52 protein-coding genes (2 of these 52 only partly in view) are annotated in these 56399 nt (G+C 63.2%); 27 read left to right on the top strand and 25 right to left on the bottom strand.

Annotated elements, in window-relative coordinates:
• Together HK107_RS04395 and acs are read right to left on the bottom strand one after the other, a co-directional pair.
• Window positions 1-194: the start of a LuxR C-terminal-related transcriptional regulator gene (locus HK107_RS04395; protein WP_173197101.1), read on the bottom strand. It extends 436 nt beyond the left edge of the window; 194 of the gene's 630 nt are visible here — the first part of the coding sequence; its start codon is at window positions 192-194; its stop codon lies beyond the left edge, outside the window.
• A gap of 8 nt (window positions 195-202) precedes the next feature.
• Window positions 203-2095, bottom strand: coding sequence for an acetate--CoA ligase (acs, locus tag HK107_RS04400; protein WP_173197103.1), 1893 nt, complete (start codon window positions 2093-2095; stop codon window positions 203-205).
• A 151-nt stretch (window positions 2096-2246) separates the two neighbouring features.
• Here acs and HK107_RS04405 point away from each other — a divergent pair, with 151 nt between their 5' ends.
• On the top strand, window positions 2247-3614 hold the full coding sequence (locus HK107_RS04405) for a DcaP family trimeric outer membrane transporter (RefSeq protein ID WP_198912292.1): 1368 nt from the start codon (window positions 2247-2249) through the stop codon (window positions 3612-3614).
• 656 nt (window positions 3615-4270) lie between these two features.
• Here the strand turns inward: HK107_RS04405 and HK107_RS04410 are convergent.
• The 6 genes from HK107_RS04410 to HK107_RS04435 all read right to left on the bottom strand — a co-directional run bounded on the left by HK107_RS04410 (window position 4271) and on the right by HK107_RS04435 (window position 8244).
• Window positions 4271-5017 carry a YebC/PmpR family DNA-binding transcriptional regulator gene (locus tag HK107_RS04410; RefSeq protein ID WP_173197105.1) on the bottom strand — a complete coding sequence of 249 codons (747 nt, stop codon included), beginning with the start codon at window positions 5015-5017 and terminating at the stop codon, window positions 4271-4273.
• A gap of 75 nt (window positions 5018-5092) precedes the next feature.
• A complete protein-coding gene (locus tag HK107_RS04415; protein ID WP_173197107.1) occupies window positions 5093-5455 on the bottom strand; it encodes a hypothetical protein in 363 nt (120 codons plus the stop codon).
• 44 nt (window positions 5456-5499) lie between these two features.
• Window positions 5500-6399 carry a LysR family transcriptional regulator gene (locus HK107_RS04420; protein WP_173197109.1) on the bottom strand — a complete coding sequence of 300 codons (900 nt, stop codon included), beginning with the start codon at window positions 6397-6399 and terminating at the stop codon, window positions 5500-5502.
• A 15-nt stretch (window positions 6400-6414) separates the two neighbouring features.
• Entirely contained in the window at window positions 6415-6864 is a 450-nt protein-coding gene (locus HK107_RS04425; protein WP_173197111.1) for a DUF2147 domain-containing protein, read from the bottom strand.
• 114 nt (window positions 6865-6978) lie between these two features.
• Window positions 6979-7413: a DUF2147 domain-containing protein gene (locus HK107_RS04430; protein ID WP_173197114.1), complete on the bottom strand. Its 435-nt coding sequence runs from the start codon at window positions 7411-7413 to the stop codon at window positions 6979-6981.
• Between the two features lie 18 nt (window positions 7414-7431).
• Window positions 7432-8244 (bottom strand): TIGR00282 family metallophosphoesterase, encoded by an 813-nt coding sequence (locus HK107_RS04435; protein WP_173197116.1) that lies wholly within the window; start codon window positions 8242-8244, stop codon window positions 7432-7434.
• Between the two features lie 193 nt (window positions 8245-8437).
• Between HK107_RS04435 and HK107_RS04440 the strand changes: the two genes are divergently transcribed.
• Window positions 8438-9100, top strand: a complete 663-nt coding sequence (locus HK107_RS04440; RefSeq protein ID WP_173197118.1) for a hypothetical protein — start codon at window positions 8438-8440, stop codon at window positions 9098-9100.
• A gap of 51 nt (window positions 9101-9151) precedes the next feature.
• Here HK107_RS04440 and HK107_RS04445 read toward each other — a convergent pair whose 3' ends face one another.
• Window positions 9152-10462, bottom strand: a complete 1311-nt coding sequence (locus HK107_RS04445) for a class I SAM-dependent methyltransferase (protein WP_173197120.1) — start codon at window positions 10460-10462, stop codon at window positions 9152-9154.
• 388 nt (window positions 10463-10850) lie between these two features.
• On the opposite strand from HK107_RS04445, the gene galU reads away from it, so the two are divergent.
• Together galU and HK107_RS04455 are read left to right on the top strand one after the other, a co-directional pair.
• The gene (gene galU / locus HK107_RS04450) at window positions 10851-11720 is read left to right on the top strand and encodes a UTP--glucose-1-phosphate uridylyltransferase GalU (protein WP_233061129.1); all 870 of its coding nucleotides are present in this window, start codon (window positions 10851-10853) and stop codon (window positions 11718-11720) included.
• A 114-nt stretch (window positions 11721-11834) separates the two neighbouring features.
• Complete coding sequence (locus tag HK107_RS04455; protein WP_173197121.1) at window positions 11835-13508, top strand: mechanosensitive ion channel family protein; 1674 nt, start codon at window positions 11835-11837, stop codon at window positions 13506-13508.
• 2 nt (window positions 13509-13510) lie between these two features.
• Here the strand turns inward: HK107_RS04455 and HK107_RS04460 are convergent, their stop codons facing one another.
• From HK107_RS04460 to HK107_RS04480, 5 genes are all read right to left on the bottom strand, one after another.
• The gene (locus HK107_RS04460; protein WP_173197122.1) at window positions 13511-14128 is read right to left on the bottom strand and encodes a glutathione S-transferase family protein; all 618 of its coding nucleotides are present in this window, start codon (window positions 14126-14128) and stop codon (window positions 13511-13513) included.
• Window positions 14129-14197: 69 nt separating this feature from the next.
• Window positions 14198-14776 (bottom strand): thymidine kinase, encoded by a 579-nt coding sequence (locus tag HK107_RS04465; RefSeq protein WP_173197123.1) that lies wholly within the window; start codon window positions 14774-14776, stop codon window positions 14198-14200.
• Between the two features lie 40 nt (window positions 14777-14816).
• On the bottom strand, window positions 14817-16193 hold the full coding sequence (locus HK107_RS04470) for a TrkH family potassium uptake protein (RefSeq protein WP_173197124.1): 1377 nt from the start codon (window positions 16191-16193) through the stop codon (window positions 14817-14819).
• 31 nt (window positions 16194-16224) lie between these two features.
• Window positions 16225-18477 carry a catalase/peroxidase HPI gene (gene katG / locus HK107_RS04475; protein ID WP_173197125.1) on the bottom strand — a complete coding sequence of 751 codons (2253 nt, stop codon included), beginning with the start codon at window positions 18475-18477 and terminating at the stop codon, window positions 16225-16227.
• Between the two features lie 151 nt (window positions 18478-18628).
• Window positions 18629-20437 (bottom strand): hypothetical protein, encoded by a 1809-nt coding sequence (locus tag HK107_RS04480; protein ID WP_173197126.1) that lies wholly within the window; start codon window positions 20435-20437, stop codon window positions 18629-18631.
• Window positions 20438-20607: 170 nt separating this feature from the next.
• Between HK107_RS04480 and fabA the strand changes: the two genes are divergently transcribed.
• From fabA to HK107_RS04495, 3 genes are all read left to right on the top strand, one after another.
• On the top strand, window positions 20608-21141 hold the full coding sequence (fabA, locus tag HK107_RS04485; protein WP_173197127.1) for a 3-hydroxyacyl-[acyl-carrier-protein] dehydratase FabA: 534 nt from the start codon (window positions 20608-20610) through the stop codon (window positions 21139-21141).
• Between the two features lie 116 nt (window positions 21142-21257).
• Window positions 21258-22478 carry a beta-ketoacyl-ACP synthase I gene (gene fabB, locus HK107_RS04490; RefSeq protein ID WP_173197128.1) on the top strand — a complete coding sequence of 407 codons (1221 nt, stop codon included), beginning with the start codon at window positions 21258-21260 and terminating at the stop codon, window positions 22476-22478.
• Window positions 22479-22562: 84 nt separating this feature from the next.
• Window positions 22563-23420 carry an alpha/beta hydrolase family protein gene (locus HK107_RS04495; protein ID WP_173197130.1) on the top strand — a complete coding sequence of 286 codons (858 nt, stop codon included), beginning with the start codon at window positions 22563-22565 and terminating at the stop codon, window positions 23418-23420.
• Here the strand turns inward: HK107_RS04495 and HK107_RS04500 are convergent.
• Window positions 23417-24472 (bottom strand): App1 family protein, encoded by a 1056-nt coding sequence (locus HK107_RS04500; protein ID WP_173197132.1) that lies wholly within the window; start codon window positions 24470-24472, stop codon window positions 23417-23419. The two genes, HK107_RS04495 and HK107_RS04500, sit on opposite strands and share 4 nt — an antisense overlap.
• A gap of 218 nt (window positions 24473-24690) precedes the next feature.
• Here HK107_RS04500 and HK107_RS04505 point away from each other — a divergent pair, with 218 nt between their 5' ends.
• Window positions 24691-25590, top strand: coding sequence for a hypothetical protein (locus tag HK107_RS04505; protein ID WP_173197134.1), 900 nt, complete (start codon window positions 24691-24693; stop codon window positions 25588-25590).
• 68 nt (window positions 25591-25658) lie between these two features.
• Complete coding sequence (locus HK107_RS04510) at window positions 25659-26474, top strand: enoyl-ACP reductase FabI (protein WP_173197136.1); 816 nt, start codon at window positions 25659-25661, stop codon at window positions 26472-26474.
• Window positions 26475-26546: 72 nt separating this feature from the next.
• On the opposite strand, the gene HK107_RS04515 is transcribed toward HK107_RS04510, so the two are convergent.
• Window positions 26547-26963: a DUF4149 domain-containing protein gene (locus tag HK107_RS04515; protein WP_173197138.1), complete on the bottom strand. Its 417-nt coding sequence runs from the start codon at window positions 26961-26963 to the stop codon at window positions 26547-26549.
• Window positions 26963-27721, bottom strand: coding sequence for an SDR family NAD(P)-dependent oxidoreductase (locus tag HK107_RS04520; protein WP_173197140.1), 759 nt, complete (start codon window positions 27719-27721; stop codon window positions 26963-26965). Before HK107_RS04520 ends, HK107_RS04515 begins: the two co-directional genes overlap by 1 nt.
• Window positions 27722-27778: 57 nt before the next feature.
• Here HK107_RS04520 and HK107_RS04525 point away from each other — a divergent pair, with 57 nt between their 5' ends.
• Window positions 27779-28954, top strand: coding sequence for a S1C family serine protease (locus HK107_RS04525; protein ID WP_173197142.1), 1176 nt, complete (start codon window positions 27779-27781; stop codon window positions 28952-28954).
• A gap of 149 nt (window positions 28955-29103) precedes the next feature.
• Here the strand turns inward: HK107_RS04525 and HK107_RS04530 are convergent, their stop codons facing one another.
• Window positions 29104-31047: an acetyl/propionyl/methylcrotonyl-CoA carboxylase subunit alpha gene (locus HK107_RS04530; RefSeq protein WP_173197144.1), complete on the bottom strand. Its 1944-nt coding sequence runs from the start codon at window positions 31045-31047 to the stop codon at window positions 29104-29106.
• A 9-nt stretch (window positions 31048-31056) separates the two neighbouring features.
• A complete protein-coding gene (locus HK107_RS04535) occupies window positions 31057-32655 on the bottom strand; it encodes a carboxyl transferase domain-containing protein (protein WP_332871485.1) in 1599 nt (532 codons plus the stop codon).
• Between the two features lie 281 nt (window positions 32656-32936).
• Here HK107_RS04535 and HK107_RS04540 point away from each other — a divergent pair, with 281 nt between their 5' ends.
• From HK107_RS04540 to HK107_RS04550, 3 genes are all read left to right on the top strand, one after another.
• Window positions 32937-33797, top strand: a complete 861-nt coding sequence (locus HK107_RS04540) for a hypothetical protein (protein ID WP_173197146.1) — start codon at window positions 32937-32939, stop codon at window positions 33795-33797.
• A 171-nt stretch (window positions 33798-33968) separates the two neighbouring features.
• On the top strand, window positions 33969-35141 hold the full coding sequence (locus HK107_RS04545; RefSeq protein ID WP_173197148.1) for an isovaleryl-CoA dehydrogenase: 1173 nt from the start codon (window positions 33969-33971) through the stop codon (window positions 35139-35141).
• A 3-nt stretch (window positions 35142-35144) separates the two neighbouring features.
• Window positions 35145-36050 carry a sulfotransferase family protein gene (locus HK107_RS04550; protein ID WP_173197150.1) on the top strand — a complete coding sequence of 302 codons (906 nt, stop codon included), beginning with the start codon at window positions 35145-35147 and terminating at the stop codon, window positions 36048-36050.
• A 7-nt stretch (window positions 36051-36057) separates the two neighbouring features.
• Here the strand turns inward: HK107_RS04550 and HK107_RS04555 are convergent, their stop codons facing one another.
• The 3 genes from HK107_RS04555 to HK107_RS04565 form a co-directional block, all read right to left on the bottom strand.
• Window positions 36058-37731, bottom strand: coding sequence for a 2-oxo acid dehydrogenase subunit E2 (locus HK107_RS04555; RefSeq protein ID WP_173197152.1), 1674 nt, complete (start codon window positions 37729-37731; stop codon window positions 36058-36060).
• Window positions 37732-37924: 193 nt separating this feature from the next.
• Window positions 37925-38932, bottom strand: a complete 1008-nt coding sequence (locus HK107_RS04560) for an alpha-ketoacid dehydrogenase subunit beta (protein ID WP_173198753.1) — start codon at window positions 38930-38932, stop codon at window positions 37925-37927.
• A gap of 34 nt (window positions 38933-38966) precedes the next feature.
• Window positions 38967-40232: a thiamine pyrophosphate-dependent enzyme gene (locus HK107_RS04565; RefSeq protein WP_233061131.1), complete on the bottom strand. Its 1266-nt coding sequence runs from the start codon at window positions 40230-40232 to the stop codon at window positions 38967-38969.
• A gap of 209 nt (window positions 40233-40441) precedes the next feature.
• On the opposite strand from HK107_RS04565, the gene HK107_RS04570 reads away from it, so the two are divergent.
• The 4 genes from HK107_RS04570 to HK107_RS04585 all read left to right on the top strand — a co-directional run bounded on the left by HK107_RS04570 (window position 40442) and on the right by HK107_RS04585 (window position 45236).
• A complete protein-coding gene (locus HK107_RS04570; RefSeq protein ID WP_173197154.1) occupies window positions 40442-41575 on the top strand; it encodes a baeRF7 domain-containing protein in 1134 nt (377 codons plus the stop codon).
• A 105-nt stretch (window positions 41576-41680) separates the two neighbouring features.
• Window positions 41681-42319, top strand: a complete 639-nt coding sequence (locus tag HK107_RS04575) for a GIN domain-containing protein (protein WP_173197156.1) — start codon at window positions 41681-41683, stop codon at window positions 42317-42319.
• Window positions 42320-42640: 321 nt separating this feature from the next.
• Window positions 42641-44269, top strand: coding sequence for a hypothetical protein (locus HK107_RS04580; protein ID WP_173197158.1), 1629 nt, complete (start codon window positions 42641-42643; stop codon window positions 44267-44269).
• 61 nt (window positions 44270-44330) lie between these two features.
• Entirely contained in the window at window positions 44331-45236 is a 906-nt protein-coding gene (locus HK107_RS04585; RefSeq protein WP_173197159.1) for a P-loop NTPase family protein, read from the top strand.
• A gap of 20 nt (window positions 45237-45256) precedes the next feature.
• Here HK107_RS04585 and secB read toward each other — a convergent pair whose 3' ends face one another.
• Together secB and HK107_RS04595 are read right to left on the bottom strand one after the other, a co-directional pair.
• A complete protein-coding gene (gene secB / locus HK107_RS04590; protein WP_173197160.1) occupies window positions 45257-45796 on the bottom strand; it encodes a protein-export chaperone SecB in 540 nt (179 codons plus the stop codon).
• 101 nt (window positions 45797-45897) lie between these two features.
• A complete protein-coding gene (locus tag HK107_RS04595; protein ID WP_173197161.1) occupies window positions 45898-46290 on the bottom strand; it encodes an FxsA family protein in 393 nt (130 codons plus the stop codon).
• Between the two features lie 182 nt (window positions 46291-46472).
• Between HK107_RS04595 and HK107_RS04600 the strand changes: the two genes are divergently transcribed.
• The 7 genes from HK107_RS04600 to HK107_RS04630 all read left to right on the top strand — a co-directional run bounded on the left by HK107_RS04600 (window position 46473) and on the right by HK107_RS04630 (window position 51494).
• Window positions 46473-47105, top strand: a complete 633-nt coding sequence (locus HK107_RS04600; protein WP_173197162.1) for a Tim44/TimA family putative adaptor protein — start codon at window positions 46473-46475, stop codon at window positions 47103-47105.
• Between the two features lie 29 nt (window positions 47106-47134).
• Window positions 47135-48256, top strand: coding sequence for a murein transglycosylase A (gene mltA, locus HK107_RS04605; RefSeq protein ID WP_173197163.1), 1122 nt, complete (start codon window positions 47135-47137; stop codon window positions 48254-48256).
• Window positions 48253-48786: a Smr/MutS family protein gene (locus tag HK107_RS04610; protein WP_173197164.1), complete on the top strand. Its 534-nt coding sequence runs from the start codon at window positions 48253-48255 to the stop codon at window positions 48784-48786. Before mltA ends, HK107_RS04610 begins: the two co-directional genes overlap by 4 nt.
• A gap of 60 nt (window positions 48787-48846) precedes the next feature.
• Complete coding sequence (locus HK107_RS04615; protein ID WP_173197165.1) at window positions 48847-50184, top strand: hypothetical protein; 1338 nt, start codon at window positions 48847-48849, stop codon at window positions 50182-50184.
• A 105-nt stretch (window positions 50185-50289) separates the two neighbouring features.
• Window positions 50290-50490 carry a 50S ribosomal protein L35 gene (gene rpmI / locus HK107_RS04620; RefSeq protein ID WP_173197167.1) on the top strand — a complete coding sequence of 67 codons (201 nt, stop codon included), beginning with the start codon at window positions 50290-50292 and terminating at the stop codon, window positions 50488-50490.
• Window positions 50491-50504: 14 nt separating this feature from the next.
• The gene (rplT, locus tag HK107_RS04625; protein ID WP_173197169.1) at window positions 50505-50864 is read left to right on the top strand and encodes a 50S ribosomal protein L20; all 360 of its coding nucleotides are present in this window, start codon (window positions 50505-50507) and stop codon (window positions 50862-50864) included.
• Between the two features lie 381 nt (window positions 50865-51245).
• Window positions 51246-51494, top strand: coding sequence for a hypothetical protein (locus HK107_RS04630; protein ID WP_173197171.1), 249 nt, complete (start codon window positions 51246-51248; stop codon window positions 51492-51494).
• Between the two features lie 3 nt (window positions 51495-51497).
• Here the strand turns inward: HK107_RS04630 and HK107_RS04635 are convergent, their stop codons facing one another.
• A complete protein-coding gene (locus tag HK107_RS04635) occupies window positions 51498-52979 on the bottom strand; it encodes an ATP-binding protein (RefSeq protein ID WP_173197173.1) in 1482 nt (493 codons plus the stop codon).
• A gap of 154 nt (window positions 52980-53133) precedes the next feature.
• On the opposite strand from HK107_RS04635, the gene pheS reads away from it, so the two are divergent.
• The 3 genes in view from pheS to pheT are tightly spaced (at most 1 nt apart) and all read left to right on the top strand, a layout consistent with a single transcriptional unit that may run on beyond the window.
• Entirely contained in the window at window positions 53134-54192 is a 1059-nt protein-coding gene (gene pheS / locus HK107_RS04640) for a phenylalanine--tRNA ligase subunit alpha (protein WP_173197175.1), read from the top strand.
• A gap of 1 nt (window position 54193) precedes the next feature.
• Window positions 54194-54586, top strand: coding sequence for an acyl-CoA thioesterase (locus HK107_RS04645; protein WP_173197177.1), 393 nt, complete (start codon window positions 54194-54196; stop codon window positions 54584-54586).
• Window positions 54583-56399, top strand: the 5' portion of a protein-coding gene (gene pheT / locus HK107_RS04650) for a phenylalanine--tRNA ligase subunit beta (protein ID WP_173197179.1). 562 nt of this gene lie beyond the right edge of the window; the window shows 1817 of its 2379 coding nt (coding positions 1-1817); its start codon is at window positions 54583-54585; the stop codon falls past the right edge of the window. The genes HK107_RS04645 and pheT overlap by 4 nt, the downstream gene beginning before the upstream one ends.

Consider the following 56399-nt stretch of genomic DNA (forward strand, 5'->3'; position numbering starts at 1 on the left):
GCAAGCCCGTCACTATCCGGCATATGAAGATCGAGGGTGAGAAGCCCCACCGGCCCAGCCTCCAGCGCCGCAAAGGCGCCTTCGAGGGTCTCGCGCTCGATCACTTCACGCTCGGGCGCTGCCTTGCCGACGGCCCCCACGAGCGCAGCGCGGAACAGGGGGTGATCATCGGCAATGACAATGGGTGCGACCATTCCTCTGCCTACCGCGCTTCGGCGAACTTTTCAGCACCCTTCAGCAGGCTCTCAACCACCAGAGGCTCTGACAGCGTCGATGTGTCGCCCAGCTGGTCAGGCTGCCCCTCGGCAATCTTGCGGAGGATCCTGCGCATGATCTTGCCGGACCGCGTCTTCGGCAGGCCGGGTGAGAGCTGCACCCGGTCGGGGGTCGCAACCGGGCCGATCTCGTTCCTGACATGCCCGCGAAGCTCCGTGGCGAGAGCATCGCTGGCCTCGATCCCCTGCTTCAGGGTGACATAGCAATGAACGCCCTGCCCCTTGATGTCATGGGGATAGCCAACGACGGCCGCTTCCGCGACTGACGCATGGGCCACCAGCGCGCTTTCGATCTCCGCCGTGCCCATCCGGTGACCGGATACGTTGAGGACATCGTCCACCCGTCCGGTGATCCAATAGTCACCATCCTCGTCACGCCTGGCCCCATCGCCAGTGAAGTACGTACCCGGATAGGTCGAGAAGTAGGTGTCGAAGAACCGCTGCTCGTCACCCCAGACGCCCCGCGCCTGGCCGGGCCAGCTCGTCGTCAGGACGAGGTTACCGTCGACCGCACCGTCAAGCGGCTTGCCTTCATTATCCACCAGTGCCGGAAGCACCCCCGGCAGCGGCGTCGTCGCAGCGCCAGGCTTGTTGTCCGAACTCTTCGCAGAAGGAGAAATCAGGATGCCGCCCGTCTCGGTCTGCCACCAGGTATCAACGATCGGGCACCTGCCCTCGCCAACAACGTCATGGTACCACCTCCAGGCCTCAGGATTGATCGGTTCACCGACAGATCCAAGAAGCCTGAGCGAGGAGCGGTCATGCTCCGTGACGAACTCATCACCCTCGCGCATCGCAGCCCGGATAGCCGTCGGCGCGGTGTAGAGGATCGACACCCTATGCTTCGCCACCACTTCCCACATGCGCCCAGCATCAGGCCAGCTCGGCACGCCCTCGAAGAGAACCTGCGTCGCTCCGTTCGCCATCGGTCCGTAGACGATGTAGCTGTGCCCTGTGATCCATCCGACATCAGCGGTGCACCAGAAGACATCGTCGGTCTGCAGGGCAAAGACTTTCTCATGGGTGAAGGACGCATACACCATGTACCCGCCGGTCGTATGCACGACCCCCTTGGGTTTGCCCGTCGACCCCGACGTATAAAGAATGAAAAGCGGGTCCTCCGCAGCCATCGGCTCAGGATCACAGGTCGGCGCAACCTCGTCGCGCTCCTCGCTCCACAGGATGTCCCGCCCCGGCGTCAGGGGCACCTGCGCGCCAGTCACCTCGATCGTCAGCACCAGCTTCGGCGGCTGCGCCAGCCGCTCGAGCGCAAGGTCGACATTCGCCTTCAGCGGGATCGCCTTGGCGCCCCTCCGCCCTTCGTCAGCGGTGATGATCGCCGTTGCGCCGCAATCCTCGATCCGGCTGGCGAGCGCGTCAGGAGAGAACCCTCCGAACACGACCGAATGGACTGCGCCGATCCTGGCGCAGGCCAGCATCGCGTAGGCCGCCTCGGGCACCATGGGCATGTAGAGAACGACCCGGTCGCCCTTCCCGACACCGCGCGATTTGAGGACGTTTGCCATCCGGCACACTTCCTCGTGGGCCAGGCGGTAGCTGATCCGTTCGCATGCGGAGGGGTCGTTGCCTTCGAAGATGAAGGCCGTCTTGTCGCCGCGTTCGGCAAGGTGCCGGTCGAGGCACTGCACCGAGGCGTTGAGCACCCCGTCCTCGAACCATTTGATCCGGAAATCATCCCTTTCGAAGGACACATCGGACGCCACCGTAGGCGCTTCCATCCAGGTCAGCCGCTTGGCCTCCTCCAGCCAGAACGCGTCCAACGCACTCTTTTCGCTCAGGTTTGCAGCATCGTAGGCCATGGGCTTCTCCCTATTGGTGTCAGGTCATGCCGCTTTGTCCCTTTCCCAGGGTGTCCCAGCAATCAGACCATGGTCGCTACGACCATCCGCCAATAGCGAAGATGTCGCACCCGCCCGATGCTCACTGAAAAAATGATCATCGGAGGAAGCCATGAAGACCCAACAGAAGCTTGCGCTCATCGCCGCCGCATCGACATTCGCCGTGAGTTCGGCTCTGGCCCAGGACAGCCTGGAGGTCCGGGTCGACACGATCGAAGAGAAACTCGACCGTATCCTCGAGCGCCTCGACGATGACGAGGTCATGCTCACGCCTGAGGAGACCAAGGACGTCCGCAAAGCGGTCAAGATGATCCGTGTCGGCACCGCCACCTATTCCGACGGCTTCGGCGAGACCCCGCCTGAGAAAATCCTCGCCGAGCGGCCACAAGGCTTTATGAGCGGCGACACGGAGGTTCTCTTCGGTGGCTACATCAAGCTCGACGCTTCCCTGACCGAGTTTACTGGAGGCTCTCTGCCTACGAACAGTCTGGGTCGTGACCTCTACATCCCCGGGCTCGTCCCCGTCGGCGGTGAAGGCGAGGATCCTGTCTTCGACTTCAACCCGCGCGAAAGCCGCTTCTTCTTCGGCTTCGACACCAAGAAGGCAGGCCGCAAGATCGGCGGCAAGATCGAACTCGACTTCCAGGTCACCAATGACGGGAACGAGCGGGTCTCCAACAGCTTCTCTCCCCGGATGCGCGTGGCGTTCCTGACCATCGACAACTGGCTCCTCGGCCAGACCTGGTCGACCTTCCAGGACGTTGCTGCCCTGCCTGACAATCTCGACTTCATCGGCCCGACCGAAGGCACCGTCTTCGATCGCCAGCCGATGATCCGCTACACCAAGGGCCCGTTCCAGATCGCCATCGAGCAGCCTGAGACCGAGATCACCACGGCGACGGGCGGCAGGATCATGCCCGGCGACGACTCGCTCCCTGACCTTGCCCTGCGCTACAACAAGAAGGGCGACTTCGGGCACCTGACCGTCGCGACGTTGCTCCGTCAACTGAAGGCTGGCGCTGATGTTACGGGTCAGGATACCGAGACGACGCTTGGCTGGGGCGTATCCGGTTCAGGCAAGATCAAGATCGGCAGCCGCGACGACCTGCGGTTCATGGCGACCTATGGCGAAGGCATCGGCCGCTATATCGGCGTCAACGTCGTCAATGACGCAGCGCTCAACGCCAACCTTGAGCTTGAAACCATTCCGACCACGTCGGGTTTCGTCTCCTACCGCCACTTCTGGGCCAAGGACTGGCGCTCGAACCTTTCGCTTGGCTATTTCAAGGCCGACAACCCCGTTCAGCTGACGTCCGGCGCGGTGACGGACCAGGTAACCTCGGTGCACGTCAACCTCATCCGCTCCCTGACGAAGAAGGTCGATGTGGGTGTCGAATACATCCGGGCTGACCGCGAACTTGAAAACGGCCTCGACGGCGCGATGAACAAGATCCAGTTCTCCGCCAAATACGGTTTCTGACGCGCCCTCCCTCGCGTGAGACTTGGCGGGTCAGCGGGATTTATCCCCGCTGACCCGCACTTGTTTAAGGTGGAGCCGTCTTCCGAAGGTGACGGGCCTGACCGGTCGTTCCTGCCAGCGCTTCGGAGGCGGTGCAGATAGCATGTGCGGACTAACGATCCGCATGTGCTGTTCGAGAGTTTGAAGTGCTTAGCCGCCGGCCTCAAAACCCCGCGGACATGGCCTCTCGCATAAAGCACCGCCGGGCGTGGCTTGGCCCGCGCATATAACATTTAGTCAGAGCACGGCCCAAACCGCGCCCGGACACCCGTCCTCTCAGAAAACCGACCCGGGCGGACACCTACGCCTGCCTCACACACCGCTCTCCCGGAAAGCCAAAGGCTTATCCAGGACCCATGGACCATCCGTATCAAGAGTAGGCCAAGCCAGTTCATGGATCCCGGATCAAGTCCGGGAGGACGATAATTGAAAGAGCACCTCTCCAACCGTCATCCATCAAACAAGAAGAGCAAAGTTCAATCCGCCGGCTCTCGTCAGAATCCAGATACTAGGGCAGCTCGCCAAGGGGATATGGCGGGGGCCACGAAGCCACAGCAGAGCCTCGCGGGCAGCCCCGTAATCAGGAAACCGATGCGGCAGCGAGGAGGCGCTTCACCTCAGCCAGCAAGCCGCTCGGCATCCTCGTCGGAAAGCTCGAAGTTCGCGTAGACCGCCTGCACGTCATCAAGGTCGTCGAGCGCGTCGAAGAGCTTCACCACCGTGTCGGACTTCTCCGAGCTGACCTCGATCTGGTTTTGGGCGCGCCAGGCAAGCTTCGCCGTTTCCGGCTCGCCATATTTCTCTTCGAGGGCCTTCTGGACCTCGGCGAAGTCATCGGCAGCGGTGTAGATCGTGTGGAGTTCTTCCGACGACTGAACGTCCTCGGCACCGGCCTCGATAGCGGCTTCGAGGACATCATCCTCGCTACCGATCTCGCCCTTATACTCGATCTGGCCGACCCGGTCGTAGCCGAAGCTCACTGAACCGGTCTCGCCGAGATTGCCGCCGTTCTTCGAGAAGGTGGAGCGCACTTCCGAGGCCGTGCGGTTCCGGTTGTCGGTCAGGGCTTCGACGATGATGCCGACGCCTTCAGGGCCGAAGCCCTCGTAGCGGATTTCTTCGTAGTCGGCCCCGTCATCGGCGGAGCCCTTCTTGATGGCCCGCTCGATATTGTCCTTGGGCATCGACTGGCCCTTGGCGTTGGCGATCGCCAGGCGGAGGCGCGGGTTAAAGGCCGGATCAGGCGCGCCCATCTTGGCTGCGACCGTGATCTCCTTGGACAGGCGCGAGAACAGCTTGGAACGCTTGGCGTCCTGACGACCCTTGCGGTGCTGGATGTTCGCCCATTTGGAGTGGCCGGCCATGATACCTCCGAAAAAATCAGCAAGGCCCGGCGTCTAGTCCGCCAAGCCCCGTCTGTTAAGCCCGAAGATGCGCGTTCAGCGCCTGACGAACGTCCTGATCACCAGGATCAGCATAGTCGCCGCCAGGAGAAGCAGCCAGAAACCCAGGACTTCCACGAACCTGAGGCCCATCAGGTCATTCCAGACCCGGTCGAAGGAGCCGGACAGCGTATCCACGCTCGCCCCGGCCTCCATCATCGCCTCGCCGGTATGCATCGCGAAGACGAGACCACCGAGCCAGAACAGCCCCCGCGTCGCCATCGCCAGGGCCTGCCCGATGCCGCCAGCCCGGAGGCCCGAAGCAATCCCGACAATCGCCAGCGGCAGGAGCGTCATCACGGGATCGGAATTCACCGCTGCGCCAAAAGCTTCGCTGAGATCAGAAACGACGTCGGCCATGATGCCCCCTTGGATTGGTCCCAAGGGTCAAGCCTAACAAACCGTTAACGCCTTGGTAACCCGGAAAAATGAGCGGCCAGGCTGTCGATCAACGCCCTCACCCGTGCGGGCAAATGATCCGTCGGAGGCCACACCGCATGAAGCGCCGTCTCCGGCCACCCCACATCGGGCAGCACCGGCAGGAGCTCACCACGGTTGAGCTGGCCCGCCAGAATAAACCTCGGGGCAGCATAGATTCCATGCCCCTTGGCTGCGAGTGCCGCTAGAATGTCGCCATTGTTGGCCACCAGCGTCCGGGTCAGCTGGGCCCGACCCTCGCTGCCATCCTCATTCGTCCAGTTGAGGACATCGCCACGCAGGGCATTGGCGTAGACAAGGCCCGGCAGACCATCGAGCTGCTCAGGCTTCTCAATCGGCCCGTGCTTTTCGAGGAACTCAGGGGAGGCACCGACAGCAAAAGGAATGCTCGTCAGTTTCTTGGCGATCAAGGTCGAGGGCGGCAGCTCACCGATCCTCAGCGCCAGATCGAAGCCTTCGCGCACCAGGTCCACCTGATCATCGCGCAGATCCATCTCGAGGCTGATCGCCGGATGCGCCTTGAGGAAGGCATCAAGCGGGTCCGGCAGGGCGCAGAGACCGAAACTGAGAGGAGCCGCCATGCGGATCGGCCCCGCAACGCCAAGGCTCTCGTCGCGCATCTCCTCTTCGAGGGCATCGATGCTTTTGAGGAGGTCTTTCGATCGGGCAAGATACGCCTCGCCGGCAGGGGTCAGCACCATCGCCCGGGTCGAGCGGCGCACCAGCTCGATCCCCAGCCGCGCCTCCAGCGCCTTCAGCCGCCGCGAGACGGCCGAGGGCGCCACGCCCAGCTCATGCGCTGCGGCAGAAATCGTTCCTGTACGGGCAAGGACCTGGAAGGTCGCCATGTCGCGTGCTGCATCCATGACGCTTTGGTAGGGCTATTCCGAAGCGACCGAAAGGACAGAAGGTGCAATCGCCTGCCGCTTGATCTCATCGGGCGTGACCCGCTTCCACTCCTGGGTCCGGCAGAAGAAACCGAGGCAGCCTTCAACGGCCAGGGTGTCGGCATCCTGCCGCGACACGTTCGAGCGGTAGGACTTGCCGTTCTTGAGGTTGTAGATCGTGCCGCTGGTCCAGCCCTGCCGCCCGCGCTCATGGTCTTCGAGGATGACCGTTCCAGCGAGGTCCTCGCCGGAAAGGTCAGCGCTTTCGACCTCGTCCGAAGCGCCAGGGTCTTCAGTTTGGTCGCTCCAGATCACGGTGCCTTCGATGCTGGTCCCATCCTCGGTCAGCACGATCTCGACCTGCGCATTGCCGCTGCGCGTCCACCAGATACCGGAGACGTCGTGGGGCGACATCGCTTGAAGGAGGATCAGGGACAACAGCACAGCGGGTACGCTCCTTAGGAAAGACAGCGAGCATCTGGGCCCTCTTGAGGCCGTTCTTCAAGAGATGACGAAACCTCGTGCCCTGCAACAGAGCTCGAAGGTTGCTCAAAAGCCTCAGTCGCGGGTCTTGGGCTCACGGTCGATGCGCATGACATCGCCCTCGGGCACCATCTGCCATTCGAGGGTCCTGCAGATGAAGCCGACACAGCCCTGAACGCCAAGCGTCGTCTCGTCGATCCGGTAGATGGCGGAGCGGTAGGTCTTGCCCTCGGTGGGGTCGTAGATCTCGCCCTTGCGCCATTTGTCCCCGCCTCGCTCGAAGCCCTCTATGATGGCGAGGCCCAGGATCTCCTGCTTCTGCGCGTCTTCATCGGGGTTGTTGGTGTCGAAGACGACCTGTTCCTCATGGCCTGTGTACCAGATGATGCGGCCCACGACGCTGTCGCCGGTTTCGGTGATCTCGACCTGCGATTCCTCGCCATCGGTGTACCAGACGCCGGTGACGTCGAGGGGGGAGGCAAGAAGGAAGGCTGCTGCAGCAAGAAGCATGGGTCGTTCTCCGGGAGGTCAGGCAGGGATATGGTCCGCAAGGCGCCCACCGACACGCAAGGGTTCTGCGCTGATGGCAAGGCCGGTTTTGGGGTCCGTCTCAACGACGAGGCCGCAGATAGTGGCGGGACCGGCTGCAGGCTGCATCCGGGGACCGCGCATCTTGGTCAGGTACTTCTCGACGACCGTCGTCTTCTCCATGCCGATGCAGCTGTCATAGTCGCCGCACATGCCAGCGTCCGACTGGAATGCCGTGCCGCCGGGGAAGACCTGCACATCCGCGGTGGGCACATGGGTATGGCTGCCGCAGACAAGGCTGACCCGCCCGTCGAGCCAGTGGCCGATCGAATACTTCTCAGAGCTTGCCTCGGCATGGACATCAACAATGATCGCGTCCGCCTCTCGGCCGAGCTGCACCCCTTCGAGCTCCCGCTCGATGGCCGGGGGCGGGTCGTTGCAAGTGCCCATGAAGAGCTGGCCCTGCACCTGAATCACAAGGACCGCATAGCCGTCGCGGGTCATGTAGAGCCCTGCGCCGCGCCCGGGGTTGGAGGGCGGGAAGTTAGCGGGCCGCAACACCCGGTCGTCATTTTCAAAGAGGTGGAGATCGTTTGCCTGATCGAAGGCGTGGTTGCCCGTGGTGATGCAGTCAACGCCCGCCGCGAAGAGGTCGTTGGCGATCGATTCGGTGACGCCGAAGCCGCCCGCCGCGTTCTCCGCATTGGCGATGACGAAGTCGAGGCGGAGGTCCCGTCTGAGGCCCGGCAGGGCTTCGATCACCGCCGAGCGGCCCGAACGGCCCATAATGTCACCGAGATAAAGCAGACGCACGAAAGGAACGCTCCTGACAAAAACCAACGGCTAGCAAGCCGCGTGCGGGAAGAACACGGCAAATCAATGGCCCGCTCCCTTTGTACGACGAGCGGCCATGTCACACCCTGCCATAGAACCGACAGGAGCAGTTTACGACTGCGCGGCTTTCGCCTTAAGCTTTCGTCAAGGAAGCTCTCAGGGGTCTTACAAAGTGCGTCTTTCCATTCTTGCCGCAGCAGCTGCGGCCGCTCTCAGCCTGACGGGTGCCGCGCAAGCGCAGCAGTCCAACCCGGCGGATATGCAGCTCGTCTCGAAGTACAATCTGCCACAAATGGCCGGTATCTTTCAGGAGCTCGGCCTGACGGTCGGCGCCATCCAGCTCAACAACGGCACCCCGGCGCTGCGCGTGCAGACGCCGTCCGGCAACGTGTTCATCGCCTATCCGCGGATCTGCGATAACGCCCAGCAAGCCTCGGGCTGCGCCATGATCAGCCTCGTCGCAGGGTTTTCGAACCTCCCGACGCCGCTTGAGCAGATCAACGAGTTCCACCGCACCGACTCCCTGACCTCGATGGTGATCAAGTCATCGAATGGCGGCGGCAGCCTCAATAACAAGGTCCTGACGGTCCTCGGTGTCACGCGCCTTCACGTTAAAGGCCAGGTCGCAAGGTTCCTCTCGGACGCCGATACGTTCTACACGAAGTATGTGCGCGGCTCGACGTCGAACGCCTTCTCGGTGAGCCTCGATCCGGATGCTGGCCATTTCGGCGTGAAAGATCACCCCTACGAAGAGGCGATCACCTACTCAGGCAATGGGGCAAGCTACATGACGCGCGAAGCCCGCGAGATCCTTGCGGACCTCGGCGAGCTCTAAGCACTCTGCCTACTGATTTTTGGGAAGGGCGCCTCTTGTGGGCGCCCTTTTTCATGCGCTGGTCTTGTTGGTCGTGACCACAAGCTGCGCAGGGCTGCGCATCGCGGAAAGCGCTGCGCGGAGCGTATCCACCGAACCCGGACCATCGGTCACGGCAAGGGTGCGGCCAAGCTCTTTGGGGTAATTCTGTCCGTCCACGATCAGAAGATCAGGCTCAAGGAAAGCAATCCTGCCGCCTTCCATGACAAACTGGTGCCAGCCTTCAAGGACTTCACGCTTGTAGGCGCCGTCTGCGATCAGGACATCAGGAGGCGTCTGGCGTGCTTCTTCCTCGGAGATCACCTCAAAGGGCGAAGCCACCTGCGGCTCACCGATGGCGGCCTGAATGACGTCGGTGTCGAAGCCCGACGCATCGAGGATCATCTGCATCCGCGGTCCCGTACCCAGAAGGTGCGCATAAAGACCATGGCGACCGAGCGCTTCTGAGAAGGCGTAGACTTCAGCCGTCCTGCGGTCAGCCCTCATCTCGAAGGTGCGGTAAGCCGCCGTGCCGACAAGGCTCAGCGCGTTCTCTTCGTCCCACAGGCGCGCTAGTTGCTCACGCCACGGAGCATAATCATGACCGTGATAGTCGTCGTGGGTCATGAAGAGCCTGAGCGATCCGCCTTGCGTCTCGGTCATGCAGCCGCGCACTATGGAGAAGCCCGTTGCCTGTGCAATGCGCTGGAGGACGGCGAGGGTGTAGCAAGCCTCAGCACGCTGATGGAAAGTCCCCGCGAGGGTCCTGGTCAGGGCGAGCGCCGCGTAAGGCGTCTCGACGACCATGACGCCATCCTTCGACAGCCAGTTCTTGGCACGGAGGAAGAAGGCCAGAGGATCTTCCATGTCCCCGAGGACAGAGATCGCCGTGATGATGTCGAATTTCTTGACGCCCATCTTCTTGAGAGCGTTCTGGCCATCGGCGGAGACGAAGTCTTCCTTGATGCCGACACCCCAGTCTTGCGGACCGGTTTCCGGCAGCGACGGGTCGAGGCCAATGGGAACGATCCACCGCGGATAGGAACGTGCGAGCGTGCCCGAGCCGCAGCCGATATCCAGCGCGGTCCCGTCACGGGTGGTGAGCATTTCGAGGGTCTGGTGCGCTGCGGACTTCAGGCGGAACTCGTCCGTCCACGAAGCCTCCATGGGCAGGGGCGCAGGGCGCTCCTCATAGACTTCCGCGCGCTGAAGAAGCCCACAGCCCGAACGGCCTTCGTGATCGCCGCAGATAACCCAACGCACAGCATCGCCAACTTCGAAGGCGTGGGTCAGGGTCGTCCCGTGGCAGGCCCGGCAGAAGCTGATCGCCGTTGCATTGGTCATGAACTCGTTCCCACGCGTACTCGATTGTCCGATGGGACCTTCTGCACCGGAGACGGTAAAAACGAGGCTAAGTTCAGGGTTTCGAGGTGGTTAAAATGCTCAAAGCCCTCTCCACAAAAGAAAAAGCCGCGGGGTCACCCGCGGCTCCGTCAGTGCCGCCACTCGCTCAGGAGCGGCTCAAAAAGCACGTCATATCAACGTTTCAGAGGCGGGGCTGCCCGCGGCCCTCCACGCTGATAAACTGCCCGAGCGAACGGCTAATCATCTGACTCGACATTCGATCACCTCCTTCTTCGTTGCTGAACCTGACACGAAGGTGATGGCTCATGAGCTGCTTCGCAAGAGGAAAATCGGTTGAGCGTCGCGCTGTCGCGGTTACAACCGGGCCATGAGCATGCGTCCCAGAAAAGCTGTCATCCCCGTCGCCGGTTTCGGCACACGGGTCCTCCCCGCCTCGAAGGCGATCCCCAAGGAGCTGCTGACCGTCGTCGACCGTCCGCTGATCCATTACATCATGGAGGAGGCCCTCGAGGCAGGGATCGAGCATCTCTGCTTCGTTACCGGGCGGGGCAAGTCCGCCATCGAGGACTATTTCGACCACCAGTATGAACTGGAGCGGACCCTCGAAAAGAAGAACAAGACCGAGATCCTGAACGCGACCCTCGAAAGCGTCCTCGACGCAGGTGCCACCAGCTTCACCCGCCAGCAGGCAGCCCTTGGCCTTGGCCATGCGGTCTGGTGCGGCCGGGATATTGTCGGGAACGAGCCCTTCGCGGTGATCCTTCCTGACGTGATCATCAAGGGGAAACCGAGGGCCCTCAAGGAGATGATGGACCGCTACGAAGATGGCGACAACATCATCGCCGTCGAGGAAGTGCCCCAGGACGAGGTCAACAAATACGGCATCATCGCGCCGAAGGGCGAGTGGAAAGACGGCGCCGTTGAGATGTCCGGCATGGTCGAGAAGCCAGACCCGGCAAGCGCGCCTTCGAACTTCTCGATCACCGGCCGCTATATCCTGCAGCCTGAGATCTTTGACCTTCTGGAAAAGCAGGGACCGGGCGCTGGCAACGAAATCCAGCTGACCGATGCCATGGCCACCCTCCTCGGCCAGCAGCGCTTCAAGGCCGTCACCTTTACCGGAGAGAGCCATGATTGCGGCTCGATCGAGGGCTTCGTGAAGGCGAACATCGCCTTTGGCCTCGACGATCCGAAGATCGGTGAGGACCTCAAGGCTTACACAAAAGACCGCCTCTAGAGGCACCGATCAGGCAACAGCGAAGAGAGCGCCCTTCCGGGGCGCTTTTTTCTTGGGGTACCGGCCAAAGCGAACCCTCGCCGCCGCAGGGCGTTCGTTCCGCGGAGGTTCCCGATGCTTCGATATGCCCTGTCCCTTGTCCTGTTGGTGGTCGCAGCTGCCCTCTCCACTGCAGGGGCGCAGTCGTCTGAGCCCTTTGTCTTTTCCGTCGAGGAGCTGAACCCCGGCCTTGGCGAGCCGCGAATGGCGATGAACCGCTCAACGCCCCAGGCTGCCCTTGAAGCCTTCTACGCGGCAGCGGCGGACGAAGACTGGGCCTCGGCAGCCCATGTGCTGGAGCTCAGCCATCTGCCCCTGGAGGAGCAAGCTGCCAAAGGCGCGGACTATGCGGAGAAGTTCGCGCTTGTCCTTGAGCGGGGCCTGATCGTCGACTGGGCCGGACTGTCGGACAGGCCCGACGGCATCGATGAGACCGCAGCAGCCGATGCGCCGCTCGCAGGGCAGTCGCGGAGGAGCTTTGGCCTCTCCCTCGTCAACCTTCCCGATCGCCCGGTGACCTTGCGGATATCGCGGCTGAAAACCGAGAATGGCGAGCCCGTCTGGATGATCCCCAGGCAGACAGTCGAGAACATTCCCGCGCTCTATCATTTCTATGCGCCGAGCGCTTTCGAGCGCCGTCTGCCGCCCCGGCTTCTCGAGCAGGCGTTCTGGACGCTCACCTGGTGGGAGGTCATCGCCCTTCCCCTGATCCTTGTCGCGGCGTTTGGCCTTGCCTCGATCACTTGGTGGATCATGGGCCGGCTGAAGAGTACCGTCAGTGGGGTGACGATTGCGGAGCCCATGGTCGATGCCATCCGGGCACCTGCTGCGCTCCTCGTTTTCGCGGCTAGCTTTGCCTTTGTCCGAAGGACGGCTTTCACCCTGTCCGGGGCCGTGAATGCCGTGATCGAGCCGATCGTCCTGGGCGCTGTCGTCATCGCCGCTGCTGCGCTGATCGTCCGTGTGCTGGATGCGATCATCGAACGCCTGACACATTCGAGCGGTGTGGACATCACCCAGCCCGATGCGGAGGCGGACAGGGACTACTACACCACCCTCTCTGCCGTCAGGCGGTTCGTGCTTGTGCTGCTGTTGATCGTCGGGTCGGCGTTTGTCCTTATTCAGAGCAATCTCGATCGCTCGCTTGGCTTCTCGCTCCTCGCCTCAGCGGGGGCCATCGGTATCGTCCTGGCGTTCGCCGCGCGAGAGGCGCTTGGCAACATCATGGCGAGCCTCCAGATTGGCCTCGCGAAATCAGCGCGGATCGGTGACGCCGTGATCTTCGGCGGCGAGCTGGCCTATGTGGAGCATATCGGCTTCACCCATGTTAGGCTCAGGACCTGGGACGACCGTAGGCTGATGACCCCGGTCAACCAGTTCGTCAGCGAGACCTTCGAGAACTGGACCAAGACCGATCCGGAAATGGGCAAATACGCCCTTCTGACGCTTGATCACGGCGCTGACGTGGAAGCTCTGCGCACGGAGTTCCAGCGCTGGGTCGATGCGCAGGACGAGGACAACCTCGTCAGGCGTGAGGACGCCAAAGTCCAGGTCACAGACCAAACCCGCGATGGGATGGAGGTCCGCTTCCTCTTCTACGCGCCTGACAGCTCGACGGCGTGGGACCTTCATTGCGACCTGCGCGAGACGATGCTTGCAGCTGCCGCCCGCCTCGATCAGGGCATTGAACAAGGGTCAGCCTTCCTGCCCCGCGAGCGCGAGGAGAAAGCTGACCCCAAGGCTGCGTAAGGCTAGCCGCCCGTCTTCTCCCACGCGCGCTTGAACGCTTCGCGGGAGGAGAGGCGTTCAGCATACGCCTTGATGGTCGGATAGTCGCCTAGGAGCTCAAGCCGGTCCGCCATGTGGGCGATATAGCCATTGCCGAAGTCCGGCAGGGTCATCTCGCTGCCGAGGATATAGTCGTTTGATCCGAGCTGGTCGCGGATGTAGCCAAGATGAAGGTCCACCTCGGCCTGAGCGAACATGGAAATCAGCATGGGCTTGGGGTCCTCCGTACGCGACAGGAGGAGCTTCATCAGCAGGGGAACGAAAGCCGAGCCTTCGGAATAGTGGAGCCACTGAAGCCATTCGCCGCGCGCCTGGCCCTCGGCTGGCGGGGTGAAACGGCCGTGGGGGTTATGCTCTTCGACCAGATGCATGGCGATGGCGCCTGACTCGGCGAAGACCTCGCCGTCGATCTCGAGCACCGGCGATTTGCCCAGCGGGTGAACCTTGGCTAGCTCAGGCGGGGCGCGGCCCATCTCGTTGCGCTCGTAGATGTCGAGGTCGTAGTCGAGCCCCAGCTCTTCCAAGAGCCAGGCCATGAACACGCTGCGCCCGACGCGCAGGTGGTGAAGCTTGATGGACATGAGGCGTCTCCTTTTTGCGGAGAGACCTGAGGGTTCCGGTGCCGGGCCGCAAGAGCGAAGAGCGCCGGGTCAGCCCTCGTCCAGGCGTTCGAGCCAGTGCTGGCGGCAGAGCGAAAGGTAGCGCGCCTTGTCGATGCCCACCTGTGGGCCTTCCTTGGCCGCGGCGCCATCCTCCTCTACGCGCAGGTTCATCGTCGCCTTGCGACCGCAATGGCAGATGGTGCGCGCCTCGCGCAGGTCATCGGCAATGGCGAGGAGGGTTGCAGCACCCTCGAAGAGTTTGCCCTTGAAGTCCGTACGCAGACCATAGCAGAGGACAGGGATACGGAGCTCGTCACCCACCTTAGCGAGCTGCCAGACCTGATCCTCGGTAAGGAACTGCGCCTCGTCGAGGAAGGCGGCGCTGATCCCGCGCTCCTCGACCTCACGCTTCAGGCCCTCGAAGAGATCGGTCCCTGCGCGGAAGAGGTGCGCCTTTGCCTCAAGGCCGATCCGTGAGCGGATCATGCCCTCGCTCTCGTCCCCAGCATGGCCATAGGCCCAGAGGGAGACGGCCATCCCTCGCTCCTGATAGTTGTGCGCAGCCTGAAGGAGGAGCGCTGATTTGCCTGCGTTCATGGCGCTGTAGGTGAAGTAGAGCTTGGACATCCCGCCCTGCTAGCGCAGTTCTCAGCCAAGCTCCACGGGGTCAGCAGACGAGGTCGTTGTCCTCGAGCTCTTCTTCGCTCTCCGCATGGACCGCGAGCGCGATGCCGAAGGTGAGAATTCCGACGCGGCCTGCGATCATCAGCACAATGATGACAAGCTTGCCAAGGTCGGATAGCTCTCCGGTCAGGCCCATTGAAAGGCCAACCGTCCCGAGCGCCGAGACGGCTTCGAAGAGGATGACATCGAGCGAGGCTCCGGCCTCGGTCAGGCCGAGGAAGAAGACAGCGAGAACGAGCAGCGTGAAGAAGAACGCGGTGGTGGCTGTCGCGGACTGAAGACGCCTCAGCGGAATACGGCGGCCAGCGAAGGTCACATGCTTGCGCTGCTTGAGGGTGGAGCGGACAAGACCTGCCATCGCGGCGAAGGTGGTCGTCTTGAGACCCCCGCCTGTGCCTGCAGGGCTCGCCCCAATGGCCATCAGCACAAAGAGAACCACGAGACTGGAGAGGCCCATGGCGCCGATCGGATGGGTGTTGAAGCCCACGGTCGTGGAGGCCGTCATCGTCTGGAAGAACGCCGCTGTGACCCGCTCGGTGGGGCCAAGGGCGCGAAGGGATGGCTCCGTAATCAGGAGAAGCACTGTGCCGAAGACGAGGAACAGGACCGTCAGCCTGAGGATCACCTTGCTCGTGAAGCCGAGGTGGGTCTTGCCCGAGGTGAGGTTCCTCCACGCGTCGACCACGATGAGGAATCCAACTGCGCCGAGCAGCGAGAGGATCGAGAGAACCGCGTTGATCCCGACATGGTCCCTGAAGTCGACGAAGCTGTTCGAATTGAGGCTGAAGCCCGCTGTGCAGAAGGCCGAAATCGAGTGGAAGATCGCGCTCCACAACGCGTTCTCGACGTCGGCCTGAAAGAACATGGGATAGAGGGCCGCGACGCCCGCTGCCTCGCAGATCAGTGTGAAGATGATGACCGTGCGCAGGAACGTCGTCGGCCTGTAGCCGTCGGGGAGGGAGAACGCCGCCTTGGTCACCTTCTCCCTCAGCCGTGAGAGTTTGTGCTGGGTGATGAGGATCGTGAACGAGCCGATGGTCATGTAACCCACCGCGCCCGCCTGGATCAGCAGGAGGATCGTCAGCTCACCCCAGAAACTGTAGGTCGTGCCAGGATCGACGGTGACGAGCCCGGTGGTCGACACTGCGGAAACGGCGATGAACAGGTGATCGACCGCTTCGACGGCCTGCTCGCTGGCGAAGGGCATCGCAAGGATGGCCCAGCCGACAATCATGTAGGCGCCGTAGCCAAGGACGAGCAGCTGCGCCGGCTCGGCCCGCAGGAGCGAGGCACGAAACCCTGCGAGCGCCCGGACAAATGAATTCCGGGAGCCCGTCTCTTCAGCGTTGGCGTCAGCCATCGGTGGCGATCACTTTCTGCAAGTTTGGCCGTCAGGCCCGGTAGAGCGGGTTCTGAAGCTCGAACCGGTCAAGCATCATCACCTTGTGCCAGGCTGCGATAAAGTCGTGCACGAACTTCTCGTGGCCATCGTCGGCGGCATAGACCTCGCAGACCGCGCGCAGTTGTGGGCTGGCGCCGAAGACGAGGTCAGCGCGGGTAGCGTTCCAGCGCTTCTCGCCGGACTTGCGATCCTTGCCTTCGAAGAACTCTTCGCTGTCGTCGGTCTTGGACCATTTGACGTTGTGGTCGAGTATGTTGACGAAGAAGTCGTTGGTCAGCGTGCCCTTCCTGTCGGTGAAGACACCGTGGTCGGAGCCATCATAGTTTGTGTCCAGAACACGCAAGCCTCCGACCAGCGCCGTCATCTCCGGCGCCGAGAGGGTGAGGAGGTCAGCCCTGTCGACCAGCAGCCGCTCGGTCGAGACCTCGTACTTGCCGCCCAGATAGTTGCGGAAGCCATCGGCGAAGGGCTTGAGGTAGTGCATGTTCTCAGGATCGGTCTGGTCTTCGGTGGCATCCATCCGTCCAGGGACAAAGGGGACGTCGGCTGCAACGCCTGCGTCCTTGGCTGCTTTTTCGACCGCCGTGCAGCCTGCGAGGATGATCATGTCGGCCATGGAGATACGCTTGTTGCCGGAAGCGCTGTCATTGAACGCAGACTGAATGGTTTCAAGCGCGTCGAGGACACGTTCCAGCTCGCCGGGGCGGTTCACCTCCCAGTCCTTCATTGGGCAGAGGCGAATGCGTGCACCGTTGGCGCCGCCGCGATAGTCCGTGCCGCGGAAGGTCGAGGCCGAGGCCCAGGCGGCGCTGACGAGCGCGGAGAGCGGCAGACCCGTGGCAAGGATCTTCTCCTTGAGGGAAGCCACGTCATTGTCGCTGACGGTCTCATGGTCGAGAGCGGGGATCGGGTCCTGCCAGATAAACTCTTCATCCGGAACATCGGCGCCGATGAGGCGCTGCTTCGGACCCATGTCGCGGTGGATGAGCTTATACCACGCCTTGGCGAAGGCTTCGTCGAGCTTCGATGGGTCATCGAGGAAGCGCTCGCAGACTTTGCGGTAGGCGGGGTCTTCTTTGAGGGCGATGTCCGTGGTCATCATCATCAGGGGGTTCTCTTTCCCCTCGATGTGCGCATCGCGCGTGGTGCGGGCATCTTGACCGGGCTTCGGCTTCCACTGGATCGAGCCTGCCGGGCTTTCAGTCAGCTCCCATTCGTAGGCGAAGAGGTTCCTGAGATATTCAATGTCCCACTTGGTTGGTTCTGACGTCCACGAACCTTCGATACCGTTGGTCGTCGTATACTCAGCATTGCCCGTGCCCTTGGAGTTGAGCCAGCCAAGGTCCTGGTTTTCGATGCCTGATCCAGCAGGCGCCGGGCCGATGTAATCCTTGGGCGTTGCGCCGTGGGACTTGCCGAAGGCATGGCCGCCAGCGATGAGGGCGACGGTCTCCTCGTCATTCATCCCCATACGGCCGAAGGTGATACGGATCTCCTGCGCGGACCCCAGGACATCGGGCTTGCCGTAGGGGCCTTGCGGGTTGACGTAGATGAGGGACGACTGGGACGCAGCGAGCGGGTTTTCTAGGTCGTAGCTGTCCGTACCCGGCTTACCGACCCAGCGCTTGTCCTGGGTCTCCATCTCGAACTCTGGACCCCAGTAGGTGGCGTTGTCAGGCTCCCACGCATCGATCCTGCCGCCGCCGAAGCCGAGGGTCTTGAAGCCCATGCTTTCGAGCGCAACGTTCCCTGTAAGGATGATCAGGTCTGCCCAGGATAGCTTCGAGCCGTACTTCTTTTTGATCGGCCAGAGGAGCCTGCGGGACTTGTCTATGTTGCCATTGTCGACCCACGAGCCGATCGGCAGGAAGCGCTGCATGCCTTCCGCCGAGCCGCCGCGGCCATCCTGCACCCGGTAGGTGCCAGCGGAGTGCCAGGCCATACGGATCATCTGGGGTCCGTAGTGCCCATAGTCGGCCGGCCAGAAATCCTGGCTGTCGGTGAGAAGCGCGCGAATGTCGGCCTTCAGCGCTTCCAGATCGAGGCTGGCGAAGGCTGCGGGATAGTCGAACGCCTCGCCCATCGGGTTGGCGCGGGGGCTCTGGTCATGGAGCAGCTCCACCTGCAGCCGCTCAGGCCACCAGTCCTCGAGCCAGGGCCGCGTGCCCTCGGCGCCGCCAACGCGGTCGCTTTCAAGGCCCGGTTGGGCGCCGGTGATCGGGCATCTTGCTTCGCCGTCCATGACAATCTCCTCCTGGTCCGCAGCGCGCTAACGCCTGAAAGGAGGTAAAGTGCGCAAACGGGGCGGCGAATAGGAATTGCCGATGCCCTCTATCGAGCAGACAGCACTCTGCCCGATGGCGAGGGGAGGCTGGCCTCCCCTCTCAGGAGGCTCAGGTTTTCCGCCGGCGCCAGCCGAAGATTGCGAGGCCAGCGGCCATCAGCGGCAGCGCGCCGGGCAGCGGGATCGCTTCTGCCGTCAGGAAGACGCTCTCACCATCGAGGAGCGTGCCGAACAGCTGGCCGAAATCGCCGCCTCGGAAGGCAAAGCCTGTCAGGCTCTCAGGGACGAGCGTGATGAAGAGGGCGAGGTTCGCAAGCTCTCCCGCCCCCAGCCCTGAAAAGAAGACATCCGAGCCTGCCCCGGGACCGAAGCCGAAATCGATATCGCTGACGCTCTGCCCGGACACGTTGGAGATCACGATGAGATCGAAGCCGGTGAAGTCAGAGCCGAAGAAGGAACTCGTGTCATCGAACCGGGTCATGCCGATAAAGTCGCCTGAAGGAAGGCCTACGAGCGATGCGAGGAAATTCGGGTCGGTCGCATCAAAGCCGGTGAACTCCCCAAAGGTTTCCGCCCGCCCGTCGAGGTCGGGGAGGAACGGCGTTTCCTGGGTTGTCGCTGTGAACGGGTTGGTATTGCGAGGACCATCCGTGCTGACCACCCGCTGCGCCGAAGCGCTGGCGCTGCCCGTCTTTTCGTTGGCGATCTCCACGAAGCGGCCAACTCCGCCCGGATTGTTCGAGGGGCTTGTTCCCCCTTCGGCCGAGACGCGGGCGCCGGGACCATAATCGATGATGGTTCCCTCTAGAATCACGGTGCCGCCAGCCCCGTTGCCGCCGACACCACCTCGACCGCCGGTGCCGCCATTGCCGCCCCTCCCGCCATTACCGCCTCGACCGCCCTCGCCGAGGATACCGCCGTCATCGCCGCTTGATCCGTTTCTCCCAAGACTACCGGGGTCGCCGAACTCTCCCGAGGATCCGGGGGCACCGCCCTGGCCATTCGCATCGAGGTTGGTGCCCATGACGGTCAGCCTGCCATTCGCGGTGATCTTGAGTGCTCCGCCGCCAGCGCCGCCAGCGCCCCCGGCTCCGCCCTGTCCGCCCGTGCCGCCTTGGCCGCCGTCTCCGCCGCGACCGCCGTCGAACCCGACGGAGTTGGCTTCTCCGCCGCCTCCGCCGCCTCCACCACCGCCGCCGCCGCCGCCGCCGCCGCCTCCTCCAGCGCCGCCGCCACCACCGCCGACGAGGTTCGTACCCGTGCCGCCGTTAGAGCCTGACGCGCCTCTGCTCCCGACCGAGAAGGGTGAGCGGCCAGCATTGGCGCCACCGCCATTGCTTCCATCGTCTGCCGTGTTGCCCGAGCCGCCAGAACCGCCGCTGCCGCCTTGCGTGCCGCCGGCCCCTCCGCCGCCGGAGCCGCCGGAGCCCCCATTGTTTCCGTTAGCCCCATCCGTGCCGAAGCCACCCCGGGCCCCTGCGGAGGCAAAGCTGCTCGTCCCGCCGATGGAGCCTGATGTGCCGTTTTGAAAAGCGAGCGTGCCGCCGGAGCCGCCTCTACCGCCGCCTCCCCCCGCCGAGCCGAGGCCCCCTTGGCCGGCCACGCCACCTCTGCCGCCGCCCGCATCGATGTTGGCGGTGACACCGCTGACGCTGACATCGCCGAGCGATCTGATCTCGACGGCGCGGTTGCCGACGGTGGTGAGGTCGATGTTCGAAAGATCGAGGTCGCCTTCGTAGATCAGGACGATGGTGTCGCCCTCGAGCCGGACCGCAGTTGGCGTCTCGAGGCCGGTGGCAGGACCGCTGGTGAGCTGGACAGTGCCCGAATTGGAATTGATCGTGACTGACGATTGGCCGAACGCAGCCGTCGGTAACAGGAGCGCGGCAGCGCCAAGCAAAGCAATTCTAAACTTCATCGAAACATCCCTCTCAATTTCGTGAGGAGAGGGCTGCCGTTAACCTAAGTCAACGGCGTTCGGCAGCTCGGTGTTGCTGGCAAGGCTGGCGGTGCGCGCCTTGCTCCTCGCAATCGAATGATGCGCTTAGCGGATTGACCGGTTGAGGAGTGCCCCGCTACTCCCGGCCTATGACAGAACGCCCCAGCTCGTACTCTTACGAAGAACTTCTCGAATGTGGCCGCAATGGCCTTCGCGGCCCCGGCACGGCGCAGCTTCCTGTGCCGCCGATGCTCATGGCAGACCGGGTCACCCACATCTCCGATGAGGGCGGCAATTACGGCAAGGGCCAGGTGGTTGCTGAGCTCGATATTAAGCCGGACCTTTGGTTCTTCGAATGCCACTTCCCTGGCGACCCCGTGATGCCCGGGTGCCTTGGCCTTGATGCCCTGTGGCAGCTGACAGGGTTCTTCCTGACCTGGGGCGGCAGCCCGGGCCACGGCCGTGCGCTTGGCGCAGGCCAGGTGAAGTTCTCCGGCCAGGTACGCCCTGAGAACAAGCTTGTGCGCTACGAAATCGACATCCGCCGGGCGATGCGCGGCAAATTGGTGCTTGCCATCGCAGACGGCACCATGTTCGTGGACGGCCATAAGATCTACGAAGCCAAGGACTTGCGCGTCGGGCTCTTCAGCCAGGAACAGCTTTCGGGCTCGGTCCTCGGCTAGCGTCCGGACAGTTTCGGCAGACAGTTCCAATTGCGGTGGCCCTGCCATCGCCCCATTCTTGAACGATAAGAGGCCCGGGCAAACGGGCCCTGACCCCCGTATGTGAGGAGAACCCTATGCGCCGCGTTGTGATCACTGGGATGGGCATCGTCTCATCGATTGGCAGCACTCTCGATGAAGTGACAAAGAGCCTCCGCGAGGGAATCTCGGGCATCAGCTTCTCCGACGAAATGGCCGAGCGCGGGTTCAAGTCGCAAGTCTGGGGCAAGCCGAACTGCGATGTGACCGAAGTGCTCGACAAGAAGACCCGGCGCTTCATGGGTGAAGGCGCGGCGTGGAACTACATCGCCATGCGCGACGCCATCGCCGACGCTGGCCTCGAAGAGCACGAGATCTCCCACGAGATGACCGGCATTGTAATGGGCTCGGGCGGCCCCTCCACTGAGACGATCGTCATGGCCGCTGACAAGACCCGCGAGACGGGCAGCCCGCGCCGGATCGGGCCGACATCGGTGCCGAAAGCGATGAGCTCGACCAACTCGGCGTGTCTTGCGGTGCCCTACAAGATCAAGGGCCTCAACTATTCGATCAGCTCGGCCTGCGCGACGTCGGTCCACTGCATTGGCCACGCCTATGAGCAGGTCGCGATGGGCAAGCAGGACGTGATCTTTGCCGGTGGCGGCGAGGACCTCGACTGGACCCTCTGCAACATGTTCGATGCCATGGGCGCGATGTCCTCGGACTATAACGACACGCCTTCGGTGGCTTCTCGTGCGTATGACGCAGCCCGCGACGGCTTCGTCATCGCAGGCGGGGCGGCGACGGTCGTCGTTGAGTCCCTCGAACGTGCGCTTGCACGCGGCGCGAAGATCTGGGGCGAGATCGTCGGCTATATGGCGAACTCGGACGGTTATGACATGGTCGCCCCCTCAGGCGAAGGCGCTGTGCGTTGCATGAAGAAGGCCCTCGATGGCGTCAGCCAGAAGGTCGGCTACATCAACACTCACGGCACTTCGACGCCGATCGGTGACACCCGCGAAGCCGGCGCGATCAAGGAAGTCTTCGGCGAGGACTGCCCGCCCTTTGCTTCGACTAAGTCGCTGACGGGTCACTCCCTCGGCGCAGTTGGTGCGCAGGAATTGGTTTTCTCGCTCCTTCAGATGAAGGAGCGCTTCCTTGCAGCCTCGGCCAACATCTCCGAGCTCGGCGAAGAGTTCAAAGGCCTTCCTGTCCTCCGTGGGCTGAAGGAAGGCGTCGACCTTGAAGCGATCCTGACCAACAGCTTCGGCTTTGGCGGCACGAATGCCAGCCTGGTCGCTGCGAAGTACGAGGGCTAACGGACTCTAGACGTCCGTAGGCGAATTTTTGGGGCGGGCGCAGCAGATGATGTTGCGCCCGCCTCTTTCTTGGAGGAACCAGCGATGAGCAAGGCTATCACCTTCCGGGCGCGGGACGGCTCCTCCCTCGAGGGCCAGCTCTTCCTGCCTGAAGCGGACCCGAAAGCGGCCGTGCTCGTGACTGCCGGTACTGGTTACAAGGCAAGGTATTATCATCCGTTTGCTGAGGCTCTCCGCGCGGCGGGGTTAGCGGTTTTGACCTATGACTGCCGGGGCATAGGGCGAAGCGCTCCTGACGACCTCAAATCGCTCCACATGCGCTACATAGACTGGGGGCGCTATGACATGCCCGCGGCTCTTGATGCGCTGGAGGAGAGCTGCCCTGGCGTCCCGCTCCTCCATGTTGGCCATTCCGTAGGCGGACACTTTGTCGGCTTCTGGGACAATCACGACAAGGTCGCGGCACACCTCTTCATCTGCGTGGGGTCAGGCGAGATCCTCGCGCGGCCCTGGTGGAAGAACCCGCTGGAGCTTTTGTTCTGGAACGTCATTGGCCCCGCGTCGATCGCGCGGCATGGTTATGTTCGGCAGGGAAAACTCTGGACCGGGGCGTCACTGCCAAAGGGCGTGTTTCAGGATTGGAAGCGCTGGTGCCACACCAAGGGCTATTACGCCGAGGAGCTGCGCGGACCGCTGAGGCCGCATTTCTTCGATGGCGTCACCGCGCCGATCACCAGCATGATCTATACGGACGACATCGTCGCAACCCCGTCATCAGGGAAGTACATGCTCGGCTTCTATCCGAAGGCTGAGCATGACCTCCTCGTGCGCGCGCCGTCCGATTACGGCCTCAAGGCCATCGGCCATGGCGGCCCGTTCTCCGACAAGCTCGCGCCTGCACGGGCGGAGCTTGTCGACTGGTGCGTCGCCAAGGCTGCTTAGGCGCCGAAGCCCAGCTCTTCGGCGAAGGGGACGGCCTGCTCGAAGCTGGTGCCGACAAAGACCCTCACGGCGCGGTCTTCCATCGCGGCGAGCTTGGCCTTCTTTTCGCCGTGACGATGGTTGCCCTCGACATCGCGGATGAAGACTCCGGCAATCCGTTCAGGGAACATCTCCGCCGCCTTGGCATAGACGTCGATGTCCTTCTGCCCGTCATCACCGACGAGGAGGAACCTCCGGCGCGGATAGAGCGAAAGCAGATGCTTCACCGCCTCGGACTTATGGTCCGTATGCGCCCCGGTGATGAACTTCACATCGTCAATGCCGTAGTCGCGGAGGAACTTCGGCCCTTTGGGAAGGCCATTCGCCTCCATGAAGCGGGTCAGGTAGCCGTAGAGGTTCCACGGGCTCGACGAGACGTAAAAGACGGGGACGTCGCCACCGCCCGTCAGGGTGCTGAAGAGCTCCTGCGCTCCCGGTACGACCTCGCGCTCCTCAGGCGTTTCGATCAGGAGGCGCTTCCAGTTGTTGAGGAGCCGGGTCGCTCCTGTCTCCAGCAACGTATCGTCAATGTCGGTAATGACAGCGAGCCCTTCGTCCGCAGACGGCGCGAGGATCTCCGCCTCCACTGGATCAAGGTCCAATGCGGAGAGCGAGACGCGCGCGGTCTCCCAGCTCAAACGCTCAGGAAGCGGGCGGGTGTCATCGAGGAGGAGCGAGAAGTAGCCCTCATCATCGGTGATCACCTCATGGGTCTCACCAGCGAGCTCGATCTCCAGCGGGACGCCGGGCAGCTCGTCGCTCTCATAGAGGCGCAGCATGTTGCGGAGCTTGGCGAAATTGCTGTCACCGATCGAGAAGCGGTGGGGCCAGCTCTCCACCACCCGGCCCCGCAGGACGAGGCGCTCGCCTGAGCGGTAGCCGCGGTAGGGCAAGATCACCGTCTGTGCATCCTCGCCCTTGTGGAGGACGTCGTAGCGGAAGCGGTCAAGGCCGCTTTCGGCGGCGTTCAGGCCTTTGTGAGCGATCTTCTTGAGCGTCGAGCGGGCAGACATGAAACCTCCTCAGGGATTGGTTCTCTCTGAACCAACACGGTCGGCCCGGTGCCAATTCGCCGGGGCGAGGGGCCGAGGCGAAAGATGGCTCGAATGTGAAGTTCCCTACTCGGGTACCATTAGGGTTAAGGGGCCCACGGAGTTTTTCTCCGGCAGCTTCGGCAAGGCTTCAGGAACCCCCGGTAGCGTGCCGGTTCTGATCTCTTGAGGGTTCCGCCATGCTCGTCTCCATCCGCAACGCTGCCGGTATCGGTGCCATGATGATTGGCCTCACGGGCTGCTACGAAGATCTCTTCGAGTTCGATGGCCTCTCCGATGAAGGCACCCCCGGCGGCGAGGTGGTGCCGGGGGTTTCAGCGACGATTGACGGTGTGGTGGTCAAAGGCTTTGCCTATTGCGATGTCATCGCCCGTGATCCTCAGGGTACGGCGCTGTCAGACACCTCGTTCAAGCCTGCGGGCATTGTGGTGGGGCAGGACAATGCTTTTAACGAAGTCATTCCCCAGCCGACCGCGGCGGACGTGGCCTTCACCCTCACCATTGAGGACTATGTGGGCCCGGTGATCGTCGAGGCGACGGACTGCACTTATGAGGACGAGACGACGTCGTTCGCGGCCGAGATCCCGATGCTCCGTGCTGTGATCAATATTCCGGAGGCGGGCGGCAATCTCGACCTTTCCGTCACGCCGCTCACCGAAGCGGCCTACCACATCGCCGTGGCGCGCGCTGACGGCGTGGTTCAGGGCATGACATCAGGCGGCGTCGATGCTGCCTACCGGCTCGTGACCAATGCCTTCGCAGCGGGCGATGCGTTCGATCCGATGACGACGGTCCCTGCGGTGGCCAGCCTCGATACATCGGCCGGCGCGACCGAAGGCGAGATCTTCTATGGCCTCGTCCTCGCAGCGTTCTCAGGCGCGGCGGACAGGCGGGACGAGCTCTTCACCGGGCTTGCCGATGACCTGACGTCCGAGGGACTGAGGAACTACTACGAGATCCTCCAGGGCGGCGCGGCGACCTTTGACGCTTCCCAGCGCAACCGCACGGGCCGGGCGGCTTCGGAAGTCATCGGCGAGGTCGTGGAAGCGGCCCTTGGCCCTGTCCCTTCGGCGCCCTGATCCTCTGACCTTGGCGAAACCTCCGGTGGGCGCTATCGCACGGGGCGAAGCATCACTGGAGAGACGCCATGAGCGACGAGACCCACTTCCCCGAAGGCACCCTGATGAAGGGCCGCAAGGTCGTCGTTATGGGGGTCGCCAACAAGAACTCCATCGCATGGGCTATTGCCCAGCAGCTCGCGGCACAAGGCGCGGAGTTGGCTTTCACGTACATCGAAGCGATGGAAAAGCGGGTGCGCCCGCTGGCCGATGAGCTCGGCGTTAAGCTGATGATCCACGCTGACGTCACCTCGGACGAGTCGATGGAAGCGGCCTTTGGCACGATCAAGGACGAGTGGGGCGAACTCCACGGCCTCGTCCACGCGATCGCTTTCTCGGACAAGGACGAGCTCAAGGGCTCCTTCGTTGAGAACACGAGCCGCGAGAACTTCGCGCGGTCGATGGATATCTCCGCGTTCAGCTTCGTTGATGCGGCCCGCCGTGCTGCGCCGATGATGGCGCCGGGCGGCTCGATGGTCACCCTCACCTATTTGGGCTCCGAACGCGTGATCCCGAGCTACAATGTCATGGGCGTCGCCAAGGCCGCGCTTGAAGCCTCCACCCGCTACATCGCCCGGGACTTGGGGCCAAAGGGCATCCGCGTGAACGCGATTTCGGCGGGCGCGATCAAGACCCTGTCGCTTGGCGGCATCACCGGCGGTCGGTCGCTTCTCTCCGAAGGCCGCAAATGGGCCCCCCTGCGCGAGGACACCGATCCGGCAGGCGTCGCAGGCTGCGCGCTCTACCTTTTGTCCGACCTCGGAAAGTCGATCACCGGCGAGAACCTGCACGTCGACGCAGGCTTCCACATTGTAGGCTTCCCGGATGTCGAGGACGAGGGCTGAGCCTCGTCCGTCATCCCGGGCTTGATCCGGGATCCATCGAAAGAAGATGAGGGCCCTGCGGGGCCCTTTTTCTTACCCCGCAATCCGCGCCAGCACGCCGCCTGCGATCAGGAACTGTGCCGTGGTCACGGCTAGGATGAAGCGGCGTCCACGGATGAACTTCTGACCTGAGGCCGTATCGCCATCCATCTGCATGTCGCGCCAGCCGAGGACCTGCGGGAGGGCGACCTGGCGCAGGATGATCGAGGTGAGCGAGATCGCTGCGAGGCCCGTGGCCTGAAGCGGCTGCTCCCAGCTCGAAAACGCGCCGAGTCCTGCCGTGATGATGATGAACAGGAAGTAGCGCGGGATCAGCTTACGGAGGAAATCCGAAGCGCTGTCGCCATCGAGAACTTTGAACGTGGTTGGCCCGATGACGGTGGCAAAGAACAGGATCGCGCCGAACACGGACCCTGTAAACAAGGCACGGAAGATTTCTTGACTGAGCATTACGCACCCCTCGAGATAGCGAACGGCCCGAAGGCTTGACAGACGGGCATGATCTCCACCCGGTTGATATTAATGTGCGGCGGCAGGAGCAGCGTGTCGCAGATGACCCGCGCGATATCCGCGGCTGTCAGGTGCTCCGTACCCTCATAGACCTTCGCAGCCTTCTCCTTGTCGCCCTGGAAGCGCACTTCGGAGAACTCGGTCTCGGTGAGGCCCGGCTCGACGGACGTCACCCGCACCTTCGAGCCTGTAAGATCGGCCCGGAGATTGAGCGAGAACTGGGTGACGAACGCCTTGGTCGCTCCGTACACGTTGCCGCCCGGATAGGGGTAGGAGCCAGCCACCGATGAGATGTTGATGATGTCGGCCCGCTTCATCGGCTTCATCTTGGGCAGCATCGCCCGGGTGAGGTGGACGACACCCCGGCAGTTGGTGTCGATCATCCGGTCCCAGTCATCGAGCTCCGCTTCGGCGGCACCGGAGAGCCCAAGCGCGAGCCCTGCATTGTTGACGAGGATGTCCGGCGTCTCGCTCAGGTCGCTGACGAAGTCTCGCACAGCCTCCACATCGGTCATGTCGAGCCGCGCCACGCGCAAATTCTCGCCCACCCGGCTCTTCAGCGCTTCGAGCCGCTCGAACCGCCTGCCGGTACCGATCACCTGGCAGCCAAGGCCGATCAGACGCTCCACGGTCGCTTCGCCGATCCCTGAAGTGGCCCCCGTGACCAGCGCGAGGCGGCCTTTCATGTCGTCACTCATGCAGTTTCCTCTGGATGATGGGTTGTAACGCTGGCCCTTGGTGTCAATCTGTTAACCATGGCAGCCCTCATTCGTATTCTTCTCTTTATCCCTAGGCTTATCGGCCGTCTCTTCGGACAAGGCGGCACCGCGGTGCGCAAGGCCAGCGGCAATCTCGTCGCCGATGCTGCCAGCGCTGACGAAGCCGTCGAAACGACGCCGACCAAGCCCTACACCTTCCTCTTTCGCGAGATCGGCCGCCCGAGGCTACCCGTCGTTGCAGCGTCGGAGTTCGGCCTCGATGCCGCACGGCAGCTGGTGAAGGATTCCGACACCTACTTCTCGCGCCCCTTCTCGCTCTTCCCGGCGGGCTCCCTCTTCTATGAGGAGGTCGAGCGGCAGGAGCTGGAGGCCCAGCTCGGCGTTGGCTCAGGCACCGAGGATGCAGGTTTTGCCATCTGGACGACGGAGTTCCGAAAGGTCCTGAACGACAATGCCCGGCGGCTCCTCCTCTGGTACACACCGATGATTGCCTTTGCGGCGGCCGCGTTTGCGCTCCTCGTCCATGACATGATGCCCGCGGCAGAGGTCGAGCTGCCTTACATTGGTGCCCGCTCGGCGCAGGTGCTGGCATGGCCGATCGCGGCGTTCGTGGGCCTCGTGCTCCTGATGCTGGTCTATCAGTGGCCCTATAAGTTCGCGCAGCAGCGCAACCTGCTCGGCTTCGACAACACGATCACCAGCCGGTTCTCCCAGGTGAACCAGAACTTCCAGGTGGCCAAGCGCCAGGCCCTGAACGTCGAGCGCAATAAGCGGATGAACCAGGTCGATGAGCTGAAGGAAGAGGCCGCGACCTGGACCCTCGCCTATCACTGGCTGGCCCAAAGGCTCCTTCTGTCCGAGCGGCTGGTGAGGAACCAGATGTACCAGGCGAACCGCAACGCGACGCTTTACTCTGCAGGCGGATTTGTCCTGACTGTCGCGATTATCAGTGTTGGCGCTTACGTTTCTTCGGTCCTGTTCCCTGAGCGCGCTGGTGAGGAGTTCGCAATTGCGGTGGGCTCAGGCTTCATCTTCGCCGCGACCGGCTACCTTCTCGCGATGGCAGGCGTGGCGGGCGAGACCCGGCGGGTGCTTGAAGACAATGAGTGGTTCCGCTTCTCAAGGATCGAGCTCGACCGCGCGGTGGCGGAACATGTCGGCGAAGACAAGCTCCAGATCATCACGTTCCGCGACCGGAACAGGTTGGAGTAGCAGGGCGCGCGCCTCCTCCCGTTTTCCCGGAATTCGCGAGAGCGAATATCCGGGACCCATGGATTGAACTATCCGCCCTCGGAACAGTCGATGATCTCGGGCCATGGATCCCGGAAAAGTGCTTGCGCGCCTCCCGGGAGAGCGGTGCCCTAGGCCTCGATATCCAAAAGCTGCGCACCCTTGGCGGCACTGTCGCCCTTCTTGAAGTGAACCGCAGTCACCCTGCCCGCTTCGGGAGCCTTGATGACGGTCTCCATCTTCATGGCCTCAAGGGTCATCAGCGGCTGGCCAGCTTCGACCTCATCGCCTTCGGAGACCATGACGCCCGTCACCGTCGCAGGCATGGGCGAGGACAGAGCCGCAGCCGCCGCATCGGCAGCCCCCGCTTCGGAGAAGGGATCAAAGAGCGGCACACGGATCGTCTCACCGGACGCGATCAGGAAAACCGCGTGGCCGTCTGACCAACCCCATTCGACATCGACCGCTTCCTCGCCGTCAGTGATGACGAAGGCTTCGCCTGAGCCAGAAACCCGGACAGAGGTTTCCTCCCCATCGATCTCGGCTGACCATCCGCCGTCACGGTCGAGAAGCCTCACCGTGGCAGGCTTACGGTCGCGGACAAGAGTCACGCTCGCCTCTGCAGGGCCGTTCATGCGGAAGCCGAGCGCCCGGTCGAGGGGCCTGCCTTCAGAGGCATAGGTGATCGCAGCAGCGACCAGCACAGCGTCGGAGATGTCCTTCGCGCCGCTTGCGAGGTCATGGTCGGTGAGAAACTTCGTGGTCGGAGGAGCTTCCCTGAACTCAGGGTGCCTCAGGATACGGACGAGGAAGTCTCGGTTGGTGACGAGCCCCCCAATATCCGCCGCCGACAGCGCGCTGGCGAGGGCGTCGACGGCCTCGGCTCTGTTCGAGCCATAGGTGATGACCTTGGCGATCATCGGGTCGTAGAACGGCGTGATCGTGTCGCCCGGTGTGACGCCCGTGTCGAGGCGGAGGATGCCGTCGTCATCGCCAAACTCAAAGCGGGTCAGGCGACCGATTTGGGGAAGATAGTTCTCCTCAGGATCCTCAGCATAAAGACGGGCCTCGACGGCGTGGCCCTGCGGCTCGATCTCATCCTGACGCAGGGGAATCTCTTCGCCGTAAGCGACCCGCAGTTGCCATTCGACGAGGTCGAGGCCGGTGATTTCCTCCGTCACCGGATGTTCGACCTGGAGGCGGGTGTTCATCTCCATGAAGTAGACGCCTTCGTCGCCATCATAGAGGAACTCAACGGTGCCCGCGCCGACATAGTCGACAGCCTTGCCCGCCTCGACCGCGGCGCGGTGGAACTCTGCCCGCACATGGTCGGGCAGGTTGGGCGCAGGGGCTTCCTCGATCACTTTCTGGTAGCGTCTCTGCACGGAGCAGTCGCGCTCGAAAAGGTGGACGACATTGCCGTGGGTGTCGCCGAAAATCTGGATCTCCACGTGACGCGGGGCGCCGAGGAACTTCTCCACGATGAAGCGGTCATCGCCGAAGGCCGACACGGCTTCGCGCTTGGCGCTCTCGAGCTCGCCTTCAAGGTCCTTCTCCTCGTTGACGATCCGCATCCCCTTGCCGCCGCCGCCAGCGGCCGCCTTCAGGAGGACAGGATAGCCGATCCGCTCGGCCTCGGCCCTAAATGTATCCGTAGACTGATCTTCGCCCTGATAGCCGGGGAGCATCGGAACGCCCGCCTCGCCCATCAGCTGCTTGGCCCGGGCCTTGGAGCCCATCGCTTCGATCGTGTGGGGCTTTGGCCCGACAAAGGCGATGCCCGCCTCGTCGCAAGCGCGGCTGAAGCCTGCGTTCTCTGAAAGGAAGCCGTAGCCCGGGTGGATCGCCTCGGCGCCCACTTCCTTCGTAATACGGATGATCTCGTCTGCCCGGAGATAGCTCTCCGCAGCGGGCGGCGGCCCTAGCCGGACCGCTTCATCAGCCATCCGCACAAAGAGCGCTTGAGCGTCGGCGTCGGAGTAGACCGCGACCGTCTTGATACCCATACGGCGCGCCGTCTTGATGACCCGGCAGGCAATCTCGCCCCTGTTGGCGATGAGGAGTTTCTTGAACATCGTCTTCTCCTACATCCGGAACACGCCGAAGCGTGTCTCGTCGATTGGGGCATGGAGGGCTGTACGGAGGGAAAGAGCCACGACCCTTCGCGTATCGGCGGGGTCGATGATGCCGTCATCCCAGAGGCGGGCGGTCGAGTAGTAGGGCGAGCCTTCCTCCTCGAACTGGTCCTCGATGGGTTTCTTGAAGGCGTTGCGCTCTTCCTCCGTCCACGTCTTGCCTTTGGCTTCCATGGCGTCTTCGCGCACCGTGGCGAGCACGTTGGCCGCGGCCGAGCCGCCCATGACCGATATGCGGGCGTTGGGCCACATGAAGAGGAAACGCGGCTGGTAGGCCCTGCCGCACATGCCGTAGTTGCCTGCCCCGTAGGAGCCGCCGACCACCACGGTGATCTTCGGCACGTTGGCGCAGGAGACAGCCGTCACGAGCTTCGCGCCATGCTTGGCGATGCCGCCATGCTCCGCGTCCTTGCCGACCATGAAGCCAGTGATGTTCTGAAGAAACAGGAGCGGGATCTTCCGTGCACAGCATAGCTCGATGAAGTGCGCGCCCTTCTGGGCGCTTTCGGCGAAGAGGACGCCATTGTTGCCGAGGATGCCGACCGGCATGCCCTCGATCTCGGCAAAGCCGCAAACGAGGGTCTCGCCGAAGCGGGCCTTGAATTCCTGGAAGTGCGAGCCATCGGTGATCCGTGCAATGATCTCCTTGACATCGAAGGGACGGCGCAAATCCGTCTCCGCCGTGCCGCGCAGCTCATGGCGCGGATAGAGCGGATCGTCATACTCGCCATGCTCAGGCTCAGTGTGCGGAAGGGTGCTGACGATCTCCCGCGCGAGCGCAAGGCCGTGGCGGTCATTCTCTGCGAGATGGTCCGAGACGCCAGAGATGCGGGTATGGACGTCGCCGCCGCCCAGCTCCTCTGCGCTCACCGCTTCGCCGGTGGCTGCCTTCACGAGGGGCGGGCCAGCGAGGAAGATGGTGCCCTGCTCCTTTACGATGACGGTCTCGTCGGACATGGCCGGGACATAGGCGCCGCCAGCGGTCGATGATCCGTGGACGACGGAGATCTGGGGGATTCCCTTGGCGCTCATCCGTGCCTGGTTGTAGAAGATGCGGCCAAAATCATCCTTGTCTGGAAAGACCTCCGCCTGCATCGGCAGGAAGGCGCCGCCCGACTCCACGAGGTAGATGCAGGGGAGGTTGTTCTCCTCGGCGATCTCCTGGGCGCGCAGGTGCTTCTTCACTGTCATCGGGTGGTAGGTTCCGCCCTTCACCGTCGGATCGTTCGCCGCGATGAGGCAGAGCCGCCCCTCGACCACGCCGACGCCGGAAACGATGCCCGCCCCGTGGATGTCGCCCGAGTACATGCCGTTGGCGGCGAGCTGGCCGACTTCGAGAAAGTCAGAGCCCGGATCGATCAGTGCTTCGACGCGCTCCCGCGCCAGCATCTTGCCGCGGGATTTGTGGCGGGCATTGCGCTCTTCGCCGCCGCCCTGGCGCGCTTCGGCGACCTTCTCGGCCAGCGTCTCAAGCAGAGGCTGCATCTCAGAGAGCCTGCGGCGGTAGTCTTCGCTCGCAGGCTCGAGTTTCGTCTCGATGATCGGCACTGGAGCTCCCTCGTGTGGATTGTCTTTTGAGTGGCGAACTAGAGCATTTCCGCGCTTTTGCCAGCCTGCGCCCGGCAGGAGCGCGATAGGAGATGCATATCGTTTCAAGCCTCCAAGAAGGGGCAGGCAAGGGGCGGATTACCGCCAACGGGGCTATCCTTGCGCAGCTATTGGCCACGGCTTTCGGCGGTGCGGCCCCCGGCTCGATCTGCGCACGTCAGGGCGGTCTTGCCTCCGCCCACTCCATCTGTTCCAGTGCTCAGTAATAAAAGGGGCAAATCATGTTGAAATCTTGGAGCTTCGCGCTGGCAGCGAGCGTCGGCCTCATGGCATGCGCGACGAACGACATCGACACCAGCGAGACGGCAGGAACTGCACAAGACCCGCTCGCGGCTGTCCGCGCTGAGCTGGGGAACGTCAGCGGCGCCACGATCCGCGAGGCAAACGACATCGCGCAGCTCGTTTCGGCGCCGCTGCCCCGGCCTGATTTCTCCGACTGGAGCCCTCCTGCCAACGTTCATGAGCGCTTCACGGGGATGCTTGGCGACGGAGGCCTCGCAATCCCCGTCAGCGCCGCGCCGGAGGACTTCTTCCAGGTGACGCAGGCGGGTCTTCTTCACAAGCCGAGCGGGCTTCTCTGCACTGAGGCCATCGGGTTCAGGCCTGAGGGCGGCGAGGAGCAGACCCTCACTGTCCAACAGGTGAGGATCTTTGCCCAGGACGGCTCCGACGTCGGTTGTGATTACATGTCCGAAGAAGGGGAGCTGCTCTACACCATCTTCGCTTCGAGATGGCCTGATGTCAGCGTGGATGAGCACGCTCAGGGCGTCCTCAACGGCATCGTTCAAACGTTCCCGAACCTCGCTGTCCGCGAAACGAGCGTGATCGTAAACGAGCCAGAATTCTCGACCGACCTCCTCGGCAAGACCGTCGGAGCTGGCTTCTCCTTCGCATTCGACGATGGCCGGGAGGGCGCCACGGCGTTCTACCTGACCAAGGTCGGGGATTGGCACATCAAGGCGCGAGCAACATCCATGCCTGACAACCAGCTTTTCATGGTGGTCGCCTCGGCCATCCAGCAGCTCGAAGTGAGCCTTGTGCTGTCGCATCAGATGGTTGGCAGGCTGTCGAACAGCATTTGACGGCTTCCAACCATCCTCGCCGCACTGCAGCGAAAAACTGAGCTGGCAGGCAACAGATGCATAGCAGTTTCCTGCTGAGGGCTTCGGTGAAAAGCCACGGAGCCGCATTGCCCGTCGCGGGATAAAGCCTCAGAAGGCAGCGGAGAACAACGCCCCTTCGGAGGACCCGTCATGCTTGCCAACAGCTTTCAAGGAATGAGCTTCGGACTGCCCGAGGAAATCGAGGAAGTGCGCGGCATGGTGGCCCGCTTCGTCGATGACCGGATCGCGCCGATCGCTGCCGAAACCGACGAGAAGAACGACTTTCCCGCCCACCTCTGGAAGGAGCTCGGCGATATCGGCGTCCTCGGCATCACCGTGCCGGAAGAGCATGGCGGCGCTGGCCTTGGCTACCTTGCCCATGCGGTGGTGATGGAAGAGATCTCGCGCGGTTCGGCCTCGATCGGCCTTTCCTATGGCGCGCACTCGAACCTCTGCGTGAACCAGATCGCGCTCAATGGCTCGGCTGAGCAGAAGGAGAAATACCTCCCCAAGCTCATCTCCGGTGAGCATGTCGGCGCGCTCGCCATGTCCGAACCGGGTGCAGGCTCCGATGTCGTTTCCATGAAGCTCCGTGCGGAGAAGAAGGGCGACAAGTATATCCTCAACGGCAACAAGATGTGGATCACCAATGGTCCGAACGCGGATACTCTGGTCGTCTATGCCAAGACCGATCCCGAGGCTGGTCCCCGCGGCATCACAGCATTCCTGATCGAGAAGGATTTCCCGGGCTTCTCCACGGCGCAAAAGCTCGACAAGCTCGGTATGCGCGGCTCGAACACCTGCGAGCTCGTGTTTGAGGATTGCGAAGTGCCTGAGTCCCAGGTCATGGGCGGCCTTGGCGAAGGTGTCCGTGTGCTGATGTCCGGCCTCGACTACGAACGTGCCGTGCTGGCCGCTGGCCCTATCGGCATCATGCGCGCGGCGATGGATGTCTCCCTCGCCTACGTCCATGAGCGCAAGCAGTTCGGCCAAGCCATTGGCGAGTTCCAGCTGGTTCAAGGTAAGATTGCTGACATGTATTCGACCATGAATGCCTGCCGCGCCTACGTCTACGCTGTGAACGCCGCCTGTGACCGTGGCGAGACCACCCGCCAGGACGCAGCGGGCGTCATTCTGTATGCGGCGGAAAAGGCGACGCAGGTCGCACTTGATGCCATCCAGCTTCTCGGCGGCAATGGCTACATCAATGAGTATCCCACCGGCCGCCTCCTGCGTGATGCGAAGCTCTATGAGATCGGCGCTGGTACCTCAGAAGTGCGCCGTATGCTGATCGGGCGTGAGCTCTTCAAGCTGACGAGCTAAGCCTTGCCGACCCTTCTCGGGCGGCTGGCCCGGCTCATCGGCCGCGACCGTCAGGCTCAGAACGCCCTGTCGGTCCGGCTGCGGAGCGTCTTCCCGCATAAGGGTTATCGCGAGCATCAGCGGGTGCCCCTCTGGCACCCGGCGGTGCCGTTCGTTCTGATTACCTCCCAGCGGGCCGGTTCGACCATGGGCACGGCCTGGTTCCTCCACCATGCGGGACTGCTTGAGGAGGCGAAGGCGCACGATCCCTTCGTTCATCGTTTCGAGCAGGAAGTTTTTCTTCGGCAGGCGGACTATTTCGACGGACTTGAGAGCGCATTGGCTGATAAGCCTGTTTTCAAGTTGGTGCGCGAGCCCGGCGCCCGGGCCTTCTCCAGCTACCTCCACCTCCATTCCCTCGAAGCCGCAAAGGAAGGCGATCACCGCCAGGCCCTCCGCAGGCAGATCATGAAGGCTTGCGGGCTGGATCCGGCGCCTGAGACACCCCTGCCCTTCGAAGCGTTCCTCAGATGGCTTGCCACCGCCGACCATGACCGCCTCGACGGGCATGAAGCACGGCAGGTGAACGCCTATGAGGACAGCCTGCCCGGCGGATTGCCTGAGCCGATCAAGCTGGAGGATGCCTCGCGCCTCCTGCCCGAGATCGAGGAGCGGTTGGGCCTGCCTGTGTCAGGGCAGAGCCAGCTTCAGGCCTTTGGCGCTTCGGCCCACTATGTCGAAAAAACCGGTGACGATGCGCAGATCGAAGAAATCCTCCGTGAGGGGATCAGCCTTCCCCGCTCCGGCAAGATGCCCGTCATCGAAACGCGTAGCCTGCGCGCCTTCCCTGAAGCGCACGCGGCGCTCATCGAAGGCTTCGAAGCGGACTATCTCCGCTTCGGCTACCCGCGTTACCTGAAACAGGACTGATCCGCCCTCAGACGAACAGCGTTGCCGGATATTCCAGATACGCCTTCAGGCGCTGCACGAACTCGGCAGCTTCGTAGCCGTCGATGATGCGGTGATCGAAGCTCGAGGAGAGGTTCATGATCTTCCGCGCCTCGACCTGACCGTTGGCGTTGAAGCGCGGCAGGGTCTGAATCTTGTTCGGGCCGACGATCGCGACCTCCGGCCGGTTGATGATCGGCGTGGTGGTGACGCCGCCGATGGGGCCAAGGGAGGTAATGGTGATGGTCGAGCCGGACAGCTCCTCGCGCTTGGCCGTACCGTCGCGGGCCGCGCCTGAGAGGCGGACGACTTCCTCGGCCATGTCCCAGACGGAGAGCGTTTCCGCGTGGCGCATGACGGGGACCATGAGCCCATTGTCCGTCTGCGTCGCAACGCCGATATGGGCCGCGCCAAAGCGATTAATGATGCCCGCTTCGTCGTCATACTGAGCGTTCATCTGCGGGAAGTCTTCGAGGGTCCTGACCATCGCCTTGATGAAGAAAGGCAGCACGGTGAGCTTGGGCTGGTCAGCCCTTCGCACCTTGTTCATGTGCTGGCGCAGCTCTTCGGTCGCCGTCATGTCGACCTCGTCGACATAGGTGATGTGCGGGATGTGGCGCTTGGCCTCCTGCATCTTCTCGGCGATCTTGCGGCGAAGGCCGATGACCTTGATCTCCTCGACGTCCGTGTTCGGAGCGATGCTGGCGCCAGCGGGGGCTGCGGGCGCCCGGGAGAAGGCGTCGAGGTCCTCGTGGGTGATGCGGCCTTCGGGGCCGGAGCCTGCGACCTCGGCGAGATCGATGCCCTTGGTCATGGCCCGTGCACGGACGGCCGGAGCGGCAAGAGGCTTGCCGTCGCGCTTCACCGGCACGCGGCGCGGCGCGGAGGCTGCGGCAGGGGCAGCGTCGGGGCCGTCGGCGAGGACGGCTGCGCGTGCGAGTTCGGCTGGGTTCTCGGTCGGCTTGGCGCGGGGCGCGGCTGGCGTGGGCGCAGGGGCGGCAGGTTTCTCTTCCTTCGGCGCTTCCGCAGCGGGCGCGCTCGGGGCGGAAGCAGCTCCTCCGCTCACGGAGAGCTTGATGATCTCCGCACCCACCGCGACCGTGTCGCCCGGGGCAGCGCCGATCCATGTGACGGTCCCTGTGCGGGGGCTCGGGATTTCGACGGTGGCCTTGTCGGTCATGACATCGGCGAGGTTCTGGTCGGGCTCGACCTTGTCGCCGACGGCGATGTGCAGCTCCACGATCTCGGCTTCGGTCACACCCTCGCCGACGTCAGGGAGCTTGATGACGTATTCGGAAGAACCGCTGGAGGCCTCGGGCGCAGGGGCGGGCGCAATATCGCCAGCCTCGGCGGCCTGCATCCGGTCCATGGGCTGCTCAGCAGGTGCTTCTTCTGCCTGCGGAGCTTCGGCAGAACCCTCGCCGCCCATCTCGATCTTGATGATCTCCGCGCCCACAGCGACCGTGTCGCCCGGTTCGGCGCCGATCCAGACGACCTTGCCCTTGCGGGGGCTCGGCACCTCGACGGTGGCCTTGTCGGTCATCACGTCGACGAGGTTCTGGTCAGGTTCGACCATGTCACCGACCGCGACGTGCAGCTCCACGAACTCCGCCTCGGTCACGCCCTCGCCCACATCGGGCAACTTGATGGTGTAGGTGGTCATGGTCTTTGCTCTTCGCTGATTTTTTTGGCGAGAAAATATCCGCCCACAAACAAGATGGCAGCTATGCCGAGCAAGCTACCCGTTAGGACGATCCACATGTGGGGCGCCACCAAATAGAATATGAGGCCGAAGCTGCAGAGGAGCGAACCCCAAACCTTGGCGAGGTTCACTAGGATCCATCGCCACTCTTGCATCACTTCGCCTCGACAACCTTCTTCAGCGCGTCGCCCACCCGTTTCGGGCCGGGGAAGTAGGTCCATTCCTGCGCGTGGGGGTACGGTGTATCCCAGCCGGTGACGCGGACGATCGGTGCTTCGAGATGATAGAAGCAGCGCTCCTGGACGAGGCTCATCAGCTCGCCGCCGAAGCCTGAGGTCTTGGTGGCTTCGTGCACGATGACGCAGCGGCCGGTTTTCTTGACCGAGGCTTCGATCGCCTCGAGGTCGAGGGGGATCAGCGAGCGGAGGTCGATGATCTCGGCGTCAACGCCGCTTTCGGCCTGGGCAGCTTCGCAGACATGGACCATGTTGCCGTAGCAGAGGACGGTGACGTCCTTCCCTGCACGGACGGTTTTAGCCTTGCCGAGCGGGACGGTGTAGTAGCCCTCGGGCACCTTGCCGTCCTCATGGTCCTTCCAGCCCTTGAGCGCGCGGTCGTGGTAGCCTTCGAAGGGGCCATTGTAGAGGCGCTTGGGCTCAAGGAAGATCACCGGGTCCGGGTCCTCGATCGAGGCGAGGAGAAGGCCCTTGGCGTCATAGGGGTTCGACGGGATCACCACCTTCAGGCCGCAGACATGGGTGAAGATCGCTTCGGGCGATTGGGAGTGGGTCTGCCCGCCATAGATGCCGCCGCCGGTCGGTGTACGGATCACGATGGGGCAGGTGAACTCGCCATTGGAGCGATAGCGCATCCGCGCCGCTTCCTGGCTGATCTGGTCGTAGGCGGGAGTGATATAGTCCGCAAACTGAATTTCGATAACAGGCTTCAGGCCATAGGCGGCCATGCCGATGCCGGTGCCGACAATGCCGCTCTCAGCGATGGGGCTGTCGAAGCAGCGGTTCGCGCCGTACTTCTCCTGGAGGCCAGCGGTGCAGCGGAAGACGCCGCCGAAATAGCCGGCGTCCTCGCCAAAGACGACGACATCGTCATCGCGCTCCATCGCGACGTCGTGGGCGTCGCGGATGGCTTCGATCATGTTCATCGAGCGGGTGTTGGAAAGCGTCTCGCTCATCGGATCAGAACCCCGCTTCTTTTTTCTGCTCAAGGAGACGGCCGGGCATCTCCTCATAGACTTTCTCGAACATCTTGGCGGGGTCAGCGCCCTCGCCTGCGTGGACGAGGCCGACCTCTTCGGCGCGGTTTTCGGCTTCGCGCATTTCCTTTTCGGCAGCCTCTTCCAAGGCCGCGATCTCTTCGTCAGTCATCAGGCCACTGACGGTCATGTGCTGCTTGAGGCGGTCAAGCGGATCACCGAGGGGCCAGCTGCCGAGCTCTTCCTTCGGACGGTACTTGGTCGGATCATCCGAGGTGGAGTGCGCGCCGCCGCGATACGTCAGGAACTCAATCGCCACCGCGCCGAGACCTGCCCGCGCACGCTCCGCCGCGAGGCGGGTGGCGGCGATCACTGCGATGATGTCATTGCCGTCGACGCGGAGGGCCGGGAGGCCATAGCTCGCCATTCTGGTGGCGAAGGTGTTCTTGTCAGCGCCTGCGAACGCCGAAGTGGTCGAGATTGCCCACTGATTGTTCACGACACTGAGGATCACCGGCGCACGATAAACGGAGGCGAAGAGGTTGCCCTGGTGCCAATCGCCTTCTGCGGTCGCGCCGTCGCCGATATAGGCCATCGCGATCTTGTCGTCGCCCTTGATGGCCGAGGCCATGGCCCAGCCAACAGCCTGCGGCCACTGGGTGCCGAGATTGCCGGAGATGGTGAAGAAGCCATTGTCCTTGAACGAGTAGAGGACCGGGAGCTGCTTGCCCTCCAGCGGGTCCTTCTTGTTCGAGTAGATCTGGTTCATCATCGCCTCGGGGTCGATCCCGTTGACGAAGAGGATCCCCTGCTGACGGTAGGTCGGGAAGTGCATGTCCCCGTCACGAAGCGCGAGGGCACAGCCCACCGCGATCGCTTCCTCGCCGAGGCACTGCATGTAGAAGCTGGTCTTGCCCTGGCGCTGGGCCCGCATCATCCGCTGGTCGAAGGCGCGGGTGCGGATCATGGCGGTGAGGGCTTCTTTCAAATCCTCTTCGGAGACCATCGAAGCCCAGTCGCCATGGGCCTTGCCGTCCATGTCGAGAACGCGGAGCAGGCCGTCATGGAAGGGCTCGAACGCCTCCACCGGGGCTTCAGCGTCCAAAAGCGGCAGCTTGCCCGGCTCACCGAAGTCGAAGTTCGAGAAGTCTGGGGCCTCGCCCGGGCGTGCCGGGGGCTGGGGAACGCGGAAGCCGCGGTCAGAGGTCTTTGATCCCGTCATGTTTTCCGCATCCGCGAAGCCGTCCATTCCCGTTCACTCCCAAGAATTTCCACGCCAGCTATTGCCAGAAACGTCCGCCCACGTCAGCGGTTCAACCCTGTGAAATCTCCGCGAGCGGCGCGACTTTCCTTCGCGGTTGGGTGGGACATCACGCTGAATCCATCCCGCACTGCACCCATGAACCCATCGCATGTGCCCCGTGTTGCCTTTTCAACCAGCAACTACGGAGACCGGCCATGTCACAATCACTGCGCGAAGATGTCATCGAGCAGCTCACGCCGTTCCTGCCCGATCCCAAGCCAAACGGCGAGCTTCCCGAAGCTCGGACACTCTCCCTCCTCTTTCCCACCCCCGATGTCGATGGGAACCAGGAGAAGTGGGATCTCATCAAGAAGAACCTTTTGAGCGCCCTCGATAATGAGGACCTGGCGCCAAAGGCCCAGCGCGAAGCCGTGTCCGGCATCGTCACCAGCCTCTCGCGCTCCGACCTGCCGCCGGGCGGCTTCGCGGTCTTCAGCGACGGCGAGAACACCCGCTACTTCGCCCTGCAGAGGCGTCCCGAGCCGCAGCTTTCCTTCGATAGCGCGCCCCTCACCGCTGCTGTCCTTGCCGATGCACAGGAAAGCCGCCGCTTCTGGCTGGCGGCCCTGGACGTCGAGGACCCAAGGCTCTTCCAGGTGACCGACGGCGTGATCGAGGACCGGACCCCTTCGGAGGTCATGACCCTTTCTGAGCAGATGAAGATCACCGAGCCCATGGGCGCCGTGATCTGGCATTCGTCAGGCTCGGTGAAGCGCTCAGGCGCCCCGGCCAAGTTCCACGCTCTTGGTTCCGCGACGGAAGACGTGAAGAAGGACGACATCCAAAATGTCCTCACCGCCTTCGGCAACCAGATCGCCGACCGGGTGAAGGATCAGGACACGCTGATCATCGCAGGCGGCCCCGCCCGGTGCGGCCATTTCCGCGAGACCTTCAGCCACCAGAGCCTTCTCGACCGGGAGATCCATGCTGCCGGCGAAGGCCTCGATCAGGACGAGCTTCTCTCGAAAGCCTACGCGATCCTCAGCGAAGAAGCCGAAGCCGGGATCAAGGACGAGCTCGACAATCTCGACCTCTCCGACCCGATCCGGGGGATCAACGATATCCGCACCGCGAGCCTGCGCGGCCAGATCGAGACGCTGATCATTTCGCCCGAGAGGCTCGGCCTGACGGAAGGCGAAGATGAGCTGATGGACGTGTCTTCAGCGCCTAATCAAGGCCTGATGGATCGGTCGGTTGCGATGGCCTACACGCTGAAAAATGGCGGCAGCCTCATCCTCTCGGCAGAAGCGTCGAAGGATGGCGCGGTTGCGAGCAAGCGCTTCGGCTGAACCTGAGGCACGAACTGAACATTACAGAAAGTCCATGTTTGGTTTCATTGAAGGGTCTTCTGGCCATTCCCATTGTTGAGTCTCGATAAAGGGAGAGGAAACACCATGAAGACCCTCAGTGCTCTTGGCGTCAGCGCAGCCGCTTTGCTTGCGGTGTCCAGTCAGGCTTCCGCAGAAGAAGTGACGTTCGATGAGACGGGCTTCACCAAAGTCGTCGCGACCGCCGGCGTCGATGTCTATGTCGCGGTCGGCTCGGCGTTCTCCGTCACCATGGAGACCAAGGGCGACCCCGATCAGGCGCGCGTTTCCAAGAGCGGTGACACGCTGACCCTCAGCCGCGAAGGCTGGAAGGGCATGAATCTCGGCCGCTCGGCCAAGCTCGTCTACCGGGTGACCATGCCGTCGTTCGAAGGCGGTGAGTCCAAGGCTGGATCGGACCTCTTCATTGAAGGCATTTCCGGCGGCGTCATCTATCTCGATTCAAGCGCAGGCTCGGACATCGTGGCATCGGGCACCTGTGACGAACTCGATGCCGAGGCCTCTTCGGGCTCGGATATCGAAGCCTTCGACCTCGTCTGCAAAGAGGTCACCGCACGCGCATCGAGCGGTGCGGACATCGAAGTGACGGCCACGGGCAGCGTCAATGCCAAGGCATCGAGCGGCGCTGACGTCACGGTCCGGGGCAATCCCGACAAGATCGACTCCCGGGACTCCAGCGGCGGGTCCGTCAGGGTGCAAAGCTAGGCGAAGCGCACGCCCTAGATGTTTGAGAAACAAAGCCGCCCGGCTCTCGGGCGGCTTTTTCTTTGGTTTTCCATCACAAGTGAGCGAAATCTTTCCCTTGGGACTTGTAAACTGCGGTTTCTGGCTGTGCTTCGCGTCTTTTCGCGTTAGTCTGATCTTAGCGAGGAATGCCTGATCTGTGGGGGATTGGGCGCTAGGCCAGAGCATGAGGGAAACCCCTTGGCTCTACCTCTTAGAGGGGGATACGGCATGGCGATTGCAAGCATAAGGCGAGGTGGGCCCATAGTGGGACCGCGCACCCTCGTGAAGTGAGACCGTAGAATGGAACGCTACAGCATCAATGACCTGATCAGGATCGGCCTCCGCCGCTTCTTCTGGGTCTTTATCCCGTTCACGATCATGCTGGCTGTGGGCCTCGTGGCCCTCAATGAAGTGCCTGCGCGTTACCAGTCGAAAGCGACCCTGATCGTTGCTGACCAGCAGGTTTCCGAGACCCTTGTTCAGTCCGCGATCCAGGCCCTCGCCCAGGATCGCCTTGAGACGATCAAGCAGCAGGTCCGGGCCCGGGACAATGTCATCGCTCTCGCCCAGCAATTCGACCTCTTCGACCGCCAGTCGAAACAGCCTTTCTCGGCGCAGGTGGCCGATGTCCGCAACGACATCAGGATCTCGATCGAGAAAGTCTCGACCCGCCGTCGCAACCAGCCCACCACCATCACCTTCGAAATCGGCTTCGTGCATGAAAACCCGCGCACCGCGTTCCGTGTCGCGAACCAGCTCGTCACCGACTTCCTCGACCAGAACGTCGAAAGCCGGATCGAAGCCGCCGAAGGCACCGCGGTCTTCTTCCGCGACGAAGCCCGCGATCTCCGCCGCCAGCTTGCCGATGTCCGCCAGGAGATCGCCGCCGTCCGCGAGGAGAACCCAGGCCTCACCCCGGACGCCGCAGACCTGACCCTGTCGCTCGTCCAGCGCCTGACCCAGGAGATCGACCGCGCCGAGGAGCGGATCGAAGCCAGCAACGCCGAGCTCAGCCTGGTGCGCATGCAGCAGCCTCTCATCATCGATGCCAATGAGCGTGGTGACCTCGAGCGCGTGACCCTGCGCGAGAAGCGCCGTCAGCTCTCCGCGCTGCGCAGCCAGTATACCGACAGCTACCCTGAAGTGATCCGCGTGCAGGCTGAGGTCCTCGACCTTGAAGCCCGGCTCGATCCCGATGCCTATGTCGCGCGCGCCAACGAGATCCTCGCAGACCTCAACGGCCGTATCGCCAACCGCGAGGGTCTTTCGACACGCGAGCTCCAAGAGATGCGTGAGCGCCGCGACCGCGTCACCCAGCAGCTTGCCGAGGTGCGCCGCACCGGTGGTGACCAGAGCCTCGCCCGCCTCCAGTTCGAAACCAACGAAGCAACGATCCTCCAGCGCCTGCGGGTTTACACCGAGCGCCTTGAGAGCCTTCGTACCGAGCTTGATGAGGTCGAAGGCCGTCTTGTCCAGATGCCTGCTGTCGCCGCCCAGATCGGCGCTCTCAAGAGCGATGAGAGCCGGATTATCCGCGCCCTCGACGAGTCCGTGGACAAGCTGGCCGAGGCCGAGCGTTCGGAGAACCTCGAAGAGCAACAGAAGGCCGAGCGGGTCGAGATCCTCGAGAGCCCGGTCATGCCTGACGTGCCGACCTCGCCGAACAAGCCGCAAGCTGCGGTCATGATCGCCGGTGTCGCTGGCGGTATCGCAGGTGCCCTCGGGCTTCTCCCGATCTTCCTCTTCCCCCGCATCGATTCAGGGCGCCAGCTTGGCCAGTCCCTGCCCGGTGTGACCGTGGTCGAGGTCCCCGAAATCATTGACGAAGAAGAGCAGAAGTTCCGCCGCATGGTCCTCATCGCCCTCGTGGCGCTGTCGATCCTGCTGACGGCAGCCTGCGCCTTCCTCGCCTACAAGGTGCTCGTCTGATGAGCGCCGCATGTGATCACTCCAGCACGACCGGCAGAGGGGCCGGCATGGGATGGACGATATGAGCAGCGATAAACCGGCGAGCCAGAGCCCGCTCGAAGAAGCGATGGCCAAGATCGCAAGGCCCGACTTCGGCGCCATCAACGCGCCGACGCCGCCTGCGCCTGATCTCTCAGCCGCCGCGGAGCGCCGCGAGACCGGCAAGGTCATCCCGGCGACGGGCTTCGGCGACGCCAAGCCGCGCCGCAGGGCCTCGGACCGCTCCGGCGACCTGTCCCGCTTCCCGCACTCCGATGCCGACTTTGCCCGCTTCGAAGAGCGCTTCGGCATGGGCCCCGGCCAGCGGACTGCGTTCGACAGCGCCTTCCGGATCGTCAGGACGAACGTTCTCCAGCGCCTCAAAGACAGTGGCGGCCAGATCGTCGGCATCACCTCGCCGACCGCACGGAACGGCAAGACGGTCTGCTCGATCCACCTGGCCCGCGCCTGTGCGCGCCGGCCTGAGCAGACAACGGTGCTGGCGGACCTCAACCTTCAGAGGCCTCTGCTCGCAGGCTATCTCGATGCGCGCGACTTCCGTTCGGGCATCGGCTTCTTCCGCGGCGAAGGCCGGGCTGAGGACTATCTGACCCGCGTGGCAGGCAGCAATCTCCTGCTGTTCCTGTCGGACAGGGCGACGTCGCAGAGCGCCGAGCTTCTGGCATCCAAACGCCTCGGTCACGCCCTCGGAGCATTCCGGGACGTAGGGCCGAACACGGTGGTGGTGGTGAACCTGCCGCCGATCCTTGGCTCGGACGACGTTCTGACGATCATGCCCGAGCTTGACGGTGTGGTGCTGGTCGCTGAGGCCGGTCAGTCGGCCTTCGGCGAAGTGGAGGAGGCCGCAAGGCTGATCCCGAAGGAGAAGCTTCTCTGCGCCATCCTCAACAAGGCCAAGGGTGTCGAGTCGGCGGAGACCGCCGACTGACCGCTTGATAGGCCGAGGCCTTAGGCTTCGGCTGGACCTTCCGGTGCCGGACCGGTGGTGACGCCAGGCGCAGCCTGCGGGGCTTGACCCTGACGCTGCATGCGCTGGTGCTGGTACATCCCAAGGAAGTCGAGCGGCTCGAGGAGCAGCGGCTGGAAGCCGCCGTCACGGCTCGACTGGGCCACGATCTGACGCACGAACGGGAACAGCATGTGCGGCGCGTCGACGAGCAGGAGCGGCTCGAGACGATCCTCGGGGACGTTCTCGATCAGGAACAGGCCCGCATAGTTCACTTCGCAGACATAGATGATGTTGCCGTCGCGGCGTGCCGTGGCGGAGCAGCTGAGCTCGACCTCGAAACGGTTCTGGCCGAGGGCCCGGCCGTTCACGTCCACCGAGACTTCCATCTGCGGCGCGGCGAGGTTCTGGCCGAGGCTGGCCGGAGCCGCCGGGCTCTCGAAGGACAGGTCCTTCAGGTACTGGGTCAGGACCCGCATCGAAGGCTGGCCGCCTTCGGCAGGCTGGGGTTGAGGTTGAGGCTCTTGAGGCGTCTCGGACATGGAGGCTCCACGCGGGAAATCGTTGCAAAGCGGCGGGCTACACGCGGGGGCGGGGAACGGCAAGACCTGCGCCCCTGACCTGCCGACCGAAGCCGCCGAGGCTAGCGGTTGATGATGATCACCTTGCCGTTTTCCTGGGCGCGCTTGAGGCGCCGCAAGGCGTAACGGGCCGCTGCGTGCCTCAGCGGAGGCACGAGCAGGAGGAAGCCGATCCCGTCGGTAACAAAGCCCGGCGTCAGGAGAAGCGGCGCCGCCACGAGAAGCGCTGCTCCATCGACCACCGATGCGACCGGGGGCTGCCCCGCCGCCATGTCAGCGCGGAGCTGGTTCATGGTCGAGAGCCCCTGCCGCTTGATCAGGAAGGTGCCGAGCGCAGCCGTGCCGATGGTCAGCCCGATGACAGGAATGATCCCGAAGGCCATCGCTCCCTGGATAAGAAGCGTGATCTCGATGATCGGCATGAGCACGAGGGCGACGAAGAAAATCAGGGCCAAGAGGGGCCTCCTTTGCTCGCCAACAGGTGGGGCATTCTGGTCGCCTTGCAAAGAGGTTGAGGAACGTTCATCCCCAATGCTGCGCGACAGGCGCGCAGCGGGTGGCGAGAACGCCTGTTGTTCATATGTGTTTCAAGGTGAGGCCGCTATGCTGGTCTCGTTCTCAAGCCACCAGGACCGGTATGGATTTGACGCTCATCATCTTCGCCGCGCTCGCTCTGTTCCTGAGCTACAGGCTGTTCAACGTGCTCGGCACCCGCGGCGGGCATGAGCCTGATGAGCATGAGCGCCCCGTGCTGCGCCCTGTTCCGTCGAACGACGTGGACGAGGAGCGCGCCCCTGAGGAGCAGGCTACGGTCACTCCGCGCGAGGACCTTCCCGCCTGGGCCCAGACGGCGCGCGAGCATATTCCTGACTTCGAGCCCAAATCGTTCCTCGAGGGCGCATCGGCTGCCTATGAGATGATCGTCGAGGCCTACTCGGCTGGCGATATCTCCGACGTTCGGGCTTTCCTCGATCCCGAGGTAGCCAAGAGCTTCGAGGTCGCCATCGACGGGCGTCAGCAGGCTGGCCAATCGGTGGAGCTGACCTTTGTCGGCGTCGAGAAGCCTGACGTCGTCTCGCTCGAAAAGAGCGATGAAGAGCTGCGCGCCGAGGTCGCCTTCAAGTCTGAGCAAGTCCGCGCTGTTCTGGGTGCCGACGATGAGGTCGTCGAGGGCAGCCGCGAGCAGGTGATCACTGTCACCGACCGCTGGACCTTCGCTAAACCTGCGCGCTCGAACGATCCCAACTGGACCCTCGTCGCCACCGGCTGACGCCTTTCTTTCTGAAGAGGAGACCATCCGTGAGAAGAGCTTTTCTCCTTGCGGCCGTCGCCGCGTCCTGCTCGATGCCGGGCCGCGAGCCGCCGCCTTTCGAGCGGATGCCTGTTTCCGAGATCAGCGGTTTTCAGTCTGCTGATCTTCTTCCTGCCGCGCGGGTCATGGTGTCGAGCTGCCACTGGCTGACCGAGAAGACGCCGTCACTCGGCACCAATGCCGACTGGCAGCCTGTCTGTGACGAGGCGGCTACACTCACGACCGAAGAAGAGGCTCGCACCTATTTCGAGACGCGCTTTGATGCCGTGAAGCTCGAAGGCGGCGAAGGACTGGTCACAGGCTATTTTGAACCAGTCTTCAATGCACGGACCGATGCTAGCGCACCCTTCACCGCGCCGGTGCTCGCGAGGCCCGATGACCTCGTTGCCGTGGACCTTGGCAGCTTCCGGGATGACCTCAGTGGCCGCCGCATTGCTGGCCGGGTCGAGAATGGTCGGCTTGTCCCTTATGCGGACCGCGAGGAAATCGACATCGCTCCGCCCTCGGATGTTCCGGTCCTCGGCTACATGCAACCTGATGACCTGTTCTTCCTCCAGATCCAGGGCTCCGGCGTCCTCGATTTCGGCGAGAAGGCCCGGCGCATCGGTTACGCAGCCCAGAACGGACACCCCTACAAAGCCATCGGCAAGACCCTCGTCGAGGAAGGGCACATGCCCCTCGAAGAGGTGACGATGCAGTCAATCCGACAATGGCTGGCGGACGCGTCCCCCGAGGAAGCAGCGCGGGTCAGGGCAACCAACCCCAGCTATGTCTTCTTCATCGACCGGGGTGAAGCCTCCGGCGACGAAGGCCCGCTGGGCACGGCTGCCGTTCCTCTGACCACAGATGTTTCTGTGGCCGTAGACAGGACCCGCATCCCCTTGGGTGCGCCCGTCTTCCTTCAGGGCGCTGACGAGGTCATCGAGCTTAATCGCCTCACCATCGCCCAGGACACGGGCGGCGCGATCAGGGGGCCGGGCCGTGTCGACCTCTTCCTTGGCCGCGGTGACGAGGCCGGCGAGACCGCAGGTCGCCTCAAGCTTGAAACAGCGATCACAGTCCTCATCCCGAAGACAGTCCGCCTGCCTGGCGAAGACGCCGGAGTATGAGGAAGGGCCGGGATCTGACGGGTACGGAGCGCAAGCTCTGGAACTCCGTGGCGCGCACTGTCGCGCCTTTGCCTGAGCGCAAGATCCCCGGCCTGCCTGAAACGAAAGAGCCTGACCTCGCCCTGCCCGCGCCGAACCCGATCCGCGGCGAGACCAGGGTCGCGCCCGTCATGCCAAGGCGCTCACCGCTCCAGCCAGCCGACCCCCAGCGGGAAAAGCTCGTCGCGCGGGGGCGCCTGCCTATCGACGCTGTCCTCGACCTTCACGGCCTGAGGCAGACCGAGGCCGATAAGCGGACCACCGCCTTCATCACCCGCGCTGCGCTTCTGGGGCACAGGGTCCTCCTCGTGATCACCGGTAAGGGCTCAAAGGAAGGCGAGCAGGGCCGCGGGGTCCTCAAGAAGCGCTTTCTTCAAGGGATCGAGATGGGCCATTTCGGCGGCGCAGTTTCTTCTGTCCGGCAAGCTCACCAGCGCCACGGCGGGGCCGGCGCATTTTACGTCTTCCTCCGCGCGCCCAAGAAGCGTTAGTGCGTCACAAAAGCGTCGCGCTCCTTCCCTAAGCGCGAGGGCAGCAAGGAAGGCGCTGACATGCTGGGTCTCGAAATCTGGGCGATCATTGGTTTTAGCTTCGCGGCCTACGCAGTCGTCGGGAACGACGCGCTGCAGACCCTCGGCACGTTCATCAACTCGAACCGCTCGCGTCACTGGACGGTGCTGTTCGGCTTTGCTGGCGCAATTCTCGTTGCGACCTTCACCTATGGCTGGATCGTCAATGGCGGCGACCCTTCCTATGGCCGCCTTGCCAACACGGCGAAGTATCCGCCCATCGCGATCGAGTGGTACCACTGCCTGCCGCCCCTGATGCTGGTGCTGATCACCCGCCTCGGCATTCCAGTCTCCACGAGCTTCATGGTGCTGACGATCTTTGCGACCGTCGCTGGGCTCGGCTCGATGATCGAGAAGTCGCTGATCGGCTACGCGCTGGCTTTTGCGATTGGCCTTGGCGTCTGGGTGGTGATCGGCCGGACCCTCGAGAAATGGTTCGAGAACTCCGAACTCGACAGCTTCGTCCCCATCGGCCTGATTGGTGCGGTCGGCAGCGCCTTCTTCCTCGCCCAGTATCACCTCTTCGGCACCATCGAAGAGCCCAACGTCATGTGGACGGGCATCGGCATCTCGGTCGTCGTCGAGGCGGCAGCGATTTTCCTCGCCTTCACGCGGTCGCGTGGCCTTTATTGGGTGGTCACCCAATGGGCCACGACCGGGTATCTCTGGGCCGTATGGCTGATCCAGGACTTCGCCAACATCTTCGTCTTCCTGCCGCGGGAGCTTTCGGCGGTGCAGGGCTTCATGGCGATGGGCATCATCCTGTTCTTCCTGCTCATCACCTTCGCCAATGCGGGTGGTCCGGTTCAGCGGATCCTGCGGACCAAGACCAACGTCGTGGACATCCGCTCAGCGACGATCATCGACTTCATCTACGCCTCGCTCCTGTTCTTCTTCAAAGAGCTTTCGGACATCCCAATGTCGACGACTTGGGTCTTCCTGGGCCTCATCGCGGGCCGGGAGTACGGTTTTGCGCTGGTCCGCTCGTCAACGCGGATGACCCGAACGGTGATCGACACGGCGGAAGACATCGCCAAGGCATTCGTCGGCATCGTGGTCTCGATCGACCTCGCCGTCGGCCTGCCCTTGATCGCCCAGCAGATCGCAGGCGATGCCGTCAGCTTCTCTGATGCTTTCCCGAATTCAGGCTTCATGTGGTTCGTGCTCGTCACCAACGCAGCCCTGATCCCGGTCTGCCTCTTCGCCTTTTCCAAGCCCGAGGATGATGTCGAACACAGGCGCAGGAACTTCGCCCTCGCCATCGTCACCCTCCTGATCCTCGTCCTCGGCGCGACCTTCGTCCTGCCGGTGCTGAAGTAGGCGAGAGGCCTAGACTCTCCCTGCTCCTTCTGCTCTATGCCGCTCTTCCCGCGCGTGCCTGGCCCACGGCATTGCCTCGGCGCGCCTGAAGTCAAGGAGATGAAAATGCCCAAGATGAAGACCAAGTCGGGCGCCAAGAAGCGCTTCAAGGTGACCGGCACCGGCAAGATCATGGCTGGCTCGACCGGTAAGCGCCACGGCATGATCAAACGCACGAACAAGCAGATCCGCCAGAAGCGGGGCATGGAACCGATGGCCAAGTGCGATCAGACCATCGTCAAAAAGTACATGCCGTACGCACGCTAAGGAGGCTCTGAGACATGTCACGCGTCAAAGGGGGCCCCGCGTCCCACGCCCGTCACCGCAAGATCATCAAGGCTGCCAAGGGTTACTATGGCCGCCGGAAGAACACCTTCCGCATTGCCAACCAGGCAGTGGAGAAGGCCGGTCAGTACGCCTATCGCGACCGCAAGAACCGCAAGCGCGAGTTTCGCAAGCTGTGGATCCAGCGGATCAATGCTGCGGCACGCCTTCACGGCATGACCTACTCGACCTTCATCAACGGCCTGACCAAGGCCGGCATTGAAGTCGATCGCAAGATGCTCGCCGACATCGCAGCCCGTGAGCCCCAGGCTTTCGAAGCGATTGCCGAGCAGGCGAAGAAAGCCCTCGCCGCCTAAGGGCGAGCTTTCGAGCAGTAGAACAACGAAGCCCGTCTGGCCCAGCCAGGCGGGCTTTTTCGTCGCCGCACCTGTGCTAGCCTTGGCTTCGGGCAGTTGGGGCAGGTCTGATGGGCATACTCTGGAAATGGGTCTTCGCGCCTGTCGGATTTCTTCTCACGCTAGCCAGCCTTGTCGTAGCGGTGCTTACCTTCGCCGGGGGTCCTCGAGACAGACATCTGGCTTGAGGAAGACGCATTCGAAATCTGGATCGAGAGGGCGTCTGAGCCCATCACCATCGAAGAGGTTTTCAGGATCCCCTCCTCGACTGGAGAGCGCGACCTTCTCGTCGCGAAGCGGGGCGATTTCGCGTCCATTGCGGTTGTGGCGCCGGGTGAGCTGTTGAGCCCCGACGGCTATTACGGCCTTCTTGTCACCTGGAACGGTGATCCTGAGACCTTTCCCCTCGACGTGAGCTGGCAGTCCGATGAGGTCATCCGCTTCGCCTACTGCAATCCCGCGCCGCTCTTCGCCGCCATCAAGCCAAGGAGCACGGTGGGCGTTGTCTATGCCGAATATGTCCGCAAGCCGGACTGCCGGACCATCAATGTCGAGAACAATCTGGACGAGGTCCCCATTCCGGTCTTTTAGATCCTAGCCGCCGGCAGCCTGACGCGTTTCGGGCCTTGGAGCTTCCTCCTCCGGCACAGGGGTCAAAGGCAGGACGAGGGTGAAGGTGCTCCCCTCACCCACCTCGCTGTCGAGCTTCATCCAACCGCCCATCAGCTCTGAAAGCTCCCGGCAGATGGCGAGGCCGAGGCCAGACCCTCCGTGGACGGAGGTGACCTCCGGCGAGGATTGCTCGAAGCGCTCGAAGAGACGCCTTGCATCCTCCGGCGTGATGCCGGGCCCGGTGTCGGCGACTTTGACATGGAAGAAGCCATCGCTTTCGATACCGATGGAAAGGGTGACCTGACCCCCCTTGGTGAACTTCACCGCGTTGCCGATCAGGTTGTTGGCGATCTGCTGCAGGCGGCCTTCGTCGAGGAAGAGTTGCGGCGGCATCTCCTCGTCGACCCGGGCGATAAGCTCCAGCCCCTTGGCTTCCGCCTTAGCCGCAAAGAAGTCAGCGCAGCGTTCGGCGAACCCGCGCACATCGCAGGCGACGGGTGACAGGGTCAGCATCCCCTCCTGCAGCCGCTCGAGATCGAGAATGTCATCGACGAGGCCAGCCACCTGCTTGCTCGCGTTCCTGGCAAGGCCAAGCAGCCGCTCCTGATCAGGGCGAAGATCCTGGTTCATGAGAAGGTCGAGATAGCCCGTCAGGACCGTCAGCGGGGTCCGCATGTCATGGCCGAGATTTGCGAAGAGGTCCGTCCTTGCACGCAGGAGGCTCTCCACCTTGGCCCGCGAGGCCTCCTCGGAAGCCAGGACCCGGCGGAGCTCTTCATCGGCCCGCTTGAGCTTCGCCTCGGTGGCGCGGTGGGCGGCAAGGGTACTCGTGACTGCCCGCTGGGCCGGGCGAAAGATCGTCATCCATTCGATCGCCAGGATGAGAAGGGCCAGAGCAAAGGTCAGGTTGCTGATGAGGGCCAGCTGATCCACCCGGGCATCGGCACGGGACTGCAGCGTCCTGACCACACCGTCGAGCCGCGTCAGCAAGGCATCGGTCCGCTCGATGTTGCTGAGGCGACCAAGCGCGGCGCTCCGCCTCCGGGAAAGAGGCTGTCGCGCCGCGAAGACGTCGTCGAGGAAAGCCTTGACCTCCTGATCGAGGGACGGAGAGCCCGAGAAATAGATGGTTCGCCTCTCCGCCGCGCCCTCAAGGCTCAAGCCGAGGTCACCGCCGGTGCTGAGCGCGTTGTGAGACCGCTCGAAAAGCGCGACCGCCTCGTCGAGGGCCTGCGCCTCGGCAGGAGAGACGCCGTTGCGGCTCTCCCGAAGGACGAGGCTGAGGATCCGCTGCTGCAGCATACGCTGCCGCCCACTCATGTTGATGAGAGCTGCCTGCTCTTCTCCGGCTTTGATCGAATAGATCGACAGCCCGTGGCTGATCGACAGAAGGACGGCAATGAGGCCGAGCGCCACGACATAGCGGCGCCAGAGGGTGTCGGGATTGGTGAGAAAGGCGGGCATGCAACTGTTCCGGCTCAACAACCTTAAGTTGAACAGCTAAACCCTAAGGAAAGGTGAGACGGGCCTGCGGCGCTCTGGCGTCATCGCCTGTTGAAGCGGGGCGGTGGCGCTGGCATACGCGGCCGAACGCCGACGCCATAACCCGAAGACCGCCATGACACTCGAAGCCGATATTGCCTCCCTCGAGGAGGAGCTGAACGCGAAGATCGCCGCTGCTGAAGACGAGCGAACCCTTGAGGATGTGCGGGTCTCGGCACTGGGCAAGAAGGGCGTCGTCTCGGAGAAGATGAAGACCCTCGGGAAGATGAGCCCTGAGGAGCGCCAGGTCGCAGGCCCTGCCCTCAACGGCCTCAAAGCCCGGATCGCTGACGCCATTGGCGCGCGCAAAGTGGTGCTGGAAGAGGCTGCGCTGGCCGAGAAGCTCGAGGCCGAGCGGGTCGATGTCTCCCTCCCCGTCGCTCCTCAGCAGGTCGGCAAGTTGCACCCGATCACCAAGGTCTTCGCGGAGGTCGCGGAAATCTTCGCCGCCATGGGCTTCGAGGTCCGGGAAGGGCCGGACATTGAGGACGACTTCCACAATTTCACGGCGCTGAACTTCCCGCCAGAGCACCCGGCGCGCGAAATGCACGACACCTTCTTCTTCCCGCCCAAGGAAGGCGGCGAGAAGATGGTCCTCCGCACACACACCTCTCCGGTGCAGGTCCGCACCATGATGGAAGAGAAACCGCCGATTCGCGTTATCGCGCCTGGCCGCACCTTCCGCTGCGACAGTGACCAGACCCACACGCCGATGTTCCACCAGGTCGAAGGCCTCGTCATCGACAAAGAGACCCACATGGGCCACCTCAAGGGCACGCTCGAAGCGTTCTGCCGCGAGTTCTTCGATGTGAAGCAGCTCAAGACCCGCTTCCGCCCCCACTTCTTTCCGTTCACGGAGCCTTCGGCCGAGATGGATGTCGGCTATGAGCGCGACGGCGCAGTGGTGAAGATCGGCCAGGGCGAGGATTGGATGGAGATCCTCGGCTGCGGCATGGTGCATCCGAACGTGCTGAAAGCCTGTGGTCTGGACCCTGACGAATATCAGGGCTTCGCGTTCGGCATGGGCGTCGATCGCCTCGCCATGCTGAAATACGGCATCCCGGACCTCCGCCCCTTCTTCTCCGGCGACCAGCGCTGGATCGAGCATTACGGCTTCCAGCCGCACGAGGTCTGAGATGTCCGAAGAGAAACCTGAAGGCGAGCTGACCGTCCGGGTCCAGCCTATGCCGGCGGACCTCAACTCAGCTGGCGATGTCTTCGGCGGATGGGTGATGAGCCAGATGGACCTCGGCTCCTCCGTTCTCGCCGTCCGCCGTGCCAAGTCGCGCGTGGCCACGGTTGCCGTGGACTCGATGCACTTCGTCCGCCCCGTGCGCGTCGGCGACGTCTTCAACTGTTATTGCCGGATCGTCCGTGAGGGGAAGACCTCCATTACGATCAAGGTCGAAGCCTGGGTCGAGCGGAAGGGCACTTTCCGCCTCGAAAAAGTGACCGAGGCCGACTTCACCTTCGTGGCCCTGGACGACCTTGGCCGCCCGACCCCTATCCCTGCGGAGAAATCCGAATGAAATTCACGCTGAGCTGGCTCAAGGATCATCTCGACACGGACGCCTCCCTCGATCAAATCATCGAGACGATGGTCAAGGTCGGCCTCGAAGTGGAGGAAGTCATCGATCCGTCAGAGGCCCTCGCGCCCGTCACCGTTGGCTACGTCAAGCATGCCGAGCCTCATCCGGATGCTGATCGCCTGCGCGTCTGCAAGGTCGATACGAAGGACGGCGAGATGCAGATCGTCTGCGGTGCGCCCAATGCCCGCGAAGGCATCCGCGTCGCCTATGCCCCGGTGGGTGCCTACATTCCCGGCATCGACGTGACGCTGTCCAAGGCGAAGATCCGCGGCGTCGAGAGCTTCGGCATGATGTGCTCAAGCCGTGAGCTGGAGCTCGGCGACGATCATGACGGCATCATGGAGCTGCCCGAGGCCGAGGTCGGCACCCCGCTCGCCGATGTCGTGGGGCCGCTCGATCCGGTCATCGATTTCGAAGTCACGCCAAACCGTCCGGACACGAACGGCGTCCGCGCCATCGCCCGCGACCTCGCGGCGGAAGGCCTCGGTACGCTGAAGCCCTTAGAAGTCCCTGAGGTCGAGGCTTCCTTCGACCAGCCTGTGACGGTGATCACGGAAGCGCCGGACGCCTGCCCAGCATTCGGCGCACTGACGATCCGCGGCCTCAAGAACGGTCCGTCCCCTGAATGGCTGCAGCAGCGGCTCAAGGCGATTGGCCTTCGGCCCATCAACATGCTCGTCGATGTGACGAACTTCCTGTCCTATGACGCCGCCCGCCCGCTCCACGTCTATGACATCAAGAAGCTCAACGGCGGTGTCCACGCCCGCATGGGCAAGGTTGGTGAGAGCTTCGAGGCCCTCAACGACAAGGAGTACGCCGTCGACGAGACCATGTGCGTCATTGCTGACGACGAAAACGTTCTCGGCCTTGGCGGCATCATGGGCGGCACGTCTTCGGGCTGCGATGAGACGACCACGGATGTTCTGATCGAGAGCGCCTATTTCGACCCGCTGACGATCGCCAAGACCGGCCGCAAGCTGAGCCTGACGTCCGACGCGCGCTACCGCTTCGAGCGGGGCATCGACCCTGCGTCGATCGAGGATGGCCTGAAGCGCGCAGCCGCCATGATCCTCGAGACTTGCGGCGGCGAAGCTTCCTCCATCACCATCGCCGGCACCCCGCCGGTCGAGGAAAAGACGGTCAGCTATCCACCTGCGGAAGTCACGCGCCTGACCGGCATGGACGTGCCCGAAAGCCGTCAGGAGGAAATCCTCTCGGCCCTCGGTTTCGAGGTCTCCCGCGGCGGCACCTGGGACGTGAAAGTCCCGACCTGGCGCCCTGATGTCGAAGGCAAGGCCGACATTGCCGAGGAAGTGGCCAGGGTCCACGGCCTCGACAATCTGCCTACGGATGTCCTGCCGCGTCTCGGTGATGCCCCGCGTCGCCAGCCTGCGCTTTCGGAGATCCGCGCCGACGCCGCCCGTCGGGCATGCGCAGGGATTGGCCTCATGGAGGCTGTGACCTGGGCGTTCACGGATGAAGAGGGAGCCGCGCGGTTCGCTGAGCAGCCGAAGGAGATCCATCTCCTGAACCCGATTTCGTCGGATCTTTCGGTGATGCGCCCAACGCCGCTTCCGAACCTCCTTCTGGCCGCCTCGCGCAACGCAGCCCGCGGCGCAGAGAGCGTCCGCCTTTTCGAAGTAGGCGGTGCGTATACGGACAACACACCGAAGGGCCAGCGCACGGTTGCAACAGGCCTCCTCTGGGGTGCAGGGGTCCGCGACTGGCAAGGCAGCACCGATGAGCCCTCCGT

Origin of the sequence: Parvularcula mediterranea, from assembly GCF_013085255.1 — a bacterium.
Taxonomy (GTDB): Bacteria; Pseudomonadota; Alphaproteobacteria; order Caulobacterales; family Parvularculaceae; genus Parvularcula; species Parvularcula mediterranea.

What these genes read in the sequence shown, in the direction of transcription:
- acs (WP_173197103.1), bottom strand. Translation starts at nt 2,095, where the DNA reads ATGGCCTACGATGCTGCAAACCTGAGCGAAAAGAGTGCGTTGGACGCG.
- HK107_RS04405 (WP_198912292.1), top strand. Translation starts at nt 2,247, where the DNA reads ATGAAGACCCAACAGAAGCTTGCGCTCATCGCCGCCGCATCGACATTC.
- HK107_RS04410 (WP_173197105.1), bottom strand. Translation starts at nt 5,017, where the DNA reads ATGGCCGGCCACTCCAAATGGGCGAACATCCAGCACCGCAAGGGTCGT.
- HK107_RS04415 (WP_173197107.1), bottom strand. Translation starts at nt 5,455, where the DNA reads ATGGCCGACGTCGTTTCTGATCTCAGCGAAGCTTTTGGCGCAGCGGTG.
- HK107_RS04420 (WP_173197109.1), bottom strand. Translation starts at nt 6,399, where the DNA reads ATGGATGCAGCACGCGACATGGCGACCTTCCAGGTCCTTGCCCGTACA.
- HK107_RS04430 (WP_173197114.1), bottom strand. Translation starts at nt 7,413, where the DNA reads ATGCTTCTTGCTGCAGCAGCCTTCCTTCTTGCCTCCCCCCTCGACGTC.
- HK107_RS04445 (WP_173197120.1), bottom strand. Translation starts at nt 10,462, where the DNA reads ATGACCAATGCAACGGCGATCAGCTTCTGCCGGGCCTGCCACGGGACG.
- galU (WP_233061129.1), top strand. Translation starts at nt 10,851, where the DNA reads ATGAGCATGCGTCCCAGAAAAGCTGTCATCCCCGTCGCCGGTTTCGGC.
- HK107_RS04455 (WP_173197121.1), top strand. Translation starts at nt 11,835, where the DNA reads ATGCTTCGATATGCCCTGTCCCTTGTCCTGTTGGTGGTCGCAGCTGCC.
- HK107_RS04460 (WP_173197122.1), bottom strand. Translation starts at nt 14,128, where the DNA reads ATGTCCATCAAGCTTCACCACCTGCGCGTCGGGCGCAGCGTGTTCATG.
- HK107_RS04465 (WP_173197123.1), bottom strand. Translation starts at nt 14,776, where the DNA reads ATGTCCAAGCTCTACTTCACCTACAGCGCCATGAACGCAGGCAAATCA.
- HK107_RS04470 (WP_173197124.1), bottom strand. Translation starts at nt 16,193, where the DNA reads ATGGCTGACGCCAACGCTGAAGAGACGGGCTCCCGGAATTCATTTGTC.
- katG (WP_173197125.1), bottom strand. Translation starts at nt 18,477, where the DNA reads ATGGACGGCGAAGCAAGATGCCCGATCACCGGCGCCCAACCGGGCCTT.
- HK107_RS04480 (WP_173197126.1), bottom strand. Translation starts at nt 20,437, where the DNA reads ATGAAGTTTAGAATTGCTTTGCTTGGCGCTGCCGCGCTCCTGTTACCG.
- fabA (WP_173197127.1), top strand. Translation starts at nt 20,608, where the DNA reads ATGACAGAACGCCCCAGCTCGTACTCTTACGAAGAACTTCTCGAATGT.
- fabB (WP_173197128.1), top strand. Translation starts at nt 21,258, where the DNA reads ATGCGCCGCGTTGTGATCACTGGGATGGGCATCGTCTCATCGATTGGC.
- HK107_RS04495 (WP_173197130.1), top strand. Translation starts at nt 22,563, where the DNA reads ATGAGCAAGGCTATCACCTTCCGGGCGCGGGACGGCTCCTCCCTCGAG.
- HK107_RS04500 (WP_173197132.1), bottom strand. Translation starts at nt 24,472, where the DNA reads ATGTCTGCCCGCTCGACGCTCAAGAAGATCGCTCACAAAGGCCTGAAC.
- HK107_RS04505 (WP_173197134.1), top strand. Translation starts at nt 24,691, where the DNA reads ATGCTCGTCTCCATCCGCAACGCTGCCGGTATCGGTGCCATGATGATT.
- HK107_RS04510 (WP_173197136.1), top strand. Translation starts at nt 25,659, where the DNA reads ATGAGCGACGAGACCCACTTCCCCGAAGGCACCCTGATGAAGGGCCGC.
- HK107_RS04515 (WP_173197138.1), bottom strand. Translation starts at nt 26,963, where the DNA reads ATGCTCAGTCAAGAAATCTTCCGTGCCTTGTTTACAGGGTCCGTGTTC.
- HK107_RS04520 (WP_173197140.1), bottom strand. Translation starts at nt 27,721, where the DNA reads ATGAGTGACGACATGAAAGGCCGCCTCGCGCTGGTCACGGGGGCCACT.
- HK107_RS04525 (WP_173197142.1), top strand. Translation starts at nt 27,779, where the DNA reads ATGGCAGCCCTCATTCGTATTCTTCTCTTTATCCCTAGGCTTATCGGC.
- HK107_RS04530 (WP_173197144.1), bottom strand. Translation starts at nt 31,047, where the DNA reads ATGTTCAAGAAACTCCTCATCGCCAACAGGGGCGAGATTGCCTGCCGG.
- HK107_RS04540 (WP_173197146.1), top strand. Translation starts at nt 32,937, where the DNA reads ATGTTGAAATCTTGGAGCTTCGCGCTGGCAGCGAGCGTCGGCCTCATG.
- HK107_RS04545 (WP_173197148.1), top strand. Translation starts at nt 33,969, where the DNA reads ATGCTTGCCAACAGCTTTCAAGGAATGAGCTTCGGACTGCCCGAGGAA.
- HK107_RS04555 (WP_173197152.1), bottom strand. Translation starts at nt 37,731, where the DNA reads ATGACCACCTACACCATCAAGTTGCCCGATGTGGGCGAGGGCGTGACC.
- HK107_RS04560 (WP_173198753.1), bottom strand. Translation starts at nt 38,932, where the DNA reads ATGAACATGATCGAAGCCATCCGCGACGCCCACGACGTCGCGATGGAG.
- HK107_RS04565 (WP_233061131.1), bottom strand. Translation starts at nt 40,232, where the DNA reads ATGGACGGCTTCGCGGATGCGGAAAACATGACGGGATCAAAGACCTCT.
- HK107_RS04570 (WP_173197154.1), top strand. Translation starts at nt 40,442, where the DNA reads ATGTCACAATCACTGCGCGAAGATGTCATCGAGCAGCTCACGCCGTTC.
- HK107_RS04575 (WP_173197156.1), top strand. Translation starts at nt 41,681, where the DNA reads ATGAAGACCCTCAGTGCTCTTGGCGTCAGCGCAGCCGCTTTGCTTGCG.
- HK107_RS04580 (WP_173197158.1), top strand. Translation starts at nt 42,641, where the DNA reads ATGGAACGCTACAGCATCAATGACCTGATCAGGATCGGCCTCCGCCGC.
- HK107_RS04585 (WP_173197159.1), top strand. Translation starts at nt 44,331, where the DNA reads ATGAGCAGCGATAAACCGGCGAGCCAGAGCCCGCTCGAAGAAGCGATG.
- secB (WP_173197160.1), bottom strand. Translation starts at nt 45,796, where the DNA reads ATGTCCGAGACGCCTCAAGAGCCTCAACCTCAACCCCAGCCTGCCGAA.
- HK107_RS04600 (WP_173197162.1), top strand. Translation starts at nt 46,473, where the DNA reads ATGGATTTGACGCTCATCATCTTCGCCGCGCTCGCTCTGTTCCTGAGC.
- HK107_RS04610 (WP_173197164.1), top strand. Translation starts at nt 48,253, where the DNA reads ATGAGGAAGGGCCGGGATCTGACGGGTACGGAGCGCAAGCTCTGGAAC.
- HK107_RS04615 (WP_173197165.1), top strand. Translation starts at nt 48,847, where the DNA reads ATGCTGGGTCTCGAAATCTGGGCGATCATTGGTTTTAGCTTCGCGGCC.
- rpmI (WP_173197167.1), top strand. Translation starts at nt 50,290, where the DNA reads ATGCCCAAGATGAAGACCAAGTCGGGCGCCAAGAAGCGCTTCAAGGTG.
- rplT (WP_173197169.1), top strand. Translation starts at nt 50,505, where the DNA reads ATGTCACGCGTCAAAGGGGGCCCCGCGTCCCACGCCCGTCACCGCAAG.
- HK107_RS04635 (WP_173197173.1), bottom strand. Translation starts at nt 52,979, where the DNA reads ATGCCCGCCTTTCTCACCAATCCCGACACCCTCTGGCGCCGCTATGTC.
- pheS (WP_173197175.1), top strand. Translation starts at nt 53,134, where the DNA reads ATGACACTCGAAGCCGATATTGCCTCCCTCGAGGAGGAGCTGAACGCG.
- HK107_RS04645 (WP_173197177.1), top strand. Translation starts at nt 54,194, where the DNA reads ATGTCCGAAGAGAAACCTGAAGGCGAGCTGACCGTCCGGGTCCAGCCT.